The sequence below is a fragment of the Streptomyces sp. NRRL F-6676 genome (assembly GCF_000725625.1).
GTDB lineage: Bacteria > Actinomycetota > Actinomycetes > Streptomycetales > Streptomycetaceae > Streptomyces.
In genome coordinates this window covers 300,891-358,561 of the sequence record NZ_KL647083.1, presented here as the reverse complement: position 1 = coordinate 358,561, position 57,671 = coordinate 300,891, and the positions used below count along the sequence as shown (strand labels likewise).

Annotated in this window: 46 protein-coding genes and 2 pseudogenes (1 of these 48 only partly in view); 29 read left to right on the top strand and 19 right to left on the bottom strand. The window is 74.2% G+C overall.

The features are described from left to right. From IO29_RS32990 to IO29_RS32975, 4 genes are all read right to left on the bottom strand, one after another. Window positions 1-542, bottom strand: the 5' portion of a protein-coding gene (locus IO29_RS32990; protein ID WP_030381243.1) for an alpha-N-acetylglucosaminidase. It extends 1,726 nt beyond the left edge of the window; 542 of the gene's 2,268 nt are visible here — the first part of the coding sequence; it begins with the start codon at window positions 540-542; its stop codon lies off the left edge, out of view. Window positions 543-865: 323 nt separating this feature from the next. Next, window positions 866-1,576: a hypothetical protein gene (locus IO29_RS32985; protein WP_030381244.1), complete on the bottom strand. Its 711-nt coding sequence runs from the start codon at window positions 1,574-1,576 to the stop codon at window positions 866-868. A gap of 73 nt (window positions 1,577-1,649) precedes the next feature. Next, a complete protein-coding gene (locus IO29_RS32980) occupies window positions 1,650-2,249 on the bottom strand; it encodes a histidine phosphatase family protein (RefSeq protein WP_030381245.1) in 600 nt (199 codons plus the stop codon). Between the two features lie 105 nt (window positions 2,250-2,354). After that, window positions 2,355-3,563, bottom strand: coding sequence for a pyridoxal phosphate-dependent aminotransferase (locus tag IO29_RS32975; RefSeq protein ID WP_030381246.1), 1,209 nt, complete (start codon window positions 3,561-3,563; stop codon window positions 2,355-2,357). Window positions 3,564-3,650: 87 nt separating this feature from the next. On the opposite strand from IO29_RS32975, the gene IO29_RS32970 reads away from it, so the two are divergent. Next, window positions 3,651-4,295 carry a winged helix-turn-helix transcriptional regulator gene (locus tag IO29_RS32970; RefSeq protein ID WP_030381247.1) on the top strand — a complete coding sequence of 215 codons (645 nt, stop codon included), beginning with the start codon at window positions 3,651-3,653 and terminating at the stop codon, window positions 4,293-4,295. A 57-nt stretch (window positions 4,296-4,352) separates the two neighbouring features. Here IO29_RS32970 and IO29_RS32965 read toward each other — a convergent pair whose 3' ends face one another. The 3 genes from IO29_RS32965 to IO29_RS32955 are packed head-to-tail and all read right to left on the bottom strand — an operon-like array spanning window position 4,353 to window position 8,078. Then, window positions 4,353-5,225 carry a hypothetical protein gene (locus tag IO29_RS32965; protein WP_030381248.1) on the bottom strand — a complete coding sequence of 291 codons (873 nt, stop codon included), beginning with the start codon at window positions 5,223-5,225 and terminating at the stop codon, window positions 4,353-4,355. After that, a complete protein-coding gene (locus tag IO29_RS32960; RefSeq protein WP_030381249.1) occupies window positions 5,225-6,502 on the bottom strand; it encodes a VWA domain-containing protein in 1,278 nt (425 codons plus the stop codon). Before IO29_RS32960 ends, IO29_RS32965 begins: the two co-directional genes overlap by 1 nt. 46 nt (window positions 6,503-6,548) lie before the next feature. Beyond that, window positions 6,549-8,078 (bottom strand): IucA/IucC family protein, encoded by a 1,530-nt coding sequence (locus IO29_RS32955; RefSeq protein WP_030381250.1) that lies wholly within the window; start codon window positions 8,076-8,078, stop codon window positions 6,549-6,551. 283 nt (window positions 8,079-8,361) lie between these two features. On the opposite strand from IO29_RS32955, the gene IO29_RS32950 reads away from it, so the two are divergent. Continuing rightward, window positions 8,362-9,924 (top strand): IucA/IucC family protein, encoded by a 1,563-nt coding sequence (locus IO29_RS32950; protein WP_078618394.1) that lies wholly within the window; start codon window positions 8,362-8,364, stop codon window positions 9,922-9,924. A 188-nt stretch (window positions 9,925-10,112) separates the two neighbouring features. Here IO29_RS32950 and IO29_RS40140 read toward each other — a convergent pair whose 3' ends face one another. Then, window positions 10,113-17,639: a type I polyketide synthase gene (locus IO29_RS40140; protein ID WP_030381252.1), complete on the bottom strand. Its 7,527-nt coding sequence runs from the start codon at window positions 17,637-17,639 to the stop codon at window positions 10,113-10,115. Window positions 17,640-17,798: 159 nt separating this feature from the next. On the opposite strand from IO29_RS40140, the gene IO29_RS32940 reads away from it, so the two are divergent. The 6 genes from IO29_RS32940 to IO29_RS32915 all read left to right on the top strand — a co-directional run bounded on the left by IO29_RS32940 (window position 17,799) and on the right by IO29_RS32915 (window position 23,983). Continuing rightward, window positions 17,799-18,821: a 3-oxoacyl-ACP synthase III family protein gene (locus tag IO29_RS32940; RefSeq protein WP_030381253.1), complete on the top strand. Its 1,023-nt coding sequence runs from the start codon at window positions 17,799-17,801 to the stop codon at window positions 18,819-18,821. Further along, entirely contained in the window at window positions 18,818-19,744 is a 927-nt protein-coding gene (locus IO29_RS32935; RefSeq protein ID WP_030381254.1) for an alpha/beta fold hydrolase, read from the top strand. The genes IO29_RS32940 and IO29_RS32935 overlap by 4 nt, the downstream gene beginning before the upstream one ends. A gap of 84 nt (window positions 19,745-19,828) precedes the next feature. Further along, the gene (locus tag IO29_RS32930) at window positions 19,829-21,424 is read left to right on the top strand and encodes an AMP-binding protein (protein ID WP_030381255.1); all 1,596 of its coding nucleotides are present in this window, start codon (window positions 19,829-19,831) and stop codon (window positions 21,422-21,424) included. Next, the gene (locus tag IO29_RS32925; protein ID WP_033225492.1) at window positions 21,421-22,506 is read left to right on the top strand and encodes an NAD-dependent epimerase/dehydratase family protein; all 1,086 of its coding nucleotides are present in this window, start codon (window positions 21,421-21,423) and stop codon (window positions 22,504-22,506) included. The genes IO29_RS32930 and IO29_RS32925 overlap by 4 nt, the downstream gene beginning before the upstream one ends. Next, a complete protein-coding gene (locus IO29_RS32920; RefSeq protein WP_030381257.1) occupies window positions 22,470-22,739 on the top strand; it encodes an acyl carrier protein in 270 nt (89 codons plus the stop codon). Before IO29_RS32925 ends, IO29_RS32920 begins: the two co-directional genes overlap by 37 nt. Further along, on the top strand, window positions 22,736-23,983 hold the full coding sequence (locus IO29_RS32915; RefSeq protein WP_234307590.1) for a beta-ketoacyl-[acyl-carrier-protein] synthase family protein: 1,248 nt from the start codon (window positions 22,736-22,738) through the stop codon (window positions 23,981-23,983). Before IO29_RS32920 ends, IO29_RS32915 begins: the two co-directional genes overlap by 4 nt. Before the next feature lie 36 nt (window positions 23,984-24,019). Here the strand turns inward: IO29_RS32915 and IO29_RS32910 are convergent, their stop codons facing one another. Next, on the bottom strand, window positions 24,020-25,147 hold the full coding sequence (locus IO29_RS32910) for a phosphatidylserine decarboxylase (RefSeq protein ID WP_051707598.1): 1,128 nt from the start codon (window positions 25,145-25,147) through the stop codon (window positions 24,020-24,022). Between the two features lie 118 nt (window positions 25,148-25,265). Between IO29_RS32910 and IO29_RS32905 the strand changes: the two genes are divergently transcribed. Continuing rightward, a complete protein-coding gene (locus tag IO29_RS32905; RefSeq protein ID WP_234316405.1) occupies window positions 25,266-26,186 on the top strand; it encodes a HipA family kinase in 921 nt (306 codons plus the stop codon). Between the two features lie 45 nt (window positions 26,187-26,231). Here IO29_RS32905 and aceB read toward each other — a convergent pair whose 3' ends face one another. Next, window positions 26,232-27,875: a malate synthase A gene (gene aceB, locus IO29_RS32900; RefSeq protein ID WP_030381261.1), complete on the bottom strand. Its 1,644-nt coding sequence runs from the start codon at window positions 27,873-27,875 to the stop codon at window positions 26,232-26,234. A 68-nt stretch (window positions 27,876-27,943) separates the two neighbouring features. After that, window positions 27,944-28,666, bottom strand: a complete 723-nt coding sequence (locus IO29_RS32895; RefSeq protein WP_051707600.1) for a nucleotidyltransferase family protein — start codon at window positions 28,664-28,666, stop codon at window positions 27,944-27,946. A 175-nt stretch (window positions 28,667-28,841) separates the two neighbouring features. On the opposite strand from IO29_RS32895, the gene IO29_RS32890 reads away from it, so the two are divergent. After that, window positions 28,842-29,153 (top strand): DUF5955 family protein, encoded by a 312-nt coding sequence (locus tag IO29_RS32890; RefSeq protein WP_033225498.1) that lies wholly within the window; start codon window positions 28,842-28,844, stop codon window positions 29,151-29,153. 141 nt (window positions 29,154-29,294) lie between these two features. Here IO29_RS32890 and IO29_RS32885 read toward each other — a convergent pair. Next, window positions 29,295-30,089 (bottom strand): annotated as a pseudogene (locus IO29_RS32885) (IclR family transcriptional regulator); the annotation flags it as partial. A gap of 144 nt (window positions 30,090-30,233) precedes the next feature. Here IO29_RS32885 and IO29_RS32880 point away from each other — a divergent pair. Beyond that, window positions 30,234-31,058: an AIM24 family protein gene (locus IO29_RS32880; protein ID WP_030381265.1), complete on the top strand. Its 825-nt coding sequence runs from the start codon at window positions 30,234-30,236 to the stop codon at window positions 31,056-31,058. Window positions 31,059-31,172: 114 nt separating this feature from the next. Next, the gene (locus IO29_RS32875) at window positions 31,173-31,781 is read left to right on the top strand and encodes a dihydrofolate reductase family protein (protein WP_030381266.1); all 609 of its coding nucleotides are present in this window, start codon (window positions 31,173-31,175) and stop codon (window positions 31,779-31,781) included. Here IO29_RS32875 and IO29_RS32870 read toward each other — a convergent pair. From IO29_RS32870 to IO29_RS32860, 3 genes are all read right to left on the bottom strand, one after another. Further along, entirely contained in the window at window positions 31,775-32,791 is a 1,017-nt protein-coding gene (locus tag IO29_RS32870) for an NADPH:quinone reductase (RefSeq protein ID WP_051707601.1), read from the bottom strand. The genes IO29_RS32875 and IO29_RS32870 overlap by 7 nt on opposite strands. A gap of 137 nt (window positions 32,792-32,928) precedes the next feature. Continuing rightward, entirely contained in the window at window positions 32,929-33,828 is a 900-nt protein-coding gene (folD, locus tag IO29_RS32865) for a bifunctional methylenetetrahydrofolate dehydrogenase/methenyltetrahydrofolate cyclohydrolase FolD (protein WP_030381268.1), read from the bottom strand. A 1-nt stretch (window position 33,829) separates the two neighbouring features. Next, window positions 33,830-35,254 (bottom strand): aminomethyltransferase family protein, encoded by a 1,425-nt coding sequence (locus IO29_RS32860; protein ID WP_051707602.1) that lies wholly within the window; start codon window positions 35,252-35,254, stop codon window positions 33,830-33,832. 460 nt (window positions 35,255-35,714) lie between these two features. Between IO29_RS32860 and IO29_RS32855 the strand changes: the two genes are divergently transcribed. Continuing rightward, window positions 35,715-36,680, top strand: coding sequence for an amidohydrolase family protein (locus IO29_RS32855; protein WP_030381270.1), 966 nt, complete (start codon window positions 35,715-35,717; stop codon window positions 36,678-36,680). 99 nt (window positions 36,681-36,779) lie between these two features. Here the strand turns inward: IO29_RS32855 and folP are convergent, their stop codons facing one another. The 3 genes from folP to IO29_RS32840 are packed head-to-tail and all read right to left on the bottom strand — an operon-like array spanning window position 36,780 to window position 39,384. Further along, complete coding sequence (folP, locus tag IO29_RS32850; RefSeq protein WP_199806819.1) at window positions 36,780-37,634, bottom strand: dihydropteroate synthase; 855 nt, start codon at window positions 37,632-37,634, stop codon at window positions 36,780-36,782. Continuing rightward, window positions 37,631-38,485 carry a formyltetrahydrofolate deformylase gene (gene purU, locus IO29_RS32845; RefSeq protein WP_030381272.1) on the bottom strand — a complete coding sequence of 285 codons (855 nt, stop codon included), beginning with the start codon at window positions 38,483-38,485 and terminating at the stop codon, window positions 37,631-37,633. The genes folP and purU overlap by 4 nt, the downstream gene beginning before the upstream one ends. Then, window positions 38,482-39,384 (bottom strand): methylenetetrahydrofolate reductase, encoded by a 903-nt coding sequence (locus tag IO29_RS32840; protein ID WP_051707603.1) that lies wholly within the window; start codon window positions 39,382-39,384, stop codon window positions 38,482-38,484. Before IO29_RS32840 ends, purU begins: the two co-directional genes overlap by 4 nt. A gap of 331 nt (window positions 39,385-39,715) precedes the next feature. Here IO29_RS32840 and IO29_RS32835 point away from each other — a divergent pair, with 331 nt between their 5' ends. From IO29_RS32835 to IO29_RS32800, 8 genes are all read left to right on the top strand, one after another. Continuing rightward, the gene (locus tag IO29_RS32835) at window positions 39,716-41,077 is read left to right on the top strand and encodes an aminomethyltransferase family protein (protein WP_033225503.1); all 1,362 of its coding nucleotides are present in this window, start codon (window positions 39,716-39,718) and stop codon (window positions 41,075-41,077) included. A 127-nt stretch (window positions 41,078-41,204) separates the two neighbouring features. Next, entirely contained in the window at window positions 41,205-42,059 is an 855-nt protein-coding gene (locus tag IO29_RS32830; RefSeq protein ID WP_030381275.1) for a fumarylacetoacetate hydrolase family protein, read from the top strand. Between the two features lie 7 nt (window positions 42,060-42,066). Continuing rightward, complete coding sequence (locus tag IO29_RS32825; protein ID WP_030381276.1) at window positions 42,067-42,987, top strand: VOC family protein; 921 nt, start codon at window positions 42,067-42,069, stop codon at window positions 42,985-42,987. A 29-nt stretch (window positions 42,988-43,016) separates the two neighbouring features. Further along, entirely contained in the window at window positions 43,017-44,123 is a 1,107-nt protein-coding gene (locus IO29_RS32820; RefSeq protein ID WP_051707604.1) for an alpha/beta fold hydrolase, read from the top strand. A 33-nt stretch (window positions 44,124-44,156) separates the two neighbouring features. After that, the gene (locus IO29_RS32815) at window positions 44,157-44,567 is read left to right on the top strand and encodes a YciI family protein (protein WP_030381278.1); all 411 of its coding nucleotides are present in this window, start codon (window positions 44,157-44,159) and stop codon (window positions 44,565-44,567) included. Between the two features lie 11 nt (window positions 44,568-44,578). Then, the gene (locus tag IO29_RS32810) at window positions 44,579-45,007 is read left to right on the top strand and encodes a hypothetical protein (protein ID WP_158709328.1); all 429 of its coding nucleotides are present in this window, start codon (window positions 44,579-44,581) and stop codon (window positions 45,005-45,007) included. After that, window positions 45,004-46,056, top strand: coding sequence for an AraC family transcriptional regulator (locus IO29_RS32805; RefSeq protein ID WP_030381280.1), 1,053 nt, complete (start codon window positions 45,004-45,006; stop codon window positions 46,054-46,056). The genes IO29_RS32810 and IO29_RS32805 overlap by 4 nt, the downstream gene beginning before the upstream one ends. Window positions 46,057-46,191: 135 nt before the next feature. Next, complete coding sequence (locus IO29_RS32800; RefSeq protein WP_030381281.1) at window positions 46,192-47,376, top strand: cytochrome P450 family protein; 1,185 nt, start codon at window positions 46,192-46,194, stop codon at window positions 47,374-47,376. Window positions 47,377-47,436: 60 nt separating this feature from the next. On the opposite strand, the gene IO29_RS32795 is transcribed toward IO29_RS32800, so the two are convergent. After that, window positions 47,437-48,441 carry a Gfo/Idh/MocA family protein gene (locus tag IO29_RS32795; RefSeq protein ID WP_030378246.1) on the bottom strand — a complete coding sequence of 335 codons (1,005 nt, stop codon included), beginning with the start codon at window positions 48,439-48,441 and terminating at the stop codon, window positions 47,437-47,439. Between the two features lie 128 nt (window positions 48,442-48,569). Here IO29_RS32795 and IO29_RS32790 point away from each other — a divergent pair, with 128 nt between their 5' ends. The 8 genes and pseudogenes from IO29_RS32790 to IO29_RS39885 all read left to right on the top strand — a co-directional run. Beyond that, window positions 48,570-49,307 (top strand): GntR family transcriptional regulator, encoded by a 738-nt coding sequence (locus IO29_RS32790; protein ID WP_106969802.1) that lies wholly within the window; start codon window positions 48,570-48,572, stop codon window positions 49,305-49,307. Between the two features lie 184 nt (window positions 49,308-49,491). Further along, window positions 49,492-50,496, top strand: coding sequence for a sugar ABC transporter substrate-binding protein (locus IO29_RS32785; protein ID WP_030378248.1), 1,005 nt, complete (start codon window positions 49,492-49,494; stop codon window positions 50,494-50,496). Beyond that, the gene (locus IO29_RS32780) at window positions 50,493-51,524 is read left to right on the top strand and encodes an ABC transporter permease (protein WP_030378249.1); all 1,032 of its coding nucleotides are present in this window, start codon (window positions 50,493-50,495) and stop codon (window positions 51,522-51,524) included. The genes IO29_RS32785 and IO29_RS32780 overlap by 4 nt, the downstream gene beginning before the upstream one ends. Then, a complete protein-coding gene (locus IO29_RS32775; RefSeq protein WP_030378250.1) occupies window positions 51,521-52,312 on the top strand; it encodes an ATP-binding cassette domain-containing protein in 792 nt (263 codons plus the stop codon). The genes IO29_RS32780 and IO29_RS32775 overlap by 4 nt, the downstream gene beginning before the upstream one ends. 209 nt (window positions 52,313-52,521) lie before the next feature. After that, window positions 52,522-53,712: an ROK family glucokinase gene (locus IO29_RS32770; RefSeq protein WP_030378251.1), complete on the top strand. Its 1,191-nt coding sequence runs from the start codon at window positions 52,522-52,524 to the stop codon at window positions 53,710-53,712. After that, window positions 53,709-54,293, top strand: a complete 585-nt coding sequence (locus IO29_RS32765) for a hypothetical protein (protein ID WP_030378252.1) — start codon at window positions 53,709-53,711, stop codon at window positions 54,291-54,293. The genes IO29_RS32770 and IO29_RS32765 overlap by 4 nt, the downstream gene beginning before the upstream one ends. A 186-nt stretch (window positions 54,294-54,479) precedes the next feature. After that, window positions 54,480-57,302, top strand: coding sequence for a DEAD/DEAH box helicase (locus IO29_RS32760; RefSeq protein WP_030378253.1), 2,823 nt, complete (start codon window positions 54,480-54,482; stop codon window positions 57,300-57,302). Then, a pseudogene (locus tag IO29_RS39885) lies at window positions 57,299-57,671 on the top strand (hypothetical protein); the annotation flags it as partial. The gene IO29_RS32760 and the pseudogene IO29_RS39885, both read left to right, overlap by 4 nt.

The window sequence follows — 57,671 nt, the reverse complement described above, 5'->3', positions numbered from 1 at the left end:
CCCACGGTGACCAGGACCTCGTTGTAGCCGTGCAGCGCGAGGACGTCGAGCTCGCGCTCCCAGTACGACCAGTCGTGGTACGGGCCGGTGTAGCCGTCGTTGGTGTCGTTGAGCGCGAAGCGGTGGGGGACGTCGGCGCGGCGGGTGACGGTGCCGTCGCCGGGTACCCCGGGCAGGGTGCGGGGCAGGCCGAGCTGCTGCCCGGCCCAGTTGACGTCGGCGTCGGCGACATGGCGCAGATACCAGTTGAGGCCGGTGAGCTGGGTGCCGGGCGTGCCGCCGGTGACGCGGAGCCGGCCGGCGGCGCCGGAGACGGTGAACGTGTCGCGGTCGCCCTCGGTACGGAAGGACAGCTGCCGCCAGTGCCGGGGCAGCAGTCGGCGGGCGGCGGCGGCCGCGGCCCGGGCGCCGACGTCGCCGCCGCCGGACGCGCCCGGCCTGGCGGCCGAGGGGCCGTCCGCGGTGGCGGGTACGCAGGCGACGGCGGCGCCCGCGGAGCCGGCGGCCAGAACGGTCAGCAGGGAACGGCGCGCCAGCGGCATGGTGTCTCCGTCGTTCGCGGGGCGGGGTCGGGTTCGGCGCCGGCGAGGGGCGGCCCCCACTCGGCACGTCGCGCCAGACATACCCGCCCGGATGCGCGCCGGACGGCACGCCGCCCACTTGGGGGAGAACCCGCGGTGAACTCCTCGTCCCGGTCGGCCCGGCTCTTGCGGGACGCCCACGTCACGGACCGGGGCGGTGGGCGGGAGCGAGGAAGGCCGCGTGGGAGCCCTGGGCGGCTCGGAAAACGGCGCCGCCCGCTGCCCGGCCCGCTCCCGGGCCACGCACTTCGCGCGCCCGCGTTCCTCCGCGTACGCCGACGGCGCTACTTCCGGCGCGGTGACGCCAGTACGTACCGCCGGCCGGTGCGCGCCTCCGTGTGCTCGCTCACCTGCCACCCCGCCCGCTCCAGCGTGGCCGCGCAGGCGCGCAGCGCCCCGGGGCCGCCCTCGTGCACGGCGACCGCCTCCGGCTGGGGCGTGGCACGTACCCGGTAGCCGGGCCCCGCCGGGTCCGGTCCGGCGGGGGTGTGACCGTCCGCCTCCAGGGCGAGCGCGGCCGCCCGCACCAGATGCGTCCGCTCCCAGCCGCAGGGCCGGCCGGTGTCCCCGTCCGGGTTCGTCATCCGGCGCAGCTCCAGCAGCCCCTGCCAGGCGCTGTGCACCTCGCGTGTCCGGTGTGCCGTCGCCTCCGGGGCGTCCTCGCCGCCGACCCGGGCGGCGAACACGTCGGACCCGGTCGCGGCGTGAGGGCTGCCGGGTCCGGTCGCGGCGGGCGCGCCGTCGGCTCCGGTCGTGGAAGATCCGCTCCCGGGGCCGACCGTGTCCCCGGCCCCGGTGGCACCCCCGGCGCCCTCCTCGCGTATGCGGTGGCCCGCCGGGGTCAGGAAGTGGTCGTGCGGCGGGCGCGGATGCCGGAAGGCCAGGCCCCGTTTGACCAGGGCCTCGTACTGGGCCCGTGTGCCCCGCAGCCGCCCCGTCACCGGGTCGGCCGCCTCGATCACCCGCCACTGCGCGGCGGTCGGCGGACGCGTCACACCACGCTCCTTCCCCCGTGAGGTCCCCTGTCCGTACGGCCCGCCCGTACCCGGGAAGGCCGACACGGAAAGACTACGAGGAGGGTCTGACATTCCAGCCGGCCACCACGTGCCGGCGGTGTTCCGTGCTCAGCCTGCTGATCGTCCCCGTGCCGAGCTGGAAGAGGGCGCCGTCCCGCGCGGGCAGGCCGAGGCGCCGGGCGGTCAGGACGCGCAGGAAGTGGCCGTGGGAGAAGACGACGACGCTGCCCTCGCAGTCGGCGAGCGCCGCGTCGATCTTGGCGAGCATCCGCTCCGCCCGCGCCCCGACCTCCTCCGGGCTCTCCCCGGGGTGCTCGGGCGGGCCCTCGGCGACGCCGTCGGTGAACAGGAACCAGTCCGGGCGGGTGCGGTGGATCTCGTGGGTGGTGACGCCCTCGTAGCCGCCGTAGTCCCACTCCCGCAGGTCCTCGTCGACCTGCGCGTCCGGCACTCCGGCCAGCAGCGCGGTCTCCCGCGCCCGCTGCAACGGGCTGACGAACGCCGTCGCGATCCGGTGCGAGGCGACCAGCGGGGCCAGCCGCCGTGCCTGCTCACGGCCGGTGTCGGTCAGCGGGATGTCGCTGGACCCGGTGTGTTTGCCCGAGCGCGACCACTCCGTCTCGCCGTGCCGTACCAGCAGCAGGTCACCCATGTGCGATCCCTCCACCGTGCCTCTTGATCGACTCCGACTCCAGGCTACGCCCGGCCGAAGCGGAACCGCCGGTCAGGCCGTCGCCGCCGGTACCCGGTCAGGCCGTCACTGCCGGTACCCGCTCAGGAAGCGGCCGATCCTGCTGATCGCCGCGTCCAGGTCGTCGGCGTACGGCAGGGTGAGGATGCGGAAGTGGTCCGGGCGGGGCCAGTTGAAGCCCGTGCCCTGGACGACCTGGATCTTCTCGCGCAGCAGCAGGTCCAGGACGAACTTCTCGTCGTCCTGGATCTTGTGCACGGCCGGGTCGAGGCGCGGGAACGCATACAGCGCCCCCTTCGGCTTGACGCAGGAGACGCCCGGGATCTCGTTCAGCTTCTCCCAGGCCCGGTCGCGCTGCTCGCGCAGCCTGCCGCCGGGCGCGGTCAGTTCGTGGATGGACTGCCGGCCGCCGAGCGCGGCCTGGATGGCGAACTGCGCGGGCGCGTTGGCGCACAGCCGCATGGAGGCCAGCATCGTCAGGCCCTCCAGATAGTCGCGCGCGTGCTGGCGGGGGCCCGTCACCACCATCCAGCCGGAGCGGAAGCCCGCCACGCGGTACGTCTTCGACAGGCCGCAGAAGGTGAGGACCACGAGGTCGGGGGCGAGGGCGGCGGCCGAGTGGTGGACGGCGTCGTCGTACAGGATCTGGTCGTAGATCTCGTCCGCGAGCACCATCAGCCCGTGCCGGCGGGCGAGGTCGAGGACGCCCTCGACGATCTCCTTCGGGTAGACCGCGCCGGTGGGGTTGTTGGGGTTGATGAGCACGACCGCCTTCGTGCGGTCCGTGATCTTCGACGCCATGTCGGCGAGGTCCGGGTTCCAGTCGGACTGCTCGTCGCACAGGTAGTGCACCGCCGTGCCGCCCGCGAGCGTGGTGACGGCGGTCCACAGCGGGAAGTCCGGGGCGGGGATGAGGATCTCGTCGCCGTCCTCGATCAGCGCCTGCACGGCCATGGAGATCAGCTCGGAGACGCCGTTGCCCAGGAAGACGTCGTCGACGCCGACCTCCAGGCCCAGGCCCTGGTAGCGCTGGGCCACCGCGCGGCGGGCGGAGAGGATGCCGCGCGAGTCGGTGTAGCCGTGCGCCTGCGGCAGCATGCGGATCATGTCCTGGAGGATCTCCTCCGGCGCCTCGAAGCCGAACGCGGCGGGATTGCCGGTGTTCAGGCGCAGCACGCTGTGGCCGGCCGCCTCCAGTGCGTCCGCGTGCTCGATCACCGGGCCGCGGATCTCGTAACAGACGTCGCTCAGCTTGCTCGACTGCCGGAACTCCATGCGTGTGCCGCCCCTCCGGAATTGGTGTTGCTTGGTTTTACCAAGTTGCCGCTTGGAAAGTCCAACGTCTTGTCTAGACTGCGTCGCATGTCACCTCGCCGAAGCTACGACCAGTACTGTTCCGCCGCCCGCGCGCTGGACGCCGTGGGGGACCGCTGGACCCTGCTGATCGTCCGTGAACTGCTGGCCGGACCGCGCCGGTACACCGACCTGCACGCGGATCTGCCGGGCGTCAGCACGGACGTACTCGCCTCCCGGCTGAAGGACATGGAACGCGACGGCCTGACGACGCGCCGCCGGCTGCCGCCGCCGGGAGTGGCGTACGTGTACGAACTGACCGACCGGGGGCGCGAGTTGCTGCCGGTGCTCCAGGCGTTGGGGGAGTGGGGCGGGGCGCTGCTGGGGGAGCGGCGGCCGACGGACGCGGTGCGGGCGCACTGGTTCGCGTTGCCGTTGGTGCGGGTGCTGGAGGGGGCCGGGGCGGGGGACGGGGTGGTGGAGGTGCGGCTGGAGGAAGGGCGGTTCCATCTGCGGCTGGGGGCCGCGGCGGAGGAGGGACCGGTGTACGGGGAGGGGCCCGGGCCCGGAGACCCGGACGCGGTGCTCAGGTCGGACGTGTCCACGGTGACGGCGCTGGCCGGCGGTGACATGGCACTGCGTGCGGCGGTGGAGGAGGGGGCCGTGGGCGTGGAGGGGGACTCCGCGGTGGCCAAGGTGCTGCGGGGGGAGTAGCGACAGGGGTGAGGCCCGCCGGGGGGCGCCGCGGCGGGCCTCACTGGGGCCGGTCGGTCAGGCCTGCGGCGGTACGCCGCGGGGTCTGCCGTTGCCCCTGGTCAGGGTGTAGCCGCCGATACCCGCCAGGGCGGCCAGGACGGCGCCGACGGCCGTCCAGATCCAGCGGTCGGTCCACCACCCGGAGGACCAGCCGTCGTCGGGGTCCAGGGAGGACAGCACGGCGGAGTCCGAGGAGTCCTCCGACTCCTTCTCCGATTTCATGGCTGTGCCGGGGATCAGCGGCTTGCTCAGCGAGCCGTCCACCGCCGCCGAACCGCCGATGTCCTTGGAGTCCACCTCCACCTCCGCGCTCGCCGGCAGCCCCAGGTCGGCCGAGCCGACCGAGACCGCGGTGAGCCGGAGGTAGTACGTGCCCGGCAGCGGGTCGTTGGCCCACGGCTCCGCCCAGCCCCGCACCGTCCGCAGCGTGCAGGCCAGTTCGAGGGAGGACGCCTCCGGCGCGGCCGTCCGCGTCTGGGCGCCGTACTGGCAGGCCTGGCGGCGCCGCAGCCCGTCGTACACGTCGATCTGCCACGTCTGCCCGGCGCTGCGCTTCGCGGACTCCGGCAGCTTCACGGTCGCCTTCACCGTGGGCCGCTGCCCGAGGTCGGCGGGGAACGACCAGTACAGATAGTCACCGGTGGAGCCGCTCGCCGTGGCCTTCTCGCCCTGCTCGATCTCCGTCGCCGTACGGAAGGACGTGCCCGCCGTGGTCGGCGCCGCGTCGTCGTCCTTGGAGGACGAGGAGGACGAGGAGGAACCGGACGTCGGGGACGCGGAGTCGGCGACCGCCGGGGTCACCGCCGCGCCCAGCATCAGCCCTGCCGCCGCCAGTACGCGTACGGCTCCGGCGACTCCCGCCGTTCTCACGATTCTTACCGCTCGCATCAGTTCGTCCTCCAGACGGCGACCCGCCAGCGCGACACCCAGCCCCACACCAGACCCGCCAGGAAGCCGACGAGCACCAGCGCGCCCAGCAGCCACCAGCCGCGCCCGAGACCGAAGGCGGCGACGTCGCCCGCCCGGTCCGGTCCGTCGACCACGTCGACCGTCAGTTCCAGCGGCAGACCGGGGGTGGTCTTCACGCCGGACGCCGGGGAGAAGGAGTGGGCCACCTCCAGGCACACCGTCTCGGGGGTGTCGTCGGCCCCGTCGTCGGAGGAGTCGGACTCCGCCTTCGGGTAGCGCAGGCCCGTCGACAGCACGTCCGTACGGCCGCTGCCGGTGGCCTCGCCGCGGACGATCTCGCGCCCGTGCACGGTGAGCGCGCGCAGGGTCACGCCGTAGTCGGGGCCGACGGCGCGGTCGGCGGACACGCTCACCGAGGCGCGCAGCTCCTGACCGGGCTCCACGTCGACCTTGTAGTAACGGTGCTTCGCGAACTCCTCGCGGTCGGTGTACAGCCCCGACTTGAGCGCCGGCGCGCCGGCGCACGCCGAGGCGCCCTCCACCGCCACCGGGTTGACGACCGGATCGGCGGCACGGTCCACCAGCTGGTTGACCTTGTCGGTGAGCTGGTCCCGGTGCTCCACCGAGGTGTACGTGCCGCCGGTCGCCTCGGCGATGCAGCTGAGCTGCCGGCTCAGCTTGGCACTGGGCACCAGGCCGAGGGTGTCGATGGTCAGGCCGATGCCCTTGGCCGCGATCTCGCGGGCCACCTCGCAGGGGTCGAGCGGGGCACAGGTGTCCTCGCCGTCGCTGATGAGGACGATCCGCTTGGAGCCGTTGCCGCCGTCCAGGTCGTCGGCGGACTTGAGCAGCGCGGGGCCGATCGGCGTCCAGCCGGTCGGGGTGAGCGTGGCGACCGCCGTCTTCGCCTCGGTGCGGTCCAGCGGGCCGACCGGGTAGAGCTGCGCGGTGTCCTTGCAGCCCGTCTTGCGGTCGTCGCCCGGATAGTCGGCGCCCAGGGTACGGATGCCGAGCCGGACCTCCTCCGGGGTCGCGTCCAGGACCTCGTTGAAGGCCTGCTTGGCCGCGGCCATCCGGGAGCCGCCGTCGATGTCCTTCGCGCGCATGGAGCCGCTGACGTCGAGGACGAGGTCCACCTTGGGTGCGTCCTGGTCCGCCGTCTCGTCGGCCGCGGCGCCGGACGGGACGGCGAGCCCCGTCGCCAGGGCGGCGAGCAGGGCACAGACGCCCGCCGCCAGCCGTTGTCTTGTGATCATCGGCGGATCCTATTGACCGTAAGGGTCCACCATCAAAACGGCCGCCTCAGCGCGCCCCTTCGCGCAACGGGTTGGGCAGGGCCGCCCAGAGGTCGCCGGTGCGGTCGGGGGTGAGCCGCATGAGCGTCAAAGCCTTGGCGGGCAGGGGCGCTTGGCGCAGTACCTCCAGATCGGGGGTGTGGGCGAGGTGCGGTACGGCGGAGGCCAGCGCCTCGCCCAGCGCCGGGTGCGAACCGGCGGTCGCCGCGAGCGTCCCGGCGACCAGCGAGCCGAACAGCTTGCGGCGCAGGGTCGTTGGGTCGTCGTCGATCAGACGACCGGTCAACTCCGGTACCGGCAGGCCGTGCCGGGCCAGCCGCTCGGGACTGACACGGATGTCGGCGAGGTCGCGGTAGACCAGCCGCAGCGGGGTGCCGGTGGCCGAGTCCAGGACCACCAGCAGGTTCTGGCCGTGCGCCTCCAGCGCCACACCCAGGTCGAGGAGGCGCAGCCCCACGGTGAGCGCGAGCCGGGCGAAGCCGGCCAGCCAGGAGGCGGAGCGGGGCAGCCCGGTCGCGGGCAGCGCGGCCACCGGTACGACCCGCTCGCCCGGCCCCGCGTACCGCTCCGGCGGCTCGCGCAGCACCGCCGCCAGGTCGGGCGAGCCGGTGGTGACCGCGCCGAGGGTGCGGGTGACGTGCAGCAGCCCGTCCGTACGGGCGGCGACCGACGCGACGAACGCCGAGACCGTCGCCGCGGTCCGGACCGAGTACGGCGAGATGTCGCGCACGGAGGAGGTCAGCCGGGCGCTGAGGGTCGTCTTCACATGCGGGCCGCCGTCGGGGAGGGCGAGCGTGCGCAACGACATCAGCGGATGCGCCGCCGGTCCGGCGGCGACCGCCGGCCGCCGGCCCAGCACGTGCGCCGACTGCCACGGGTGGACGGGGATCAGCACCCGCCCGCCGTCCCGCAGCCACGCGGGCCACTGACCGGTGACCAGGCAGTCGTCCACCGGCGCCAGGCCCAGCCGCACCACCGGCCGGTGCTCCGGCCCGTACGCCAGCTGCTCGGCGACCGAGAAACCGGGACGGGAACGGCAGCCCGGGTGGTAGGGGTGGCCGTCGACCACGCTCTGTTCCCACGTCCAGACGGGGGCGGGGGGCTCGCCGGCCGTGGCGGGAGCGGCGCCGCGGTCGGCCCGGGACAGGGCCAACGAGGCGGTCCCGGCGTCGAGTTCGGCCGCGAGGGCGGCGCCGTGCGGGATGCCGAGCGCGGTGAGGAGGGCGGCCGGGCGGTCGTACGGGGTGTCGTCGAGCCGTACCTCCGTGACGTGGTCGGTGGTCGCGTACGGGTCGGAGGGCGGGCCGCTGAGCCGGCGCCCGTCGGCCAGCCGCAGCACCAGGGCGCCGTCCGCGGGCTCGCGTGCGGTGATCCACGGCAGCGGCTCGTGCGCCAGCGCCCGCCACAGCCGGGTCAGCACGGCGGCCCGGGCGCCGGGCAGCGCCTGCGTGTACGGGACGGACAGCGCGGGCCGCACGGCGTCGAGCGCGGCGACCGGCTCGGCTTCGGCATCGCTCACGGGACGGTGACGGGACACGGCGGGGCTCCTCGGGGGCGGGAAGGGGCTGGACGGACCCGGGCGCGGCGAGCGGCGCGGCGCGGCGCGTCGCGATGCGGGCCGGCGCGTCGCGATGCGGGCCGGTCGGGGCGAGCGGGTGGCCGGGCGAGCGGGTGGGCGGTCGGTGGCGGGCGCCGGGCGGCGCGAGCCCGTGCGTCGTGATGCGGCCCGATCGCGGCTTCGCCGGGCGGGCCGGTGCCAGACATACTGATCACCAGTGCACCGTACGGAACGAATGGATCCCGTGGACCCGCAGCTCCCGATGCCGCAAGAGCCGGCCGTGCCGGCCGAGCCGGCCGTCCCGTCGGAACGGCCGGCGTGTGAACAGTCCGTGTCTTCCGCGCCGCCCGGGGCCCCGGAGGGCGACCTCGGTGCGGTTGCCGATGCGTACGCGGCCGCACCCTTGCTCAACTGTCTGCTGCGGGAGGTCGGCGAGCCCACGGACGTCCCCGGTGTGCACCGGCTGCTCGCCAGTGGGCGGTTGCTGCGGGTGCGGGGCGGCCGCCGGCCCCGGGACCCCGAGCTGCGCGCCGCCGGCGGCTGGCAGCGGCTCACGCACGCCGAGCTCGTCAAGCTCGTCGCGGAGGAATTGCGCCGGTACACGGGGGTGGGCAACGCCGAACTCCCCGGCGAGATGCTCGACAGCCGGGCCGCCGTCGCCGCGCTGCTCACCGCGCGGGCCGGCGCCACCCCGCCCGACGGCCTCTATCTGCGCTCCGAGCAGTCCCTGCTCACCGGCCACCCCCACCACCCCGCCCCCAAGGCGCGCGGCGGCGGCCCCGCCGCCGGGTGGCTGCCGTACGCGCCGGAGGCGCACGCCCGCTTTCCGCTCGTGCTGCTCGGTGTGCGCGAGGACGTCGTGGTGGAGGAGGGGGACACGCGCGCCCTCGACGCGCTGGGCGAGGCCCCGCCCGGCTACCGGCTGCTGCCGGCCCACCCCTGGCAACTCGACCTCGTCGGCGCGGAGGTGCGGGACGCCTTCGCCGACGGCCGGCTGGTCCGGCTCGGCCCCACGGACGGTGTCGTGTGGCCGACGGCCGCGATCCGTACGGTCTACGCGCCCGGGGCCGATCTCTTCCTCAAGTTCAGCCTGGACGTGCGGATCACGAACGACATCCGGCGGTTGTGGCGGCACGATCTGCGTCGGCTGTGCCGTACGGACGCGGCCGTGACCGCCGCCTTCGCGGCGCTGCCGGGGCCGGCGGCGTGGCTCGGCGACCGCGGGTACCGGACCGCCGGGTTCGCGTTCGAGGAGCTGGCGGTGCTCGTGCGGGACGGGCTGGGCGGGCGTGTGGTGCCGGGGGCGACGCCGGTGCTGGCCGCGGGGCTGGTCGAGGGGTTCGACGGCAGCCCGCTCGACCGGGTCGTCGAGCCGGCGGGGTGGTGGGAGGCGTATCTCCGGCAGGTCGTGCCGCCGGTGCTGGGGGTGTTCGACCGGCATGGGGTGGTGCTTGAGGCGCACTTGCAGAATGTGCTGGTCGCGGTGGACGGGGCGGGGACGCCGGTGCAGGCGTTGTTCCGGGATGCGGAGGGGGTGAAATCGGTGGCTGAGGTGGGGCGGGGGGCCGGGTGGGAGCGGTTGGTGTACTGCCTGGTCGTCAACCACCTGTGGGAGGTCGCCGAGTTGCTGGCGGAGCGGTTCGGGGGGTTCGATCCGTGGGCGGCGGTTCGGGGGGTGTTGGGGTCTTCCGGGGTGGAGGAGGCGGTGGGGCTGGTCGATGCGGTGGCCTTGCCGGGGAAGACGAACCTGTTGTTGCGGTGGACGGGGGCGGATGGGGCGGCGGCGAGTTACACCGGCGTTCGGAATCCGTTGCGGGGGCGGTGACTTGGGGGGGCGCCAGGGGATTTCGCCCCCGCCGCCCCTACCCTTCCCGTCCTCCAGGGGCTGTGCCCCTTCGACCCCCTTGGGCGCCTGGGAGCTCGGGTGGTGGGGTGCGTGGGCGGGTGCGGGTGTGATGTGGCTGGTCGCGCCGTTCCCCGCGCCCCTGGTGGGGGCGCCCCCAGGGGCGCTTCCTAACGTTGCTCCAGGCGTTGGTGGATCACCTGGGCGAAGTGCGTGAGGGTGCGGCCCGTGGCCAGGTCCGTGGGGGAGAGGCGGATGGTGAAGAGGTCCCTGGTGGCCACCAGGAACTGCATGCCGAGGAGCGAGTCCAGGCCGTAGTCCGTGACGTTGCGGGTGGGGTCCAGGTCGGTGGGGTCGGTCTGGAGGACGTTCGCGAGGATGCTGGTCAGGGTGTCGGTGATGGTGCGTACCGCCTCGTCCGGTGGGAGGTCCCGCAGGGTGCGGAGCAGTTCGTCGCGGGCGTCGGGGGAGGTCATCGAGGACGACGGGGCCAGGTGGGCGAAGCGCGGCGTGGCCAGGGCCGGCAGCAGGTGGCGGGCGGCGCCCCAGCGGTAGCGGCCCGCGCCGGCGACATCGGCGCCGGCGGCCAGCAGACGGTCGGCGGTGGCCAACACCTCGTCCGGGGTGAGGAGTTCGAGGCCGCGTTCGGCCATGGCGGCGCCCAGGCCGCTGCGGGCGACGTACCCCGTCCCGCCGACCGGCCCCCAGGCCAGCGCCGTACCCGCGCGCCCCGCCGCACGCCGGGCCCGGGCCAGCGCCTCCAGGTAGGCGTTGGCCGCCGCGTACGCCGACTGACCGGGGTTGCCGATCGCGGCCGAGACGGAGGAGTGGCCGAGGAACAGGTGCAGATCCGGGGCGCGTTCGGCGGTGAGCCGGTCCAGCAGGGCCGCGCCCCCCGCCTTGGGCGCCAGTACCGCCGCGAACCGCTCGTCGTCGAGATCGGCCAGTACCGCGTCGTCCAAGTGCATCGCCGCGTGCACGAGGCCGCGCAGCCGGTGCCCGGTGGCGTCGACGGAGTCGAGGACCCGGCGCAGCGCGGCCTCGTCGGTGACGTCGGCGGCGTACGCGGTGGCCCGTACCCCGCGCTCGGCGAGTTCGCGGAGCAGGGCGGGCGCCTCGGGGGCGTCGGGGCCGCGCCGGGAGAGCAGCGCCAGGTGCCGGGCGCCGCCGTCGGCCAGCCGGCGGGCGGTGGCGGCGCCGAGCCCGCTCAGCCCGCCGGTGATCAGGTAGGTGCCCTCGCCGTCGAGCCGTGGGGTGCCGGGCGCGGGCTCCACGGGGACCGGTTCGTCCAGGGGGTCGAAGGAGACGACGACCTTCCCGGTGTGCCGGGAGTGCTGGAGCAGGTGGAAGGCCTCGTCGACCCGGGCGGCCGGGTGGACCGTGTGGGGCAGCGGCCGGTAGACGCGGGAGCGGACCTCCCTCCCGAAGTCCGCGAGGAGCCGGGTGCGCAGGGCGGGGGAGTCCATGACGGCGTCGAGGTTGAAGCCGATGAAGCTGAGACTGCGGTCGAACGGGCGCAGGGTGATCGGGTTGTTGAGGAAGATGTCCCGCTTGCCGAGCTCGATGAACCGGCCGGTGGGGCGCAGCAGGTCCAGTCCCTGCGCGATGGCCTCGCCGCTGAGGGAGTTGACGACGACGTCCACGCCCCGGCCGTCGGTGAGTTCCCGTACCCGGGGCACGAAGTCCAGGCTGCGGGAGTCGAGCACGTGCGCGACGCCGAGCGTGCGCAGCAGGTCCCGCTTGGTCTCGGTGCCGGCGGTGGCGAGGACGCGGGCGCCCTGCCGGCGGGCGCACTGGAGGACGGCGAGGCCCACCGCACCGGCCCCGCCGTGCACCAGTACGGTCTCCCCGGGGGCGAGCCTGGCCTGGTTGACCAGGGTCTCGTGGACGGTCAGGAAGGCGACGGGGAAGGTCGCCGCCTCGGTGAAGCCCATGCCGTCGGGGATGCGGACGAGGGCGACGGCCGGGGTCGTCGCATGGGAGGCGAGGGCGGCGGGCACGATCCCGCACACCCGGTCGCCGACCCGCAGCCCGGTCACCCCGTCCCCGACGGCGGACACGATCCCGGCACCGTCGGTGCCCAGCCCGCGGCCGAGCGGGCTGTTCTCCACCGCCTCGGGCGGCAGCAGACCGTTGGCCCGCATGGGGTCGCGGTAGTTCAGGGCCACCGCCCGCATCTCCAGGGCGACTTCGCCCGGTCCGGGCGCGGGCCGCTCCATCTCCCGCCAGACCAGCCGCCGGTGCAGTCCGGGGTCGCGGGCCTCCAGAAGGAACGGCGTGCCGGGCGCGGGGACGGCGGGGGGCTCGTCCGCCGGGTGCTGGACCTGCCGGGGCACGAACCGGCCCCGCGCGGTCAGCACCACCTCGTCCTCCCGCACGCTCCCGTCGTCGCCGGGAGCGAGGAGTTCCCCGGCCAGCCGGCCGGCGTCCGTGCCGGGGTCGCCGGTGCGGTGACACGACAGGCGCCGCAACGTCAGATCGGGGCGCTCGTTGGCGAGGACGCGACAGGCCGCCCACACCGCCGCGTCGACCGGATGCGACGGCTCCTCCGGCGCCGGGAACAGCCCGGTCGGACGAGTGACGAGCCAGACCTGCGGGCCGCCGTCGCCGAGCCCGTCACAGGCGCCGGCCAGCGTGCGCAACAGGGCCGCGCGCCGGGCGGTCCGCACGACGACGGCCTCGCCCGGACCCTCCTCCGCGGTCTCGTCCGGGCCGGACTCGGCGAGCAGCAGGACGACACCGGGAGCGGAGCCGGCGGGCGGGGCCTCGGAGGTGTGCGTACCGGCATCTCCCCCGTCCCGCACCCGTGCTCCCGACGCCTCCGTCAGGACATCCCTCCACCCGGCCGCCGACTCCGGAGCCGGGACCACGGTGGCGTGGCCCAGGCGGGCCGCCAGTGCGCGGGCCGTCGTCGATTCCGTGGCGTTCTCCACGGCGATCACCCATGAGGTGCCGGGGGCCGGGAGCGGTGCCTCCGGTGTCGCCGGATCGTCGTGGTGCGCCGCGGCCAGGAGGACGGAGCGGTCCCGCGGGCCGGTCTGGGCCACGGCGGGGAAGCCGCAGTCGCGGAGCAGGGGCGCCCAGCGGTCGCGGGGGAGGACGCGGCAGACCGGGCGCAGCGCGTGGTCGGCGCGTTCCCAGAAGTCGTTGAGCGCGCCGGACAGCAGCGCCTGGAGCCGGACGTCGTGCGGTTCGACGGCCAGCAGGTGGCCGCCGGGGGCCAGCACGCCGCGCAGCCGGCGCAGGGTGGCGGACAGATCGGCCGTGGCGTGCAGCGCGTCGCCCGCGAGGACGAGGTCGAAGCCGGCCCGGGGCAGGCCCTGGTCCACCGGGTCGGTGTTCGGGTCCAGGGCGCGGTACTCGACGAAGTCGTATGCGGTGAACCGGTGTTCGGCGCGGGGGAGTGCGCTCCGGTCCGGTGCGGCGCATGTGTAGCGGGTGCGGTCGGCCGGCAGCAGGGGCAGGACCGCCGCCGTCAGCGCGGTCGTGCTGGCGCCGATCTCCAGGATCCGCAGCGGACGGTCGGCGGGCCACCGGGCGACGAGTTCGCCGAGCAGCGCCTGCACGGCACGGTGGGCGAACCGGTGGGCCGGCCCGGTCTCGTGGAGCTGCTCGTAGGCGCTGTCCCCGGGCGGCAGCAGCTCGCCCGCGTCCACGCGCCCGCGCAGCACGTCCGGCAGCCGGCACAACTGCTGGTTGAGGAGGAGCGTCTCGGCGCCGTACGCGGGATGGTCCTCCACCAGCGCGCGCAGCAGCGCCTGGGGCCGGAGCTCGGCGCCGGTCAGCCTCCACCCGTGCCCCGCCGACTGGACGAGGCCCTGCTCGGCCAGCAGGGGCAGCAGCAGCCGGGCCGCCCGCCGGTGCCTCGGCTGCATGCCCCCGGCGACCAGGTCGGCCGTCGAGAACGGGGCCGTCGGGTCGGCGAGGAGACCGCGCAGGGTCTCGGCCCAGCAGTGGGCGCCGGCCCGTGCGACGGCGGCGAGGAACCGGTCGTGTCCGGTGTCGTCCAGCGCGGCCCGGGCGGCGGCCAGGCGCGGTGCCACGGCGCGCAGCACCTCGTCGGGCGCGGGCAGCGGCGAGGGCGCGGCGGGGGTCCCCCGGTGCGGGGCGGCGCGCAGCACCGTGCGCTGCACGGTCAGCGGGGTGTGCTCGGCCAGATGCCCGCGCCGGGTGCGGCAGCCGTCGATCTCGGCGGTGACCGTGCCGTCCGCGTCGGCGTAGGTGATGTCCCAGCAGATCTCGTTGACGCTGCGACTGCGCCGGCGCAGGTGCACGACCCCGGTGGGCGAGGGCGTGCGCCACACCCGTACGGAACCGAACACGGTCGGCAGGAACGCGGCGGACTCCGCCTCGGGACCGGCGAGCGCCACGGTGGCCTGAAGCGGCGCGTCGAGCAGGACGGGGTGGGCGGTGTAGGCGTCGGCGGTGTGCGGCAGCCGGTAGGAGACCAGCGCCTCGCCGTCACCGGCGTCCACGCGGTCGATGAGCTGGAAGGCGGGTCCGCAGTTCAGCCCGATGGCGTGACATCTCGCATAGAACTCCGGTCCGTCCAGCGGCCGTGGGCAGCGGGCCAGGACTGCGCCGACGTCCAGCGGCGCCGGTGCCGTGCCCAGCAGCGTGCGGACCTGCGCGCGGACGACCGGCCGGCACTCCCCGCCGTGCTCCTCGCGGACGCTGACGGTCAGGGCCCCGTCGTCCGGGGTGACCGCCGTCTGCACGGCGAGGGGCGTCGGGTCCGGCCACGGCACGGACAGCGGGCGGCCGATCTCCAGGTGCCGCACCTCGACCGGGCGGTCCAGGGCCCGCCGGCCCGCGCTCAGCGCCATCTCCACGTAGGCGGCCGCCGGCATGAGGACGTCGTCGCCGATCCGGTGGTCGCCCAGCCACGGCACGAGCTGCGGCTCGACGGTGCCGTGCCAGACGGGGTGCGGGGCGGGCATCCGCTCGCCCACCAGGGGGTGGTCCAGGGCGCCGCTGCCGGTGGCCCGGACGACCAGATCGTGCGCGGAGCCGTGCCAGTACCGCTCGTGCTGCCACGCGTAGGCGGGCAGGTCGACGACCCGGCCGGGGCGAGGGAAGTGGTGGCGCCAGTCGGTGCCGGGGTCGGCGGCGAGCACGGCGGCGACGGCCGCCGCGCCCTCGCGCACACCGTCCCCGTCCCGGTGCAGGGTGGCCACGCAGGCGGCACCGGTGCGGCGCAGATACGGGCGCAGCACCGGGTGCGGACCGACCTCGACCAGGACACCGGCGTGCTCGGCGGCGAGCACCCCGGCGGCCTCGGCGAACCGCACCGGCTCGCGCACGTTGCGCCACCAGTACCCGGCGTCCAGCTCCGGCCCGTCCAGCGGCGTGCCGGTGACGGTGGAGACGAACGGGACGCGGGCGCGGCCGGGGGCGAGCCCGTCGAGGGCGGTGAGCAGCGGCTCCCGGATGGGGTCCATGGCCCGGCTGTGGAAGGCGTAGTCCAGGGCCAGTTCGCGGAAGAAGACGCCCCGCGCGGTCAGTTCGGCACCCCAGGCCGCCAGCGTGTCGGCGTCCCCGGCGACGGTCACGTCCCGCTCACTGTTGACGCCCGCGATCTCCAACGCGCCCGAAGTCTCCGACGCGCCCGCGATCTCCGACGCGCCCGCGTGGCGCCGGAGTTCCTCGCGGGCCTGGTCCTCGGACAGACCGACGGCGGCCATCCGACCCCGCCCCGCCGTGGCGCCCTGGGTGCGGCTGCGTGCGGCGATCACCAGGGCCGCCTGGTCCAGCGTCAGGATGCCGGCGGCATGGGCGGCGGCGACCTCGCCGACGCTGTGCCCGGCCACCGCGCGCGGGCACACGCCGTGCGAGGCGAGCAGCGCGGTCAGGCCCACCTGGACGGCGAACAGGGCGGGTTGTGCGATCTCCGTGCGCTGCCAGGTCGGCGGGCGGGGATGCGCCAGCTCCTTCGCCACCGACCAGCCCAGGTGCGGCGCGAGGGCCGCGTCGGCCTCCTCGACGGCCGCGCGGAACGCCGGCGCGTGCTTCAGCAGATCGGCGCCCATGCCCGGCCACTGGGAGGCGTTGCCGGCGTACACGAACGCGGTACCGCCCCGCTCGGCCGTGCGGACGACGGCTCCCCGGGCGGGCTCGCCCGCCGTCAGCAGCTCCAACTGCCGTGCGGCGTCCGCCGGATCGGCGGCCAGGACGGCAGCGCGGTGCGGATGCGCGGTGCGCCGTACGGTGCCGGTGTGGGCGACGTCGTAGAACTCCCCGGGCGCGGTGGTCCGCAACCGCTCGGCCATGCGGGCGCTCAACTGCTCGAGCGCCTTGGGGGAGCGCGCGGAGACGACCACCGGCAGCGGCCCGGACGCCGGCTCCGGCCCCTCTTCACCCCGTGCCCGGCGAGCGCCGCCAGCGTGTCCGCCGGGGGCCGCGGCAGCGGGCGGCAGGGTGACCACGGCGTGCGCGTTGGCCCCGCCGAAGCCGAACGAGGACACCCCCACGGCGGCCCGCCTGCCCGGCGTCAGCGGGACGGGCTCGACGGCGGGGGCCAGCCCCAGGCCGTCGAAGTCGATCGCGGGGTTGAGGGGGAGCGCGTGCAGGGACGCCGGGACCAGCCCGTGGCGCAGCACCAGGATCGCCTTGAGCAGCGCCGGCATCCCGGACGCGGGCTCCAGATGACCGAGGTTCGACTTCACCGAGCCGATCGGCAGCGGCCCCCCGCGCCGCCGCCGGCCCAGCGCCCGCCCGATGGCCTCGGCCTCCGCCGGGTCCCCGACCTGGGTGCCGGTGCCGTGCGCCTCGACGTACACCAGGTCGTCCGGGTCGATCCCGGCCTCCGCGTAGACCGCGTGCAGCAGCGCCTCCTGCGTCTCGGCGCTGGGCACGATCAGGCCCGTGCTGCGGCCGTCGGTGTTGTTGCCGGTGGCGGCCAGCACGGCGTGCACCCGGTCGCCGTCGGCCACCGCGTCCGCGAGGCGCTTGAGGACGAGCACCGCCCCGCCCTCCGCCCGCACGAACCCGTCGGCCTCGGCGGAGAACGCCGCGCACCGGCCGCGCCGCGACAGCATGCCCGCGTACGAGAACCCGGCGAACGGATAGGGCGTCGACAGCACGTTGACGCCGCCCGCCAGGGCGACGCGGCTCGTGCCCTCGCGCAGGGTGCGGCAGGCCCGGTCCAGCGCGACCAGCGCGGAGGAGCAGGCCGTGTCCACCGCCATGCTCGGCCCGCGCAGATCGAAGGCGTACGACAGCCGGTTCGCGGTGAGGGAGAGGGTGGCGCCGGGCATGGTGTGCGGGCTGGTGTGGTCCTGCATCATCGAGAGCGTCACCCCGTAGCCGGGGTCGGAGACACCCACGTACACGCAGGTGTCCGACCCGGCCAGCGCACCGGCGGGCACGGCGGCGTCGTCCAGCGCCTCGGCGGCCATCTCCAGGAGCAGCCGCTGCTGCGGGTCGATGTGCCGGGCCTCGGCCGGTGACATGCCGAAGTAGGCCGCGTCGAACGAGGCCACGTCGTCGAGGAAGCCGCCGGCGGCGGTGTAACTGCGCCCGGGCCGCACGGTCTCCGGGTCCACCATGCGCTCCCTGGGCAGCCGGTCGGCGGGCATCTCGCCCACCACGTCCCGCCCCTCGCGGAGCACGGACCACAGCCCGTCCAGATCCGTGATGCCCCCGGGGAGCCGGCAGCCGACCCCCACCACCGCCACGGCCCGTTCGCCCTGCTGCATGCCAAGTCCCCGCCTTCTCACGCCGTTTGCGCACTGTGGTAGCGGAGTGAAGGGGACCGCCGGGCGGAAAAGCCAGTGCCAACCACTCGTTGTGGTGAAGACCGCCGCAGAAAGGGATTTTCGGTGCGAGGGCGGCGAAGGCGCCGCTACGGTGACGCGGTGCCCGAAGCCCTCCGTGCCCGTATCGCCGCCGTCTCCTCCCATCTGCCGTCCCGTTACCGGACCATGGACGAGATCCGCGCCCGGATCGCCGGGACCGGCGGCTACGCGCCCCCGCCCGGCCTCCTCGAAGACCTCACCGGGGTCCGCGGCGTCCATGTGCACGAGGACGGCGAGAACGCCTCCGACCTCGCCGTCGCCGCCGCCCGCACGGCGCTCGCCGAGTCGGGCCTCGCGATCGGCGACATCGACCTGCTGCTGTTCGCCTCCACCGCGCTGGACCTGATCGAACCCGCCACCTCCCATCTCGTCGCCGCCAAACTGGGCGCCTCCTGCCCGGTGTTCGACGTCAAGAACGCCTGCAACAGCGTCCTGAACGCGATGGAGGTGGCCGCCTCCTTCATCGAGACCGGCCGCTACCGCACGGTCCTCATCGCCTGCGGCGAACCCGCCACCCTGGCCACCCGCTGGCACGCCCCCGACCGCCAGGCCCTGCTGCGCGCCCTGCCCGGCTACACCGCCTCCGACGCGGGCGCCGCCCTGGTGCTCACCGCCGGACCCGCGGGCGCGGACGACCCCGGCATCCTCGCGCTGCGGTTCGTCAGCAACTCCGACGCGTGGGAGGCCTGCACGGTCTCCGGCGGCGGCAGCATGCACCACCTCTCCACCCACGACGACCACACCACGCTGCGCCTCAACGGCGACCTGCGCCAGGGCGCGCTCGACGCCCTCCCGCGCATCCTGGACGCCGCCGGGAAGGAACTCGAAGCGGTCCGCACCAGCGCCTTCGTCGCCTTCCACCAGATCGCCATGCCGCAGTACCGCGAGATGATCGAGCTGCTCTCGCTGCCCGAGGACCGCTGCATGCCCGCGGTGGCCGAGCACGGCAACTGCGCGGCGGCCTCCCTCCCGCTGCAACTCGTCAAGGCGCGCGAGGCCGACCGCATCGAGAGCGGTGACCTGGTGACGATGATCGGCCTCGCCAGCGGGTTCAGCTTCGGCCTGGCACTCGTCCGGTGGTGAGCGCGCACGCGGGGGGCGCCCTCGCGCGGGAACGGCTGCTCCCGGGCTACCCCGCGCCCCGGCACTGGCGGCGGGTGCCGGTCACGGGGCAGCACTACCTCGACCTCGGCTCCGGCCGGCCGGTGCTGTTCCTGCACGGCAACCCGTCCTGGAGCTACGTCTGGCGCACGCTGCTGCACCGGCTCGCCCCGCACGCCCGCTGCCTCGCCCCCGACCTGCCCGGCTTCGGCCTCTCCCGGCACCTGCGCCCCGCCGACGGGGTCCCCGACCCCTACGAGGCCCAACTGGAGGGCCTGGACAGCCTGTTCCGGCATCTCGTCCGGGACGAGGGGCTGCCCGAGCGGGGCTGGACGTTCGTCCTGCACGACTGGGGCGGCCCGCTCGGCACCGCCTGGGCGCTGCGCAACCCGGGCGTGGTGGCCCGGCTCGTCGTCTGCAACACCGTGGCCTTCCCCTTCCCGGACGGCTTCCGGCTGCCGTACTACCTGCGCTGGATCCGCGACCACCGGCCCGTCGCCGAACTCGTCCACCGCACCAACGCGTTCGCCCGCGTGGCCGTCCGGGCCGGCGTCCACCATCCGCTCACCCCGGCCGAACGCCGGGCCCTGCTGCGGCCGTACGCCCGCCGCACGGAACGCCGGGCGCTCACCGACGCCGTCCGGGCGATCCCGCGCGACCTCACGGACCCGGTGTGGCGGCTCCTCGAACCGGGCGCCGACGGCGCCGACCCGACGTCGCTGCCGCTGCTCATCGGCTGGGGCATGCGTGACCCCGTCTTCACCCCGGCGCTGCTGGAGGAGTGGATCCGCCGCGCCCCGCACGCCGACGTCCACCGCTTCCCCGACGCCGGGCACTTCGTGATGGAGGACGCGGGGGTCCAACTGGCCCACCGCATCCGGGACTTCCTGGAGGAGACCGCATGACCCGCTCCGTCCGCCTCCGGGAGTACCTGGAGGCCACCGCATGACCCGCTCCGTCCGCGTCCGGGAGTTCCCGGAGGCCACCGCATGACCCTCTCCGTCCCCGGCTTCGCCGCCCACCTGGCCGAACGGCCCGACGACACCGCCCTCATCCGCTGCCGCAAGGGGATCTCCCGCACGACCACCCGGGGCGAGCTGGTACGGGACTGCCACCGCCTCGCGGGGCGGCTGCACGAGGCCGGGGTGCGGCCCGGCCACAAGGCGGTCGTCATGACGCGCGACGCCTACGACCTGACCACCCTCGCCTACGCCCTCGGCGTCCTCGGCGCCGTCCCGGTGCTCATCGAACCGCGCGCCGAGGTGGGCCGGTGCCTGGAGGACGTCGCTCCGGACGTCTTCATCGGCGAACCGCTGGCCCACCTGGGGCGCCGGGTCCTGGGGTGGGGGCGGGGGCAGGTGCGGGTTCCGCTGGTCACGGGGGCCGGGCCGCGGGTGCTGGGGGAGCGGTTGGAGAGGCGGGCGGCGGGTGGCAGCGGCCCGTCGATCGGGTCGCCCCCCTCGCTCCGGCCGGAGGAACGTGACGGCGACGCGCTCGCCCTGATCGCCTTCACCTCCGGCTCCACCGGACGCCCCAAGGGCGCGGAGTACCGCCACGCCACTCTCGCCGGGCAGATCGACGCGCTGAAGACCCTGCTGGACCCGCGCCCCGACGACGTGCTCCTCGCCGGGTTCCTGCCCGTCGCGCTGCTCGGCCCGCTCCTGGGGCCGGCCACCGTCGCCCCGGCCGTCAACCACCTCGCCCCCGCCCGCACCCCGCCGGGGGAGCTGGTCGGGCCGATCCTCCGGCACCGGGTCACCACGATCCTGGCGTCCCCCGCCGTCCTCGCGCTCCTCGCCGGCCACTGTGCCCGGCACCGGCTCACCCTGCCCTCGGTCCGGCGGGTCCTCTCCTTCGGCGCCCCGCTGCGTACCCGGCTCGCCGACGCGCTGCGTGCCGCCGTCCCCGGTGACGCGGAGATCCTCAGCGTCTACGGCGCCACCGAGTGCCTGCCCGTCTCCGTGCTCGGCGACCACGAGCTGCGGGCCGCCCGCGCCGACCCGCCCACCGGGCACGCCGGTACCTGCCTCGGCCGGCCGCTGCCCGGCGTCCACGCGCGCATCCTGGACGCCGACGCCACCGGGCTCGGCGAGATCGCCGTCGCGGGCGCCACCGTCAGCCCCGCCTACCACGCGCGCCCCGACGCCGACGTCGCCACCAAGAGCCTCACCGACCACGGCGTACTGCACCGCACCGGCGACCTGGGCCGGCTCGACGACGAGGGCCGGCTGTGGTTCCTCGGGCGCAAGGCGCACCTGGTCACCAGTGCCGGCTTCACCCTGCCCACCGAGGACATCGAGGCAGCGGCGGACACGGCCCCCGGCGTCCGGCGCACCGCGCTCGTCGGGGCGGGACCGGCGGTGTGCCAACTGCCCGTGCTGTGCGTCGAGGTGCGGCGCGGCGCCGTCCGTGCCGATGCCCTGGCGGCCGTCCGCGCGGTGCTGAAGGACCATCCCGACGGGCACCGCATCGGTGCCCTGCTGCCGCACTCCGGGTTCCCCATGGACCCCCGGCACAACTCGAAGATCGACCGCATGCGACTGGCCGGCTGGGCGACACGGCGGCTGCGCGGGAGGTTCCGATGAAGGTACTGGTCACCGGCGGGAGCGGCTTCCTTGGGCGGGAACTGTGCCGCCAACTGGGCGCGCGCGGCGCGGCCGTCTCCTCCCTCGCCCGCCGCCCCAGCGCCGCGCTGGAACGGATGGGCGTGGAGCAGCACCTGGGCGAGCTCACCGACGCGGACGCGGTCTCCCGCGCGGTGGCCGGGTGCGACGCCGTCGTCCACAACGCCGCCCTCGCCGGGGTCAGCGGTCCGGCGCGGCCGTACTGGTCCACCAACGTCGTCGGCACCCGGCAGGTGATCGCGCAGTGCCGCGCCCACGGCGTCCGCACGCTCCTGTACACCTCGACGGCCAGCGTCGCCTTCCGGCCGGGCGGTCTCGAGTACGCCACCGAGCAACTGCACGCCGTACCCTCCCAGTTGGCCGCCTATCCGGCCACCAAGGCCCGGGCCGAGGCGCTGGTGCTGGCCGCGCACGGCCCAAAGCTGGCCACCGTCTCGCTGCGTCCGCACATCATCTGGGGGCCGGGCGACCCCCACTTCGCCCCCGCCCTCGCCCGCGCCGTACGGGCCGGCCGGCTGCTGATGCCGGGCGACGGCAACAACCTCGTCGACACCACCCACGTCCGCACCGCCGCCCACGCCCATCTGCTCGCCCTGGACCGTCTGCGGGCGGAGGGCACGGCGGCGGCGATCGGCGGCCGGGCCTACTTCGTCAGCCAGGGCGAACCGCGCCCCCTGCGGGAGATCGCCGCGCACTTCCTGCGGGCCGCCGGTGTCGACGCCCGCTGGTGCGCCGTACCGCCCCGGCTCGCCACGGCGGCGGCGGCCGTCAGCGAGGCGCTCCTGCGCACGGCCGGTGCGAGCGACACGTTCCCGCGTGCGACCGGTGTCTCCCGCACCCACGCACTGAGCCGCTTCCTGGTCGCGGAACTGCTGACCCCGCACCACTTCGATCTCACCGCGGCCCGCCGCGACCTCGGCTTCGCGCCACCGCTCGGCTTCGACGAGGGCATCGCGGAGCTGACCGGGTCCGTCCCGCAAGACAGTCACGACAGCGAGGAGACGCCGTGCCGGACACCTACGACACCGTCCGTTCCGTCCTGACCAGCGCGTTCCGCATCCCGGCGGACGAGATCGAGCCCGGGCTGACCCTGGGACAGCTGGACCTGGACTCCCTGGCCCTGGCGGAGCTGACGCTCGTCCTGCACGAACGCTTCGGGGTGAGGATCGACGGCGAGCACGCCTCCCGGGACACGACCGTCGCCCAGGTCGTCGCCCACCTCGACGCGCTGTGCGCGGGCGGCGCCGGGGGTGCGGGGACGGTCGCCTCCTCGTGACCGCGCCCGCCTCCGTGGCCGCCGCCGCCCCCGTCGCCGTCACCGGCCTCGGTCTGCTGACGCCCGCGGGAGACGGCGCCGACGCCACCTGGGACGGGGTCCGCCGCGGCACGGGCACCGCCTCCCACGACCCGGCGCTGACCGGCCTCCCCGTGGACTTCTCCTGCCGCGTCCCGCTGTCGCCCGAGGAGCTGGCCCGACGGATCGGACGCACCGCCTGGCGCATGTCGCGCAACGCGCAGCTGGCCGTCCTCGCCGCCCGCGAGGCGGTCCATGACGCCGGCCTCGACCCCGCGACCTGGGCCGGTGACCGGGTCGCCGTCGTCGTCGGCTGCGGCATGGGCGCCGACGCGACCCGCGAGGAACAGGCCGCGCGGCTGCGGGAATCCGGCCCCGACGCGGTCTCCGCGCTCACGATCCCCCTGATCCTGCCGAACATGGCGAGCGGTGAGGTCTCCATCGACCTCGGCGCCTGCGGCCCCGCCCTCGCCCCGGCCACCGCCTGCGCCTCCGGTGCCACCGCCCTCGCCGTGGCCCGGGACCTCCTGGCCGCCGGGCGGTGCGACATCGCCGTGGCCGGGGCCACCGAGTCCGCCCTCACCCCGCTCGCGTCGGCCGGCTTCTGGCGGGCCGGCGCCCTGTCCGGGCGCACCGACGCGCCCGCGGAGGCGTCCCGGCCCTTCGCCGCCGACCGCGACGGCTTCGTCCTGGCGGAGGGCGCCGGCATCCTCGTACTGGAGCGCACCGAGGACGCGGCCGCCCGCGGCGCCCGTACCCGCGCCCTGCTGGTGGGCTGCGGCAGCACCTCGGACGCCCACCACCCCACCGCGCCCGCCCCGGGCGCCCGGGGCGCGGAGGCCGCCCTGCGCACCGCCCTGGCGGACGCGGGGCTCGCCCCGCACGACGTCGACCACGTCAACGCCCACGGCACCTCCACGCCGGTGGGCGACGCCGGGGAGGCCGCCCTCATCGCGCGGGTCCTGCCGCACCGCCCCGGCGTCACCGCGCCCAAGGGCGTCCTCGGCCACAGCCTGGGCGCGGCGGGCGCGATCGAGGCGGCGCTGACCGTCCTCACCCTCCAGCACCGCACGGTGCCCCCGATCGCCAACCTGCACGCCCCGGCCCCCGGGTTCGGCCTCGACTGCGTCACCGGGGAACCCCGCCGCCAGGACGTCCGTATCGCGGTCACCCACTCCTTCGGCTTCGGCGGCCACAACGTCGTCCTGGTCCTGGCCAGGGCGTGAGGGGTCCGGCGGGTGCGGCGTCCGGAACCCCTGCGGTCAGGTCGCCAGGAGCCGGGGGCAGCGGGCGGCGGGTGAGCCGACCAGCCGGAAGTAACCGAACTCCTCGCCCTTCGCGCACCGCGTTCCCCGCGTCGCGGTCAGTACCACCGACGCCACGTGCGACATGCCCACCGAGACGACACCGACGACGCCGATGTCCCCGGCGTCGGACTCCGAGGTGTCGATCGTGACGACTCCCCGGGTCTGGGAGAACTCGTAACCGGTCTTCGCGCTGTCCTTGGACCGCAACTGGTGGTCCTGGAGATCCACCTGCATGAAGACCTTGCCCTGGACGACGAACGATTCCTCCACCCGGCCCGCGACCGGCAGATGGAAGCGGTGGTAGGCGGACGGCGGCAGCATGTAGTGGGCGAAACGCCCGCCGGCGAAGGCCTCGGCGTACCGGCTGCCTTCGATGAGCTGCCTGATGTTGCCGTACTTGTGGGTGGCCTTGAGAGTCGTGGCCGGAATGTTCGACTCCGCGTCGATGTCGTACGCCCGCTGAAAGCCGCAGTCGGCCGGGGACGTGACCACCAGATTGTTCAAGGGCTCGGAGACCGGACGCAGCCCGGAATTGAGCCGCCGGGCGAAGAACTGGTTGAAGGTGAGCCGGCCGCTCGGCTCGTTGGGCACACCGTCGACCAGGGACGCCTCGACGTCGTACTCGGGGGCGTCGTCGAGGAAGGAATCCAGGATCTCCTGGCTGAAGGACTCCGGGGTGTCCAGGAAACTTCCCCATTGCCGGGCGAACTCGGTGAGCCAGTCGCGGAAGGCGTCGGAATTCTCGGCGATCGCGGTTCTGCCGTCGTCCACTTTCTGGTCGACGAGCCAGAAGAAATGCGCGAGCCGGTCGCTTACCTCTTTCGCGTACCGTTCTCCCGGGGCGCTCTTCCGCCAGGCCTTCGCGGCACTCTGCCGGGGAATCCACCGGACGAAGCGCCGGAGATATTCCTCGTACTCGGCGAGGGTCTCCGGCCATTCGAGCGCGGCGTGGACATCCTGGTCCAGTTCGCCGCGCGCCCGTTCGCCAGCCTGCACCAGGGACCGTTCCAGCAGGCCCGCGAGCCCTTCGTCCCGGGCGAGGAGGTCACGGAGACGCTCGACGACGGCATCGGGTGTGGTCATGCGGATACTCCTCGGTCGGGAAAACAGCGGAGAAAACGAGGAGTACCCGCAGACGAGGCCGCCTATCGTGGTGCCGGTTACCATGTGGGGGCATCCGAGGGAAAGAGACGCGGGGACGTTGACGAAGCTGAGAGAGGTCACAGCGACCCGTTACCTGGCTCCCCTCCACTCCGGCGGCTCCGTTCCCGGCCTCGTCGAGGCGGACGACCTCGGAACGTACGTCGTGAAGTTCACCGCGTCCGCGCAAGGGCTCAAGGCGCTCGTCGCCGAGGTGATCGTCGGTGAACTGGCCCGTGCGCTCGGGCTGCGCGTGCCCGAACTCGTGCGTGCCCGTTTCGACCCCGCCGTCGGCGCGCACGAGCCGCACCAGGAGGTGCGCGACCTGCTCGACGCGAGCGCCGGCCTCAACCTCGGCATGGACTACCTGCCGGGCGCCGCCGACTACACCCCGGAGCTCGCCGAGACCTTCCCCGCGGACCCGCTGGAGGCCGGCCGTATCGTCTGGCTGGACGCCCTCACGGTCAACGTCGACCGCACCGTCCACAGCTCCAACCTCATGGTCTGGCCCACCCTCGGGGTCGCGCCCCCGCGGCTGTGGCTCATCGACCACGGCGCGGCCCTCGTCTTCCACCACCGCTGGGACACCTCCGCGCCCGAGAAGGCGTACGACTTCCGGCACCACGCGCTCGGCCACGCCGCCCCGGACGTACGGGCCGCCGACGCGGAACTGGCGCCGCGCGTCACCGAGGAACTGCTGCGCGAGGTCACCGCCGCCGTCCCCGACGCCTGGCTGACCGTCGAGGCGGGCTTCGCCACGCCCGACGAGGTCCGTGCGGCGTACGCCGGCTATCTGGCCGCCCGCGCCCGGGCGTCCGCGGCCTGGCTGCCGACCGACTTCCCCACCCGCGAGGAGCGCGCCGCCGAGGAGGCCCGGCGTGCGGCCCGCACCCGGCGCGGCCGGCCGGCCTGGCTCCAGCACGTCCCCGACCTGCACGGCAGACCGGCGGCGGAGCAGGACTGGTCGCGGCACCTGGGCTGACCCGGGGGCGTGCTCTCGGGCGCGCCCGCTCCGGCGCCCGTTCCCTCAGCCCGCCAGCCGCTCGTACGCCGGCAGGGTCAGGAACTCCGCGTAGTCCTCGTCGAGCGCCACCCGCAGCAACAGGTCGTGCGCCTCCTGCCAGGCTCCGGCGGCGAAGACGTCCGGTCCCGACGCGGCTCGTACGGCGGACAGTTCGTCGGCGGCCACCCGGCGCACCAGCTCCGCGGTGACCTTCTCGCCGTCGTCGAGGACGACCCCGGCGTGCACCCACTGCCAGAGCTGGGAGCGGGAGATCTCCGCCGTGGCGGCGTCCTCCATGAGGTGGAAGATGGCCACCGCGCCCTGGCCGCGCAGCCACGCCTCGATGTAACGGATGCCGACCTGAACGGCGTTGACCAGACCCGCGTGCGTGGGGCGCGCGTCGAGGGAGCCGACCGCGAGCAGGTCGGCGGCCGTCACCGCCACGTCCTCGCGCAGCCGGTCCTTCTGGTGCGGGCGGTCGCCGAGCACGGCGTCGAAGGACTCCCGGGCGATCGGCACCAGGTCCGGGTGGGCGACCCAGGAGCCGTCGAAGCCGTCGTGCGCCTCGCGGTCCTTGTCGGCGCGCACCTTCTCGAACGCGACCCGGTTGACCTCCGCGTCCCGCCGGGACGGGATGAACGCCGCCATGCCGCCGATCGCGTGCGCGCCCCGCCGGTGGCAGGTGCGGACCAGGAGTTCGGTGTACGCGCGCATGAACGGAGCGGTCATCGTCACCGCGTTGCGGTCCGGGAGCACGAACTCGGGCCCGGCGGCACGGAAGTTCTTGATCAGGGAGAACAGATAGTCCCAGCGGCCCGCGTTCAACCCCGAGGCGTGCTCGCGGAGTTCGTAGAGGATCTCGTCCATCTCGAACGCCGCCGTGATCGTCTCGATCAGGACGGTGGCCCGGACCGTGCCGCGCGCGATGCCGAGGTGGTCCTGCGCGAAGACGAACACGTCGTTCCAGAGACGCGCCTCCAGATGCGACTCCGTCTTCGGGAGGTAGAAGTACGGGCCCTTGCCGAGGTCGAGCAGCCGGCGCGCGTTGTGGAAGAAGTACAGCCCGAAGTCGACGAGCGCCCCCGGGATCCGGGACCCGTCCTCCCCGTCGGCCAGATGGCGTTCGTCCAGGTGCCAGCCGCGCGGGCGCACGACCGCCGTGGCCAGCTCGGCGTCGGGGCGCAGGACGTACGACTTGCCGCTGCGGTCGTCGGTGAAGTCGATGGCGCGACGGTGGGCGTCGATCAGATTGAGCTGGCCCAGGACCACGTTCTCCCAGGTGGGCGAGGAGGCGTCCTCGAAGTCGGCGAGCCAGACGCGGGCACCGGAGTTGAGCGCGTTGACGGTCATCTTCCGGTCGGTGGGGCCGGTGATCTCGACCCGGCGGTCCTCCAGGGCGGGCGGCGCGGGGGCCACCCGCCAGGAGTCGTCCGCGCGGATCGCGGCCGTCTCGGGGAGGAAGTCCAGCCGCGCGGTACGGGCGATCTCGGCGCGGCGCTCCGCGCGGCGGGCGAGGAGTTCGTCACGGCGGGGTGTGAACCGGCGGTGCAGCTCGCCCAGGAAGGCGAGCGCCCCCTCCGTCAGCACCTCCTCCTGCCGGGGCAGGGGCGCGGCGGTGCGGTCGTCGAGGACGACGACGGCCGGCGGGGACGGCACGGGTGCGGACATGCGGGGGTCACATCCTTGGTCGCTGTCTTCTGTGGTCGCTGTCTTCTGTTTCGTGGAGCTTAGTTTTCTCATTGTGGAAGATCAATGCCCGGGGAGGCCGGGGTGGCCGGGGCGGCCGGGGAGGTGGGAGAGGCCGGGGGAGTCGTCGGCCGCCCGGTGCGCAGCCGGACGAGGTCCGCCTCGGTGTCGATGTCGTACGGCTCGGCCACGTCCCCGCACTCCACGAGCCGGAGCGCGCCCGCGTGCGCCCTGAGATACGCGCGCGCCCCCTGGTCACCGGTCGCGGTCGCGGCCACGCCGGCCCAGTGGTCGGCGCCCAGCAGCACCGGATGGCCCCGTACGCCGTCGTAGGCCGCCGAGGCGAGCGTCGCGGGGGAGGCGTAGGCGGCACGTACGCGCCCCATCGCGCGCGGGCCGATCCCCGGCTGGTCCACCAGCGCGACCAGCGCCGCGCCCGCCCCCGTCCCAGTGAGCGAGGCGAGCCCGGCGCGCAGGGAGGTGCCCATGCCCCGCTCCCACTCCGGGTTGTCCACCAGGGCGCAGTCCGGCAGCTCCGCGCGGGCGCGCACCTCGTCGGCGGCCGCCCCCAGCACGACGTGCACGCGGGCGCAGCCGGCCGCGCGCAGCACCTCGGCCGCGTGTTCCACCAGGGGGCGGCTGTTGTGTTCGAGCAGCGCCTTGGGGCGCCCGCCGAGCCGCCGCCCGCCCCCGGCCGCGAGCAGCAGACCGACGACGGGGGCGGAGGAGGGGGTGGGGCCGACGGCCCCGGTTCGCTCTTCGTTCGTTCGCATGCACTCCTGCATACCCGTTGGCGCCCGAATTCGGTCCGTACGGTGGCGCACGCGGCGTCGGGTGGCGTTTACTGACCCGCACCCCCCGTGCGCCCGATCCGTGCGCCGGGGCGCACGCGGTGGTGAAACCGCGTCATGGGGGCGTGCGCACGAAGAGGTGCGAAGGGGGAGAGCTGTGTTGCGGAGCTTGGGGCAGAGACGAGTGACCGGCAGTGACGAGGACCCGAGAGTGGCCGGACTGCGGACCGCCGTCGCCCGCTTACGGCGTGAACTCGCTCTGCATCCGGCGCAGTTCCCCGACCGGTCCATCGCCGAGGACGAGCTCGCCGCGATGACCGCGATGGCCGCGGGCGGCGCGCCGGAGACGCGGCGGCTGCGGCGCTCGCTGCTGCTGATCGCCGGGTCGATCGGCTCCGTGAGCGCGCTGTCCCGGGGGCTGGAGGAGGTACGGGACGCGGTGGACCTGTTCGGGACGCCGCGTGCGTAGGGTCTGAGGGGAGACGTGAGGGAGGAGGAGCGCGGGCGGTCAGTGCCCCGCCTCCCTGACGGACCCCTGGTCCTGCCCCGTCTCCCTGACGGACCCCTGGTCCTGCCCCGTCTCCCTGACGGGCCCCTGGTCCCGGTCCGCCAGTACCCGCGACAGGTCCGCCGCGACCTGTCGCAGCACCGGCACGATCGTGGCCGTCGCCGCCTCGGTGACCCGGCCTGCCGGGCCCGAGATGGACAGGGCCGCGGCGGTCGGCGAGCCCGGCACCGGGACCGCGAGGCACCGTACGCCGATCTCCTGCTCGCTGTCGTCGACCGCGTACCCCTGGCGCCGCACCTCCTCCAGGGCGGCGAGGAACGCGTCCGGTGACGTGATCGTCTTCTCCGTCGCGGCCGGCATGCCCGTACGCCGCAGCAGCGCCCGCACCTCCGCCGGCTCCAGACCGGCCAGCAGCGCCTTGCCGACGCCCGTGGTGTGCGGCAGCACCCGGCGGCCCACCTCGGTGAACATCCGCATCGAGTGCTTGGACGGCACCTGGGCCACGTACACGATCTCGTCGCCGTCGAGCAGCGCCATGTTGGCCGTCTCACCGGTCTCCGCCACGAGGCGGGCGAGCTGCGGCCGGGCCCAGGTGCCCAGCAGCCGGGAGGCGGACTCGCCGAGGCGGATCAGCCGGGGGCCGAGCGCGTACCGCCGGTTCGGCTGCTGTCGCACGTACCCGGAGCCGACCAGCGTCCGCATGAGGCGGTGGATGGTGGGCAGCGGCAGCCCGCTGCTCGCCGCCAGCTCGCTCAGGCCGACCTCGCCGCCCGCGTCCGCCATCCGCTCCAGCAGGTCGAAGGCGCGCTCCAGGGACTGGACACCGCCACCGGAGCCGCCACCGGAGCCGGGGGTCTTGGCGGCGTCACGGTCGCCGGCGCTGGACGAGGACGGCACGGCACGTTCCTTTCAGGGGTTCAAAAAGAAGGGGGGCCGGAAGGCCACGGGATCCAGGGGGACGGGGACCAGCAGCCTACCCGGCGGTCGGGTGACGTCCGCCGGGTGCGGGAACCCGTGACCGGACCCACTCGTTCCGCTCGTGTGACTCTTCGGCAAGACATCGTCGGCAACGCCATGCAGATGGCGATCGTCAACCTGCGTCCCGGCCAGACCGTGTACTGCGAGGCCGGCAAGTTCCTCTTCAAGACCACGAACGTCAGCATGGAGACACGCCTGTCCGCCCCGGGCAGCGGCGGCGGCCGCTCCGGCGGGGGAGCGGGCACCGGTTCCGGCGGCATGGGCGGCATGCTCCGCCAGGCGATGGGCACCGCCATGCAGGCCGGGCAGCGCGTGCTCGCCGGTGAGTCCCTGGCGTTCCAGTACTTCACGGCGTCCGGCGCCGAGGGCACCGTCGGCTTCGCCGGTGTGCTCCCCGGCGAGATGCGCGCCCTGGAGCTCGACGGCACGCGCGCGTGGTTCGCGGAGAAGGACGCCTTCGTGGCCGCCGAGTCGAGCGTGGAGTTCGGCATCGCCTTCCAGGGCGGCCGCACGGGCATGAGCGGCGGCGAGGGCTTCGTCCTGGAGAAGTTCACCGGGCAGGGCACGGTGATCATCGCCGGGGCCGGCAACTTCATCGACCTGAACCCGGCGGACTTCGGCGGCCGGATCGAGGTCGACACCGGCTGTGTCGTCGCCTTCGAGGAGGGCATCCAGTACGGCGTCCAGCGGATCGGCGGCCTCAACCGCCAGGGGCTCATGAACGCGGTCCTGGGCGGCGAGGGCCTGTCCCTGGCCACCCTGGAGGGCAGCGGCCGGGTGATCCTTCAGTCGCTCACCATCGAGAGCCTCGCCAACGCGCTGAAGAAGGCCCAGGGCGGCGACAAACAGGGCCCCACGGGTGGCCTGTTCTCGACGCACGCGGGGTGAGACCGGAAATCCACGGCCCACCACCGATGAGTCGGGCCCCCCTCACCGGTCTGCACCCATGACAACGGAACCGACCCGGCTCCGCACGCCTGTTGCGAAAGAAGGCACCCCCTCATGGGAAAGCTCACCCTCACCGCTTTCGTCACCCTCGACGGCGTCCACCAGGCGCCCGGCGGCCCCCAGGAGGACCCGAGCGACGGGTTCGAACAGGGCGGCTGGAGCGTGCCGTTCGGCGACGACGATTTCGGCGCCTTCGTCGTGGAGAACTTCGGGCGCGTCGGCGCCTTCCTGCTCGGCCGCCGCACGTACGACATCTTCGCCTCGTACTGGCCGAAGATGACCGACCCCGCCGACCCGGTCGCGACGAAGCTGAACGCCCTGCCGAAGTACGTCGTCTCGCACACGCTCACCGACGCCGCCTGGCAGCACACCACGGTCCTCGGCGGCGACCTCGTCAAGGAGGTCGAGCAGCTCAAGGAGCGCACGGACGGCGAGATCCAGGTCCACGGCAGCGCGGCTCTCGCGCAGTCGCTGCTGGCCCACGACCTGATCGACACCGTGCACCTGTGCGTCTTCCCGGTGGTGCTCGGCGCCGGTCGCCGTCTGTTCGCCGAGGGCGCCGTACCGACCGCGTTCCGGCACGTGGACGCACGTATGACGGGCGCGGGCGTCGCGATCCACACCTACGACCTCGCCGGCCGCCCGACGTACGGCAGCTACTGACCCTCGGCCCGCGGCGCGTCCCGCCACCGGCCCTCGGCCTCCGCCGCGTCCCGCACCCGCAGCACCACCCGGCGGCCGTGCAGCTCGCCGGCCTCCAGCCGCCGGTGGGCCTCGGCCGCCGCGTCGAGCGGCAGCACCTCCAGCGCCCGGGGCCGCAGCAGCCCCCGGGCGAGCGCGTCGTTCAGGGCGGCCGCGGCCTCCGCCAGCTCGGCGACGGTGGCCCGGGAGATCGCGAAGCCGCGCACGGAGGCGTCCTTCATGTACAGCGGCCCCACCGGCAGCACGGGCCGCGCCCCGGGCCCGGCCAGCAGCACGATGCGGCCCCGGTGGGCGAGCAGTGCGACGGCCGCGTCCAGGTCGTGCCGGCCGGAGGTGTCGATGTGCAGGTCGACACCGTCCGGGGCCAGCTCGGCCAGCCGTCCGGCCGGCTCCCGGTAGTCGACGACCTCGTCCGCGCCCAGCGCCCGTACATGGTCGTGGTCGCGCGGCGAGGCGGTGGCGACCACCCGCGCCCCGGCCCGCGCGGCCAGCGCCACCAGCGCTGAGCCCACGTTGCCCGCGGCCCCCGCGACCAGTACGGTCTCGCCGGGCAGCAGCTCCCCGTGGTTGAAGAGGGCGAGGTACGCGGTGGCGGCCGGATGCAGCACTGCCACCGCCTCCAGCGGCGGCACTCCCGGCGGCAGCCGGTACAGCCGGTTCGTGGCGACGACGACCCGCTCGGCGGCGGCTCCCTGCCGCCCGCCGTGCCCCAGGCTGTTGCACCACACGCGCTCGCCCACCGCGAAGCCGCCGGCCGCCTCCACGACCGTCCCCACCAGATCCCGCCCGACGACGAAGGGAAACGTGAGCGGCGTCCGGAACACCCCCGACCGCACGAGCGTGTCCACCGGATCGACGGCGCAGGCCACCACGTCCACCAGCACCTCGTCCGCCCCCGGCACGGGCGCGGGCAGTTCCCCGGTCCGGATCACCTCGGGCGACCCGAGCTGTTCGATGTAAGCGGCGCGCATGAGCGGTGATTCTTCCACCGGGGCGGGCGGAGAGCGGGTGGACACACGGGCACACCCGGGGCCGGAGCGCGCACGCGGGCGGGCACGGGCAGGCGCGCGGGCACGGGCATGCGGGCGGGCACGGGCATGCGCGCGGGTCAGACCGGCGCGCTCTGCCCGGCCCCGGACGGCGGTGCTGCCGGAAGGCGGCTCCGCTCCGCGGAGGTGACGGTGTTCTTCAGCAGCATGCTGACCGTCATGGGGCCGACGCCGCCCGGAACCGGCGTGAGGTACGACGCCTTCTGCCGGACTCCGGCGAAATCGACGTCGCCGACGATCCGGCTGCCGCCGGGCACCCGGTTGATGCCGACGTCGATGACGACCGCGCCGCTTCGCACCATGTCCGCCGTGATGAGGCCGGGCACACCCGCGGCGACGACGAGGATGTCCGCGAGGCGGGTGTACTGCGCGAGGTCGCGGGTCCGGGCGTGGCAGAGCGAGACGGTGGCGCCGCCGTCCGTCAGCATCAGGCCGAGCGGCTTGCCCACGATGTTGCTGGCGCCGACGACGACCGCGTTCCGGCCCGCGATCTCGATGCCCTCCTCGGCCAGCAGTTCGAGCACACCGTACGGCGTGCACGGGGGGAAGACGGGGTGCCCCACGGCGAGAGCGCCGACGTTGTACAGATGGAAGCCGTCGACGTCCTTGGTCACCTCGATGCTCTCCAGCACCTGCCGCAGCTCCACCCGCGGGGGCAGCGGGAGCTGTACGAGGATGCCGTCGACGTCGGCGCGGTCGTTGAGCGTGTGGATGACCTCCACCAGTTCCGCCGTGGGGACGGTGTCCGGGAGGTCCTGCCGGAACGAGGAGATCCCCACCTGGGCGCAGGCCCGCTGCTTGTTGCGGACGTAGACGTGCGACGCGGGATCGTCGCCCACCAGCAGGACCGCGAGCCCGGGCACCACGCCGGAACGCTCCTTCAGGCGCCGTACCCGCTCGGCCAGTTCCTCCCGGATCCGACGCGCCACGGCGTTGCCGTCGATCACGTGGGCGACCATGTCATCGCCTCGACGCGGCGGCGCCGGCACCGGCGGTGGACGCCGGGGAGCCGGCGAACGGAGCCGGGGCGACGGTGGCCCGCACCTCCATCTGCCGGTGCCGCTCCACCCGGGGTTTGCGCGAACCGCCGTCCGGCTCGCCCCACACCACGACGACCTCCGTGCCCGGTTCGGCCCGCGCGGCGTCGAGCATCGCGAGGGACAGGAACCGCCGCTCGTTCGCCGAGTACCCGCAGAAGGTCGACAGGCCCGCGGACCGGCCGTCCACGAGGACGCGGTCGCGCTGCACCAGCAGGCCGTAGTCCGCGAGCGGGAAGTCGAGGAACTTGCCCGGCGTCCCCTCGCCGAAGAGCGAGCCGATCACCGCCAGGACGTCCTCCGTGTGCCACATCAGCGTGACGCGGCGACGCGGCGGGTCCTGCGCCACCCGGGTCAGCGCCTCCCGGCCGATGAAGTCGTGGTCGAACTTCACGATCTTGCCGTAGCCCAGGTCGTAGGGGGTGGTGTAGTAGTCCTCGATGCGGTCCGGGCGGAAGCTGCCGGCGAGCTGCCAGGTCCCCTCCCAGCCGTCGGCCGGCAGCCACCGCCGGTAGTCCAGCAGTTCCTCGGCGGTGTAGACGGCGGGCAGGGGAGCGGCGATCCAGCCGGACTCGTAGTTCGTGCTGAAGTACGCCTTCAGCCCGCCGCGGCGCAGGCCGAACTCCTCGCCGGCGCGCAGCAGGGCGTCGCGCACGGCGGCCTCGTCGTCGTACTCGCCGCTGATCTCGTAGGCCTTGTGCCGCCCGGCCATGCCGTGCCGCAGGACGAGGACGTCGACGCCGGCGACGCGTGTGGCGAAGGTGCGGAACGGGCCGGCGTCCGGCAGCGCGCCACCGACGGCCTTCTCGAGGATCGACGTGGCGGACGGGCCGTCGAGCTGGTAGCGGAAGCGGGCGCGCCGGCCGCTGCGGTTCTCGGCCGAGTTGTCGTCCCGCACCAGGTTGACGTTCCAGTCGCCCGTGGCGGCCTGGTACTCCACCCAGTTCAGCAGCGGCGCCCCGCTGACCAGCTCATAGCTGTCCGGGCCGTGGGCGTACAGGATGCAGTCGCCGATCATGTGCCCCTGCGGGGTGCAGCCGATGAACTGCTTCGCCACGCCGGGAGCGAGGTTGGCGAAGCTGTTGACGCCGATCCGGTTGAGCATGGCCCGGGCGTCGCGGCCGGTCACGAACAGCTCGGGCATGTGGTGGGTCTGGTCGAACAGGACGGCCGACTCACGCCAGGCGCGCTGCTCGTCACGCCAGTTGGAGAACTCCGGCGGGATCGGGAAGCGGTCGGTACGGGTGCGGATGTGCAGTCCCGGACTGTCGTTGTAGAAGTAGTCGACGAGGTCGGGGTGAGCGTCCACGAGGTCTTGCAGGGACCGTACCGGGGTGTGTGCGGACATGCCTTCGGAGCCTTCCTGGTGGAGGAGTCGGCCGCGGCCGGCGGATCGGCGAGTGCTCGCGGCCGGGGCGGTGGCACTCGCCCCTCTCATGCTGGCACCCTCTGCGCGGCGTTCAACGGCGGTGCGGGTTTCGGCCGTCGGCCCTTCGCCCCTCGCCCCTCGGGACGTCCCGGGACCGGCCCCGGACCGGCCGGGAGCGGGCGCGGGCCGACCGGGAGCGGCCGCGGCCCGGGCGCGGACGGCGGACCGGTCCCGGGCGCGGACGGCGGGCCGGCGGCCAGGTTGCGAAGCGGCCGCAGCCGAAAGACGCTTTCGGAACCGTGGTGTTCCCGTGCTGCGCGAGCATGGCGGTGCGGCGGGCGCCCCCGCCGCACCCTCTCGACAACCGGTGCTCCCGTCCGGCGGCGGTGAACCCGCGTCCGGAGGGCACCAGGACCTCATTTCCCGGAGGAGAACGAAAATGGAGCAAGGCGCGGAACCCCTCGTCGACGTGCACGCGCACTTCCTGACCCCGTGGTACGTGGAGGCGGCCGTGGCCGGGGGACGGCACCGTCCCGACGGGATGCCCTCCTGGCCGTCGTGGAGTCCGGAGGAGCACCTCCGGCTGATGGACGCGCACGGCATCGAGCAGTCGATCCTCTCGGTCTCCTCGCCGGGGGTCTGGTTCGGCGACCGGGCGGCGTCGGTCGCGCTGTGCCGCCGTCTGAACGACTACGCGGCCGAGCTGGTCGCCACGCGCCCCGACCGCTTCCGGTTCTTCGCCTCGGTCCCGCTGCCGGCCGTCGACGAGGCCGTCGCGGAGGCCGCCCGCGCACTCGACGAACTCGGCGCCGCCGGCACCGTGGCGATGACCAACGCCGGCGGGACCTACCTCAGCGACCCCCTCGTCGCGCCGTACCTCGACGAGCTGGACCGGCGGGGCGCCGTCCTGTTCGTGCACCCGACCTCGCCGCCCGGCTGGGAGTCGACCGCGCTGGGCTTCCCCCGCCCGATGGTGGAGTTCTTCGCCGACACCACCCGGGTGCTGTCCGCGCTGCTCGTCAGCGGTGAGGCGGCCCGCCGTACCGGGCTGCGGATCATCGTGCCGCACTGCGGCGCGTCCCTGCCGCTGCTCGCGGACCGGCTGCGGCTGTTCGCCTCCCTGGCGTCCTCGGCGCGGGAGAGTGAGGCCATCGACGAGGGGCTCGGACGGCTCTGGTTCGACCTGGCCGGAACCCCGCTGCCGGTGCACGCCGAGGCCCTCATCGCCCAGGTCGGCACCGAGCGGCTGCTCTACGGCAGCGACTACTGCTGGACGCCCCCGCGCCTGGTCGCCGCCCAGGTCGCCGCCCTGGACACCGGATGGCGGGCGGGGGTCCACGGTCCCTGGCGGGACCTGACCAGCACGAACGCGGCGGCCCTGCTGGCCGCCCCGGTGACCCGCTGACGCGCCGGCCGGTCTCCCGAGGACAGCGGGGGGTGGGCGAGTGACCACGCTCGCCCACCCCCATCCCCCCGCTGCCGGCGCGCCGGCCGCGGCACGGTCTCACCCGCCACGCAGCCGCTGCTCGACCCGCAGCGCCACCACCGTCCCGGCCACGTCGTGCACCCGCAGCAGGTCGGCGCCGCGCGCCGCGAGCAGCGCGCCGACCACGGCGGTGGCCAGATCGCGGTCCGCCGGGCCAGCCTCCCGGCCGCAGACGTCGGTGAGCAGCCGCTTCCGGCTGACGCCCACCAGCACCGGGCGCCCCAGAGCGCGGACCGCCTCGATACCGCGCAGCAGGCTCCACGACTGGGCCGTGCCCTTGGAGAAGCCGATGCCGGGATCGACGACGAGGCGGTGCTCGTCGATCCCGGCGTCGAGCGCGCCGCGCACCCGGTCCCGCAGCTCGGCCGTGACCTCCCGGACCACGTCGGCGTACGTCTCCCGCCGGTGCTCCTGGACCGCGCCGGACCGCCAGTGGGTCAGGACGTACGGAACGCCGAGCCCGGCCACCACGGAGAACATCGCGGGATCGGCGAGCCCGCCGCTGACGTCGTTGACCATGCCGGCCCCGGCGTCGACGGCCCGGCGCGCCACCTCGGCCCGCATCGTGTCGACGGAGACGGCGACGCCCAGCCGCGACAGCTCCCGGACGACGGGCAGGACGCGTGCGAGCTCGGTGGCGGGGGAGGGGCGCCGGGCGCCGGGGCGGGTCGACTCGCCGCCGACGTCGACCCAGTCCGCCCCGGCCGCGGCCAGCGCCCGGCCGTGCCGCACCGCGTCCGCGGCGGTGCGGTGGGCCCCGCCGTCGGAGAAGGAGTCCGGGGTCACGTTGAGGACACCCATGACCAGGGGCCGCGCGGGTCCCCCGGCGGTGACGGTCCCCGCGGGGGCGGGCGTCCGGACAGGGCCGGTCATGCCAGGACGACCGTTCTGCGCCCGTCGACCACGACCCGGTTCTCCAGGTGGTGGCGCACGGCGCGGGCCAGTGCGAGGCACTCGGTGTCGCGGCCGAGTGCGGCGATCGCCGCCGCGTCCATCGTGTGGTCGACCCGCTGCACGGTCTGCTCGATGATCGGGCCCTCGTCGAGGTCCGAAGTGGCGTAGTGGGCGGTGGCTCCCACCAGTTTCACGCCCCGGTCGTGCGCCTGGTGATAGGGCCGTGCGCCCTTGAAACTGGGAAGCAGCGAGTGGTGGATGTTGATCACCCGCCCCTGGAGCCGGTCGCACAGCGCGGGGGAGAGGATCTGCATGTAGCGGGCGAGCACCACCAGCTCGACCCGCTCCTGCTCGACGAGCCGCAGCAGTTTCTCCTCGGCGCCGGCCTTGGAACCGGCGTCGACCGGCAGATGCACGAAGGGGATGCCCGTCGGCTCGACGAGCCCCGCGCAGTCGGTGTGGTTGGAGACGACCGCGACCACGTCCGCGCGCAGTTGCCCCGTGCGCACCCGGTGGAGGAGGTCGTTGAGGCAGTGCCCCGCCCTGCTCACCATGATCAGCACTCGGGGCCGGTGCCGGGCGTCGACCAGGCGCCAGTCCATCCCGAGTGCGCGCGCGACAGGCGTGAAGCCGTCCCGCAGGGCCTCGACGTCCGGCGCGCCGCCGGCCGGGCGACGGGCGGCGACCCGCAGGTAGAAGCGGCCGGTCTCCCGGTCGCCGAACTGGTGGCTCTCGGCGATGTCGAGGCCGTGACCGGTCAGGAAGGCCGAGACGTCCCGGACGATCCCGGGACGGTCCGGGCAGGAGCACGTGAGGACGACCTCGCTCATGCCGTCGCCCCGCTCTGCGCCCGGAGCCAGGACTGGAAGCCGGGCATCTGGTTGAACGTGAACACATGCAGTCCCTCGATGCCGGCCTCCGGCGTCGCCGGTTCGGCGGCGAGCACCGCCCGTACGAGGGGGGCCGGGTCGTAGGTGCGTCCCATGAGGACGTTGCCGATCAGCCCGCGCTGCTTGGTCAGGAAGCGCAGCGACTGGCCGACCCCGATGCGCAGCGACAGCTCGGTCAGCCGGGCGAGCTTCAGCGGCCCGGCGATGCCGACCCGAAGCGGCAGCGCGACACCCCGCGCGCGGGCCCGGGCGAGCCACGACGTGAGTGTCACGGCGTCGAAGCACAGCTGGCTGACCATGTACGTGGCCGTGTCCTGCTTGCGCAGCAGGGCCTCCCACAGGCGGTCGTCGTCGATGTGCGGGTGGCCCTCGGGATAGCAGCCGACGCCGATCCGGGTGAACGGGTGCTCCATGGACGACAGATCGTCGAGCAGCTCGGCGGAGTCGCGGTAGCGGCCGAGGGGGGTCGCCGCGTCGCCGCCGATCACGTAGAGGTCGGTGACGCCCAGGTCCGCGACGCGCCGCACGAAGTCGCGCAGCGCCGGGCGGTCGGCCACCATGCGGGCGGCGAGGTGGGGGACGACCCGCCGTCCCGCGCCGGCCGCCACCGCGCAGTGTTCCAGCGTGCGTTCCAGCCCGAACCTGGGGGAGCAGGTGACGGCGACGGTGGCGTCCTGGTCCGTCGCCAGGATCTGCTCCCGCGCGCCCTTCAGCGGAACGATCTCCACCGTGGCGTCGTGGAGCAGTCGGAGGAACCGCGCCCCGGCGTCCGGCGCGGCGGCGGGTGAGGCGGCACGCTGCTCGGCACCGGGTGAGTCGGCACGTTGTTCGGTGGTCATCGGGCGGTCCTCTCAGTCCGGAAGTGGCCCCCGGCGCCGCGTGCGCGGGGGCCGTGGACGTGACATGACTGGGAACGCTAGGCAGGCCGGAAGGCGCCCGCGAGCCACCAGGCGAAGCAGTCGGCGCCGGCCCGCGAAACCGCCGTCGGACGGGCCGGGACGGGGTTTCCGCGGGGCGCGGCGGCTTCGTCTTCCGCATGCCGTCGCTTCGCTTCGTGGCTGTCCCGCCCGCCGGAGCGCTCGTAGATTCGACCGTCAGGTGAGCGACCGCCCGACGAGTGTTGCCGGCCCCGCCGGTCCCACGGCCGTGCCGGAGAAAGGGACCACGTCCATGAGCACCCTCAGCCTCCAGCAGGCCATCGACCGCAGCGGTGGCAACCCGGCCAGGATGTTGCGTTCCGACCCCCGCGGCCCCTACCCGTTCCCGATCCCGCGCTCGGAGTACGCGAACTGGCGTGACGAGCAGCGCGTGTGGCGGCAGTCCGCGATCCTGTTCGACCAGTCCTTCCACATGAGCGACGTCTACTTCCGGGGCCCCGACACCAAGCGGCTGTTCTCCGAGGTCGGCGTGAACTCCTTCGCCGGCTTCGGCAGGAACAGGGCCAAGCAGTTCGTCGCGGCGAGCCCGAGCGGCCGGTTCATCGGCGACGCCATCCTCTTCGGCCTCGACGAGGACGAGTACGCGCTGGTCGGGGCACCGGTGGCGGCGAACTGGGTCCAGTTCCACGCCGAGACCGGTGACTACGACGTCGAGGTGACCCGGGACGACGCCGCCCCGGTCAACCCGGGCGAGCGCCTGCTGTTCCGCTACCAGGTCCAGGGGCCGGCCGCCCTGGAGATCGTCGAGGCCGCGTCGGGCGGGACGCTCGGCCGGATCAGGTTCTTCCACATCGGCGGGTTCGAGATCGCCGGAGTGCCGGTCCGCGCGCTCAACCACACCATGGTCGGCACGCCCGGCCAGGAGCACACGGGCCTGGAAATCTTCGGACCGCGGCAGCACTCCGCACGCGTCAAGGACGCCCTGCTGGAGGCCGGAGCGCCGTTCGGGATGGTCCAGGGCGGCGCGCTGTCCTACCCCACCACGTCCAACGAGTCCGGATGGATCGCCCGGCCCCTGCCCGCGATCTACACGGGCGACGATCTGAAGCCCTATCGGGAGTACCTGCCGGAGCACGGCTTCGAGGCGCACGCCTCACTCGCCGGCAGCTTCGTGTCGGACTCGGTCGAGGACTACTACCTCACCCCCTACGACCTCGGTTACGGGCGTGTGGTCCGCTTCGACCACGACTTCGTCGGCCGTGACGCGCTGAAGGAGATCGCCGCCCGGCCGAGCCGCCGGAAGGTGTGGCTCGACTGGGACGAGGCCGACACCGGCCGCGTGCTCACCAGCAGCCTGTTCGGCGGTGGCCGGGGGGCCAAGTACCTCGCCCTGCCGACCGGCGGCTACTCGATCCTCCACTACGACCGGGTGCTGCACGACGGCGCCGACGTCGGGGTCGCGATGGACCCGATGTTCACCGTCAACCACGGCCGCGTGGTCTCCCTGGCCACCGTCGACGCCGAAGTCGCCGTGGACGGCGAGCGGCTGACGCTGGTGTGGGGCGACGAGGCGTCCGTCGGCGTCAAGCCGCGGGTCGAGCCGCACCGCGAGACGGAGGTAGGAGTCACGGTCCGGACGGGCGCGGCCGGCTGACGCGGCGGCCGTCGGAGGTGCCCCGCCTCGGGAGGAACCCGTCGGCCGGCCGCCTTCACAAGCGGGGGTCGTCCAGCGGCGCCGGCCGCGCGCCGGCCCCGCGTACGTCATGGGAGAGGAGTTCGGGATGCGTCTCGCGTCATTGCGCGGCCGGGCGGTCGTCGTCACCGACGACGGCGGGCACGCCGTCGACATCGCCAGGGCGGCTGACGGCCGGTTCGGTCCGGGCGTCCAGCAGGTCTACGAGGACTGGGCGGCGTTCGTCGAGTGGGCCGCCGCCGGCGGCCTCGGCCCGGAAGACACCGGCGATCCGTTCCGGCCGGCCGATCTGGGGGCGCCGTCCCCGACGCCGCGCCAGGTGTTCGCCGTCGGCCTGAACTACCGCGACCACGCCGAGGAGTCCGGGCTGGCCCACCCCGACCTCCCGCCGGTCTTCACGAAGTTCGTGTCCAGCTTCGCGGGCCCGGAGGGCACCCTCGTCCTGCCCACGGACCGGGTGGACTGGGAGGCGGAACTCGTCGTGGTGATCGGCCGGACCGCACGGCACGTCCGGGCGGCCGACGCGTGGAGCCACGTCGCCGGCCTGACCGTGGGCCAGGACTACTCCGAGCGCGCCCTGCAACTCGCCGGACCCGCGCCCCAGTTCTCGCTCGGCAAGTCGTATCCCGGCTTCGCCCCGCAGGGACCCTGGCTGGTGACGACGGACGCGCTCCCCGACCCCGACGACCTCGAAGTGCGGTGCACCGTCAACGGCGAGACCGTGCAGAGCGGCCGCACCAAGGACATGATCTTCGGCGTCCCGGAGCTGGTCGCCTTCCTGTCCTCGGTCACCACCCTGATGCCCGGCGACGTCGTCTTCACCGGCACGCCCGCCGGTGTGGGCGCGGCGCGGAGTCCGCAGCGCTTCCTGCGCCCGGGCGACGTCGTGGAAACCACCATCGCGGGCCTCGGCGGCCTGCGCCAGACCTGCGTCGCGAAATGAGCCTGCCATGCCCCTGCACCGGCTGACGGACGTCACCATCGGCGTGCCCCACGTCGAGGAGACCCGCGCCTACTACACGGAGTTCGGGCTCACCCCCACCGCGGGGGCCGGACTCGCGACGACCGACGGCGGGGAGCAGCTGCGGATCGAGTACGCGCCGCGACGACGGCTGCTCGCCCTCGGCATCGGCGCCGACGACCGCGACGACCTCGACCGGATCACCGGCCGGCTCCGCCGGCTCGGCCTGCCCGTGCGGGACGGCGGCGACCGCGTCACGGCCGTCGAGCCGGCCACCGGGGTCCGCGCCACCGTCGCCCTCGCCGGGCGGATCGTCCAGACGCCCACCTCGACGCCGTACAACTTCCCCGGGAACGCGCAGCGGCCCGACGGCCGCGCCCCGGGCGTCCTGCGGGAACAAGCGGTCCGTCCGCGCAAGCTCGGCCACGTCGTCCTCGGGTCGACCGACGCCGAGGCGACCCGGCGCTTCTTCACCGAGGGCATCGGCTTCAAGGTCTCCGACGTGGTCCCGGGCATGGCGACCTTCCTGCGCTGTTCGACCGATCACCACAACCTGCTGGTGCAGCAGGCGCCGGTCGACTTCCTGCACCACACCTCCTGGCAGGTCGACGACGTCGACGAGGTCGGCCGGGGCGCCACCGCGATGCTCGCCGCCGATCCCGCCCGGCACGTGTGGGGCCTGGGCCGGCACCACATCGGCTCCAACTTCTTCTGGTACCTGAAGGACCCCGCCGGCAACTTCTCCGAGTACTACTCCGACCTCGACTGCGTCGTCGACGACGCGCTCTGGAAACCCGGCACCTTCGACGACGCACGCGCGCTCTTCTCCTGGGGCCCGCCCCCGCCGCCCTCGTTCCTCGCCCCCGAGGACCTCGCCGCCCTGATGACCGGGGCCCACGCACCGCGCTGACCCACCCACCTCTCGTCAAGGAGCGGACCATGACGTCCACACCCACCAGTGGCCGCCTCGAAGGCGGCTGGACCGAGCCGCCCGCGCGGGTGGCGCACCACCTGGCCGCCATGGCGGAGATGTGGCGGGAACTGCCGCACCTGCTGCCGAAGATGCTCGCGGCCCCGGAGGACTTCTTCGACGCCGGCGCCCCGATGGGCGACATCGCCCGGCGGCTCGCCGCCGTCCCGGCGGTCGCCGCGCCCCCGCCCACCGCGGACGGCGAGGTCGAGGTGCTCGCCGGAACCGAGTTCACGCACCGCTTCGCCGAGGCCCCCGGCGACGGGGAGACCGTGCGCTGGCACTACGTCGAGAGCGGGCCGGCCGATGGCGAGCCGGTGATCTTCCTGCACGGCGTGCCGGACTCCTGGTTCCAGTGGCACCTGGCGATGGCGGCCGTCTCCGACCGTCACCGCTGCATCGCCGTCGACCTCAAGGGATACGGCCAGTCCGACAAACGCACCGGCGACTACCGGCAGGAGGGCGTGGCCGAGCAGCTGAGCGCGCTGCTGGACACCCTCGGCGTCGACCGCTTCAGCATCGTCACCCACGATCGCGGGACACCGCCCGCCGACCACCTGGTCGCGAAGGCGGGGGACCGGGTGATCCGGTACGGGCGCGGCCAGCAGCACCTGTGGCACCTGCACCCCAGCCTCCACCCGCAGGAGCCGATGTTCACCGCGCCCACCGCGCCGTTCGTGCTGCGGGACGCCCGCACCACCACGATCGTCGCCTACACGGCCCTCGGGGCGAAGCCGGTCGACGACGCGCTGCTCGTCCGCACGATCGCGGAGTTCTCCTACCCCGGCATCGACACGGCGGTCCCCCGCTACTTCACCTCCTCGTCCTTCCGCCAGGAATGGGTGGAGCGCCGTACGCGGCTGATCGGGGCCTGGCGCTGCCCGGTGCTGCTCCTCCAGGGCCGGGACGACCCCGGCCAGCCGCACGAGTTCTACAGCGACCCCGACGTGCTGGCCATGCTGCCGCCGGGCAGCGGCCTGCATCTGCTCGACGCCGGTCACTTCTGGCCGTTCGAGGCGCCGGAGGAGGCGGCCGTGACCCTGCGCGGCTTCCTGGACGGCGACCCCCACGCCTGAGCCCCGAAACCACCTCGCGAAAGAAGGCGACCGATGAGCGACGAATCCGCCGACGGCGGCCACCGCATCGACGGCATGACCTGGGAGGGCCTGCTCGGCCGCTCCCGTGAGCTCGGCCTGCACGCCGAGCGGCTCTTCCTGATCCGGTCCAGGCCGGTCGACGGCTTCGGGCCGGTCGAGGCGGCGCTCGACGAACATCTGCCGTACCAGAAGAGCCTGGAGGACAGCGGCGTGATGTTCGCGGCGGGTCCGCTGGCCTCGCCGGACGGAGCCGAGTGGAACGGCGAGGGCGTCTTCGTCTACCGCGCCGCGAGCCTCGACGAGGCCGTCCGGCTGGCGGCGGCCGACCCGATGCACGCCCGCGGGGCGCGACGGTTCGAGGTCAGGGAGTGGTGCCTCAACGAGGGCGTCGCCACCCGGCCCCCGGCCGGCCGGGCGGACTGACCGTGATCCCGGTGACCGGTGCCACGGGCACCATCGGCCGGTCCGTCGTGTGCGGGCCGAGCGACGCGGCCGTCCAGGCCGGCGTGCGCCACCTCGTGAAGGTCTCGGCCGGGAGCGCGGCCACCGGACCGGACGAGCCGAGCGTCACTCACGTCCCGCCGACCCCCGCGCGGCTGCGCGAGCGCGCGGCGCGGGCGGGGGTACCCGAGTGGATCCGGCGGCGTCTGGCGGAACTCATGGACCTGTACGCCCGTGAGGACTCCGCCGGACTCATGGATCTGTACGCCCGTGAGGACTCCGCCGGACTCATGGATCTGTACGCCCGTGAGAACTCCGCCGGTATCGTGGCGCACGATGTGGAGTGCGTGACCGGGCACCCGCCCGGCACGCTCGCGCGGTTCGTGGCGGACCACGCGTCGACATTCGGGAGTGTCACATGACCGATGTGCTCGACCACGCCCCCCGTGCGCACGCCGACGACCCCCTCGTGCGCGCGCTCGCCGCCTACAAGCGGTACGAGACCCATGATCTCCAGGTGGCGGAAGGGGAGATCAGACGGTTCATGGCACCGGGCCGGCTGCACGCGCACGCCGGGGAGCGCGACCACGTCGACGCGCGTGCCTTCTACGCCGACACCGGCTCCGTCGGGGTGGGGCGGATGAGCTACGGCGCGGAGGTGGCCGTCGACAGGCAGGCCGACTCCCGCTACCTCGGGATCGCGATCCCGCTGTCGGGACGTATCCGCGTCCGGCGCGGTTACGAGACAGTCGACGCCCGGGCCGGGGAATCGCTCGTGGTGATCGCGGCGAACGGGCGCTTCCTGGCCGAGTGGAGCGCCGACTGCGACGCCCTCATGCTGCGCGCGACGACCACCTCACTGGCCCGTGCGGCGCGCGCGCTGACCGGCGAACCGCACACCGGGCGGGCGCCGCGCTTCGCCCACCAGGTGCTCTCCCTGGACCAGGCCCACGCCGTGTACAGCGCCGCCAGACTGCTCGCCGAGACCTTCGGACGCTACGACGACATCGCCGCCGTTCCCGGCGGGCTGCTGCACCGGCTCTCCGAGCACGCCCTGAGCGCCGTACTGCTCGGCCTCGAGCACGACCTCGGCGTCCCCGCCAGGCCGGCCTACCGGGCGGCTCCCAGCAAGGCGGTGCGCTCGGCGATGGGCCTGATCGAGGACGAGGCCACCGCGGTGTACAACGTCAGCGAGCTGGCACGGCACCTCGGTCTCACGGTGCGCGCGCTCGAACTGGGGTTCCGTCGCGCGCTCGACGAGACCCCGCACCAGTACATGCGGCGGGTCAGGCTCGACCGGGCCCATCGTGAGCTGCTGGCCGCCGAGGCCACCGACGGAACGACCGTCACCGAGATCGCGACCAGGTGGGGCTTCTACCACACCGGCCGATTCGCCGCCTCCTACAAGGCCGCTTACGGCGTCATGCCCTCCGTGAGCCTGAGAACGCCACCGACGAAGACCCTTCCCTGACGCTCGGGGCGTCGTTGTCCGGGGGGCATGACGCCTCCGGCGTGCGGTGGGCGGGCGTCCCCGCGCGGGCACCAAGCGCGGTCCCCGCGCGTTGTTCCCTGCGGGAAGGCCCGGTGCGCAGGCGGAAGGGGAACCGTGACCGACAAGGTGATCGACCTCGGGGAGTACGGCCCGGCGTTCGCCGAGGACCCGTTTCCGGTCTACGCGGAGCTGCGGGAGCGGGGGCCGGTGCACCGGGTGCGGTTGCCGTCGCCCGATCCGTGGGAGTGCTGGCTGGTCGTGGGGTACGACGAGGCGCGGGCGGCGCTCGCGGACCCGAGGTTCGCCAAGGACCTCCGCAAGCTCGGCGGACAGGGCATCGACGAGCAGATGATGGGGCGGCACGTGCTCGTCTCCGACCCGCCCGAGCACACCCGGCTGCGCTCGCTGGTCACCCGGGCGTTCACCGCGCGCCGCATCCAGACGCTGGCCCCGCGCGTGCAGCGGATCACCGACGACCTGCTGGACGCGATGCTGCCCCGCGGCCGGGCCGATCTGGTGGAGTCGTTCGCCTACCCGCTGCCCATGACCGTCATCTGCGAGCTGCTCGGCGTGCCCGACCTGGACCGCGACGCCTTCCGCGCGATGTCGACGGAGATCATGACGCCGACCGCCGAGGGCGGCCACGTCACCGCGATGCGGCAGATGGCGGAGTACCTGGACGAACTGATCGAGGACAAACGCTCCTCCGCACCGGGCGACGACCTGCTCAGCGATCTCATCCGCACCCGCGCGGAGGACGGCGACCGGCTCTCCCGCACGGAACTGCGCGGCATGGCCTTCATCCTCCTCGTCGCCGGCCACGAGACGACGGTCAACCTCCTCACCAACGGGGTGTACGGGCTGCTCACCCACCCCGAGCAACTGGCGGCGCTGCGCGCCGACATGTCGCTGATGGACGGCGCGGTCGAGGAGATGCTCCGCTACGAGGGCCCGGTGGAGACGGCGACGTTCCGCTTCGCGGCGGAACCGGTGGAGCTGGGCGGGCAGCTGATCGGCAAGGGAGAGGGGCTGCTGGTCGGCCTGGACTCGGCCAACCGGGACGGGGTGCGCTACCCCGAGCCCGACCGCTTCGACATCCGACGCGCCCCCCAGGGCCACCTGGCGTTCGGCCACGGCCTCCACTTCTGCCTGGGCGCCCCCCTGGCACGCCTGGAGGCCCGCACGGCACTCCGGTCCCTGCTGGACCGCTGCCCCGACCTGACCCTCGACGGCCCCCCGGGCCCGCGAGTGCCGGGGATGCTGATGCGGGGGTTCCGCGCGCTGCCCATTCGCTGGTAACCGGCGGGGACAAAGGGGGCGCGGGGCCGTGTCGATGTGCGGCTCCGCCACCCACGCCCCCTAACCCCCCGCCACCTCCGACACCCGCACCACACGCCGCTCGCGGCGGGAGATCTCGCACGCCTCCGCGATCCGAAGCGCCCCCAACGCCTCCCACCCGTCGCACGGATTCTCCCCCTCCCCCCGCACCACCCGCACGAACGCCCCCAGCTCCCCCTCGTACGCCGCCGCGAACCGCTCCAGGAACCCCGGCCACGGCTTGTCCGCCGCCGGCGGCCCGGCCAGCTCCGTGGACGCGATCGGCGTACGGTCGTCCAGCCCCACCACCACCGTGTCCCGCTCGCCCGCCAGCTCCATCCGCACGTCGTACCCCGCCCCGTTCACCCGCGCCCCCGTCACCGTCGCCAGCACCCCGTCGTCCAGCGTGAGCACGGCCGCCGCCGTGTCCACGTCGCCCGCCTCCCGGAACAGCTCCGGCCCGGCGTCCGCCCCGGCCGCGTACACCTCGACAACCTCGCGCCCGGTCACCCACCGCACCATGTCGAAGTCGTGCACCAGGGTGTCCCGGAAGAACCCGCCCGAGACCCGCAGATGCGCGGCCGACGGCGGCGTGCGGTCCGCCGTCAGCGCCCGTACGGTGTGCAGCCGGCCGAGCCGCCCGGCGCGCACGGCCTCCCGCGCGCCGGCGTACCCCGCGTCGAACCGGCGCTGGAACCCCATCTGGAGCACGGTCCCCGCCGCCTTCACCTCCGCGAGCGCGGCCAGCGTGCCCGGCAGGTCCACCGCGACCGGCTTCTCGCAGAACACCGGCAGTCCCGACCGCGCCGCCCGGCCGATCAGCTCGCCGTGCGCCGTGGTGGCCGCCGTGATGACCACCGCGTCCACGCCCCAGGTGAAGATCTCGTCCACCCCGGGCGCCGCCGTCGCGCCCAGCCGGTCGGCGAGCGCCTGGGCCCGCGCCGGATCGACGTCCGTGATGATCAGCGACCCCACGTCGCGATGGCGGCTGAGCGTGGCCGCGTGGAGCGTGCCGATCCGGCCCGCCCCGATGAGTCCGATGCGCATGTGAACAAAGTGTGGTGACAGCCGTCACGGTGTCAATGGTTTGTCCGGACAATCGGACTGCGCAACTTCCCGTCACCAGGCGCCACGACTACGCTCGGGCCGTGCCCAAACCAGAGGTGGACCCCGTCGTGTCGCTCGAACTCAGCGTCGACCGCAGCAGTCCGGTGCCGCTCTACTTCCAGCTCTCCCAGCAACTCGAGGCCGCGATCGAGCACGGGACCCTGACGCCGGGCAGCCTGCTGGGCAACGAGATCGAGCTCGCCGCGCGCCTCGGGCTCTCCCGGCCCACGGTGCGCCAGGCCATCCAGTCCCTGGTCGACAAGGGGCTGCTGGTGCGCCGGCGCGGCGTCGGCACCCAGGTCGTGCACAGCCAGGTCAAGCGCCCGCTGGAGCTCAGCAGCCTCTACGACGATCTGGAGGCGGCCGGGCAGCGCCCCGCCACCGAGGTCCTCGCCAACACCCTGGAGCCCGCCCCCGCCGAGGTCGCCGCCACCCTCGGCATCGCCGAGGGCACCCAGGTGCACCGCATCGAGCGGCTGCGGCTGACCCACGGCGAGCCGATGGCACACCTGTGCAACTACCTGCCGACCGGACTGTTCGACCTGGACAGCGGACAGCTGGAGGCGACCGGCCTGTACCGGATGATGCGCGCGGCCGGCATCACCCTGCACAGCGCCCGGCAGTCCATCGGCGCCCGCGCGGCCACCGCGGCGGAGGGGGAGCGGCTGGACGAGCCCGCCGGCGCCCCCCTGCTGACCATGCAGCGCACCACGTTCGACGACACCGGCCGCGCCGTCGAGTACGGCACCCACACCTACCGCCCCAGCCGCTACTCGTTCGAATTTCAGCTCCTCGTCCGCGGCTGAGCGACGGCCCCCGCGTGCCCCAACAGCCGCCCGCCGTACGCCGATCGACCCTCTGACCTCGGCCTTCACCCCGCGCGCCGGTACCGGTGCGCGGCGCCCTCGTGTCCGTACACACGCACGGCATCACCGATAATCGGACGGAATGTCTGTTCGATCGAGTGGTGACAAGAAGGGCGACGGTCTCGTGGTACGGAGACGGAGCTGGGCAATCATCGCGCTGGCGGCGGTGCTGGGGACCTCCCTGGCCGGCTGTAGCGCGACCGGCGGCAAGCGCGCCGAGGACGCCCGCAGGGCCGCGTCGGCGCAGGGCCGGGCGGCGGTGTCGACACCCCGCTGGACCTTCGCGATGATCACGCACTCCGGCGACGGCGACACGTTCTGGGACATCGTGCAGAGCGGCGCCAAGCAGGCCGCCGACAAGGACAACATCGACTTCCTCTACTCGCACGATGACGAGGCCAAGGAGCAGGCACAGCTCGTCCAGACCGCGATCGACAAGAAGGTCGACGGCATCATCGTCTCCCTCGCCAAGCCCGACGCGCTCAAGGCGTCCCTCGCCCGCGCGAAGAAGGCCGGCATCCCCGTGATCACGGTCAACTCGGGCTCCGCGGAGTCCAAGGAGTACGGCGCGCTCACCCACGTCGGCCAGGACGAGACCACCGCCGGCGAGGCCGTCGGCGAGGAACTGAACCGGCGCGGCCGAAGGAAGGCCCTGTGCGTCCTGCACGAACAGGGCAACGTCGGCCACGAGCAGCGCTGCGACGGCATCAGGAAGACCTTCGACGGCACCGTGCGCGACCTGTACGTCAACGGCACCAGCATGCCCGACGTGCAGTCCGCGCTGGAGGCCCAGCTCCAGTCCGACGCCTCCCTCGACGCCGTCGTCACCCTCGGCGCCCCCTACGCCGACACCGCCGTCAAGGCCAAGGAGAACGCCGGCAGCAAGGCCGAGATCGACACCTTCGACCTCAACGCCAAGGTCGCCGCCGGACTCCAGCAGGGCAGCCTCGGCTTCGCCGTCGACCAGCAGCCCTACCTCCAGGGCTACGAGGCCGTCGACCTGCTCTGGCTGTACAAGTACAACGCCGACGCCCTCGGCGGCGGCAAGCCCGTCCTCACCGGCCCCCAGATCGTCACCAAGGACCAGGCCGCCGAACTGCGCCGCTACACCGAGCGGGGCACCCGATGAGCGCCGCCACCTCCGACGAGCGGCTGCTCGCCACCTCGCCCCTCGACCGCCTCCTCACCCGCCCCGAGCTCGGCTCACTGGTCGGCGCGCTCGCCGTCTTCGCCTTCTTCGCGATCGCCGCCGACGGCTTCCTGCGCGCCTCCAGCCTCAGCACCGTCCTCTACGCCGCCTCGACCATCGGCATCATGGCGGTGCCCGTCGCCCTGCTCATGATCGGTGGCGAGTTCGACCTGTCCGCCGGCGTCATGGTGACGTCCTCCGCGCTGATCTCCTCGATGTTCAGTTATCAGATGACCGCGAACGTCTGGGTCGGCGCGGGCGTCTCCCTGCCGGCCACCCTGGGGCTCGGCGCGTTCAACGGCTACGTCCTCACCCGTACGAAACTGCCCAGCTTCATCGTCACCCTCGGCACCTTCCTGATGCTGACCGGCGCCAACCTGGGCCTCACCAAGCTCATCGACGGCACCGTCTCCACCAAGACGATCGCCGACATGGAGGGCTTCCCCGCCGCGCACGCCGTCTTTGCCTCCGCCCCCTCGATCGGCGGGGTCCAGATCCGGATCACCGTGCTGTGGTGGCTCGCCCTCGTCGCCGTCGCCTCCTGGATCCTGCTGCGCACCCGCGCCGGCAACTGGATCTACGCGGTCGGCGGCAACGCGGAGGCCGCCCGCGCGGTCGGCGTCCCCGTGACCAAGGTCAGGATCGGTCTCTACATGGGCGTCGCGTTCGGCGCCTGGATCAGCGGACAGCACCTCCTCTTCGCGTACGACGCCGTGCAGTCAGGCGAGGGCGTCGGCAACGAGCTGATCTACATCATCGCCGCCGTGATCGGCGGCTGTCTGATCACCGGGGGCCACGGCTCCGCCGCCGGCTCGGCCCTCGGCGCGCTGCTGTTCGGCATGGTCAGCAAGGGCATCGTCTTCGCGGAGTGGAACCCCGACTGGTTCAAGTTCTTCCTCGGAGCCATGCTGCTCCTCGCGACCCTGCTCAACACCTGGGTCCGCAGGCGCGCGGAGGCGAACAAGTGACCGCCCCCGCGCCCCGCGCGCCCCTCGTGGAGCTGACCGGCGTCAGCAAGCGCTACGGCAACGTCCGCGCCCTCGAGGACGTCTCCCTGCGCGTCCACGCGGGCGAGATCACCTGCGTCCTGGGCGACAACGGCGCCGGCAAGTCCACCCTCATCAAGATCATCGCCGGACTGCACCCGCACGACGGCGGCACCCTCGCCCTGGACGGCGAACCCACCCGCCTCGCCTCCCCGCGCGAGGCCCTGGACCGCGGCATCGCCACCGTCTACCAGGACCTCGCGGTCGTCCCCCTGATGCCGGTGTGGCGCAACTTCTTCCTCGGCTCCGAACCCCGCAAGGGCCTCGGCCCCTTCAAACGCCTGGACACCGGCCTCATGCGCCGCACCACGCGCGAGGCACTGCTGCGGATGGGCATCGACCTGCGCGACGTCGACCAGCCCATCGGCACGCTCTCCGGCGGCGAACGCCAGTGCGTCGCGATCGCCCGCGCCGTCCACTTCGGCGCGAAGGTACTCGTCCTCGACGAACCGACGGCGGCCCTGGGCGTCAAGCAGTCCGGCGTCGTCCTCAAGTACGTCACCGCCGCCCGCGACGCCGGCCTCGGCGTGGTCCTCATCACCCACAACCCCCACCACGCCCACCTGGTGGGCGACCACTACACCCTCCTCAACAGAGGCACGACAACGGCGACGTACACGAGGGAAACGGTCACCCTGGAAGAGCTGACGGCCCAGATGGCGGGGGGCTCGGAACTGGAAGCCCTGAGGCATGAGCTGCAACAAGGGTGACTCATGATCCTCGTGAGGTGCACCGCCCTGCCTTTCAGGGGCGCGGGGCTGTGACATTCCGCGGCTCCGCCGCGTGGGCGCGACCAGCCCCAACGCACCCGCGCCCGAAGAACAAGCACTCACCACTCCCGGACCCGGCGTCCGGAACGCGCCCCCGGGCAGGGAGCCCACCCCCCGACCGACGGAGTCATACGGCACAATCGGCGACGATGAGCACCTACCGCGACCTCTCCCTGCCCCGCGCACTGGGCGCCGCCAGAGTTACCGGCGGCGCCCCCATCGGCTCCCGCCGCGCCACCGCCCTGCGCACCGTCGGCACCCGTGAGCGCCGCTCGCACCTGACGGCACCCCGCGTGCCGACCGTCGGCATCGACATCGGCGGCACCAAGGTGATGGCGGGCGTCGTGGACGCCGACGGCAACATCCTGGAGCGGCTGCGCACGGAGACCCCGGACAAGTCCAAGAGCCCCAAGGTCGTCGAGGACACGATCGCCGAGCTGGTGCTCGACCTCTCCGACCGGCACGACGTGCACGCGGTCGGCATCGGCGCGGCCGGCTGGGTCGACGCCGACCGCAACCGCGTGCTGTTCGCCCCCCACCTGTCCTGGCGCAACGAGCCGCTGCGGGACCGCCTGGCCGAGCGCCTGGCCGTACCCGTCCTGGTCGACAACGACGCCAACTCCGCCGCCTGGGCCGAGTGGCGCTTCGGCGCCGGCCGCGGCGAGGACCACCTCGTCATGATCACCCTCGGCACCGGCATCGGCGGCGCCATCCTGGAGGACGGCCAGGTCAAGCGGGGCAAGTACGGGGTCGCGGGGGAGTTCGGGCACATGCAGGTCGTGCCCGGCGGCCACCGCTGCCCGTGCGGCAACCGGGGCTGCTGGGAGCAGTACAGCTCCGGCAACGCACTGGTCCGCGAGGCCCGGGAGCTGGCCGCCGCCGACTCCCCGGTGGCCTACGGGATCATCGAGCACGTCAAGGGGCAGGTCGGCGACATCACCGGCCCGATGATCACCGAGCTGGCCCGCGAGGGCGACGCCATGTGCGTCGAGCTGCTCCAGGACATCGGTCAGTGGCTCGGCGTCGGCATCGCCAATCTGGCCGCCGCCCTCGACCCGTCCTGCTTCGTGATCGGCGGCGGCGTCAGCGCCGCCGACGACCTGCTCATCGGCCCCGCCCGGGACGCCTTCAAGCGGCACCTCACCGGCCGCGGCTACCGCCCCGAGGCCCGTATCGTGCGCGCCCAGCTCGGCCCCGAGGCCGGCATGGTCGGCGCCGCCGACCTGGCCCGGCTGGTCGCCCGCCGCTTCCGCCGCGCCAAGCGCCGCCGGGTGGAGCGCTACGAGCGCTACGAGCGGTACGCCGAGTCCCGCCGCACCGAGCGGGAGGGCGCCTCGTGACGTCCGCCGCGGTACCCCACCAGCCCGTCGCGTCGGAGGAGCCCGCGCGTCCGCCCGAGGACCGCCGGCACATGATCCGCCGGCGCGCGCTCACCCTCCTGACGATCGTGCTGCTCATCGGTGTCCCGGCCGGCTATCTGGTGATCTCCGCCAACCAGAGCCGGGACAGCGGCAAGGACAAGGAGGAGAAGTGGTCGGCGACCGGCCTCACCGCCGGCTGGCCCTCGCGCGTGCAGCGCCGCCTCTATCAGGTGCCCATCCCGCCGTACTCGCGCGACGTCGCCTACTACGAGACCAACAACTGGAAGACCAGCCGGCTCTACACCCAGTTCCTGACCAGCAACGAGGGGCTGGAGCGCTTTCTGCGCGAGACCGGCACCAATGCGGCCGCGCTGAAGCAGGACGACATCGCCATCGGCACCCGTGACCAGCGGGTCATCGGTTGGGACTTCAGCGGGCCCGGCCCCTGGTACGGGCTGGTCCACAAGCAGAAGGCCCCGGCCCCCACGCACGACATCGTGGTCAACCGCTCCAATCCGAAGCACCCGATGGTGTACGTCGTCTCGCGCACGGTGCCGTAGGCCGGACCGGCGTGCCGTAGACCGGACCGCCCCGGTTCCCGCCGGCCGAGGGCCGCAGGGCCGCCACCGGGCCGCCGCGAGGCCGTCCGAGCCGCCCCGGCACCGGCTCCGGGGCCGATTGTCAGACCCCGCCCGTACAGTCGTAGACACCTGACACGACCAGAGGGGCGGGAGGTGACCGTACGTATGGAGAACGCGCTCGCGCAGGTGCCCGCGCGGCTCGCCGCCGTCTTCCTGCCCGCCCCCGTACCCCGGCAGGGCCGCGTCGCCTTCTGGGACCCCGAGGACTCCGCGCCGCCCTCCGCCGCCGGCCTCGCCTCCGCCTCCGCCTCCGAGGACCTGGTGGTCGTCCGGCCCCACGGCACCACCGTCCGCCGCACCACCGTGCCCGCGCGCACCCTCACCGTCGCGGCCGCCCTCCCCGTCCTCACCGCCGCCCGGCACGCCCCGGGCGCCCATCCCGCCACCGCCTGCTGGGGCGCCGCCGCGCTGCACGCCCTGCGGCTCGTCGCCCGCGGCCGGCTGCTGCCCGGGCTCACCGCCGAGGGGTACGACGCCTGGCGCGCGGGCCCCCTGGAACGGGACGACATCGCCCACCTGAGGGCCGTCGCCGCCGCCCTCCCGTACGAGGGGCACGCCGTGCCGCTCCCCGGGCGCGGCCCGCTCCGGCTGCCCGAGCCGGAGGCCCTGGTGCGCGCCTTCCTGGACGCGGTCGCCGATACCCTGCCCCGCACCCCCGCCGCGGCACACGTCTCCGGCCGGCCCTTCGCCGCCCGCGCCACCACCCGGCTTCCCGGCGCCCGGGACTGGGCCGCCGAGGTCGCCGCCGGCATGGACACCGGCGTACGGATCTCGCTGCGCCTGGACCTGTCGGCGTACCAGCTGTTCGACGACAGCGAGGGCGCCCCGCGCGCCGGGGCGGCCGTCGTCCAGGTGCACAGCCTCGCCGACCCCACGCTCGTCACCGACGCCGCCGCGCTGTGGGCGGGGGAGTCCGACGCCGCGTTCGGGCCCCGCGCGCGCGTGGACGCCGCGCTCGCGGTGCGCCGCGCGGCGCGCGTCTGGCCGCCCCTGGACCGGCTCGCGGAACAGGACGTGCCCGACGTACTGGCCCTGTCCGAGGAGGAGCTGACCGACCTCCTCGGCGTCGCCGCCACCCGGCTCGGCGCCGCCGGTGTCGCCGTGCACTGGCCGCGCGATCTCGCCCAGGACCTCACCGCGACCGCCGTACTCCACCCGGCCCCCGGCTCCGCCACCGACGGCACGGGCTTCTTCGAGAGCGAGGACCTGCTCCGCTTCGGCTGGCAGCTCGCCCTGCGCGGCGACCCGCTCACCGAGGCCGAGATGGACGCCCTCGCGGAGGCGCACCGGCCGGTGGTCCGGCTGCGCGACCAGTGGGTGCTCGTCGACCCCGCCCTCGTCCGCAAGGCCCGCAAACGGGAGCTGGGTCTGCTCGACCCGGTCGACGCGCTGTCCGTCGCCCTCACGGGCACGGCGGAGGTCGACGGCGAGACCGTCGAGGCGGTCCCCGTCGGCGCACTGGCCGCCCTGCGCGACCGGCTCACCGCCGGCCTCACCGCCGTCGAGCCACCGCCCGGGCTCGACGCCCGGCTGCGCGACTACCAGCTGCGCGGGCTGGCCTGGCTGGACCTCATGACCTCCCTCGGCCTCGGCGGCTGCCTCGCCGACGACATGGGCCTCGGCAAGACGGTCACCCTGATCGCGCTCCATCTGCGCCGTGCCCGCCCCGAGCCCACGCTCGTCGTCTGCCCCGCCTCCCTGCTCGGCAACTGGCAGCGGGAGATCACCCGCTTCGCGCCCGGCGTCCCCGTGCGCCGCTTCCACGGCCCCGACCGCACGCTGGACGGGCTCGACGGCGGCTTCGTCCTCACCACCTACGGCACCATGCGCTCGGCCGCGCCCCGGCTGGCCGAACAGCCCTGGGGGCTCGTCGTCGCCGACGAGGCGCAGCACGTGAAGAACCCCTACTCGGCCACGGCCAAGGCGCTGCGCACGCTCCCGGCGCCCGCCCGGGTCGCGCTGACCGGCACGCCGGTGGAGAACAACCTCTCCGAGCTGTGGGCGCTGCTGGACTGGACGACGCCGGGGCTGCTCGGCCCGCTGAAATCCTTCCGCGCCCGGCACGCGCGCGCGGTCGAGGGCGGCGAGGACCCCGACGCCGCCGAGCGCCTCGCCCGTCTGGTCCGGCCCTTCCTGCTGCGCCGCAAGAAGTCCGACCCGGGCATCGTCCCCGAACTCCCGCCCAAGACGGAGACCGACCACCCGGTGCCGCTCACCCGCGAACAGGCCGCGCTGTACGAGGCGGTGGTGCGCGAGTCGATGCTCGCGATCGAGACGGCCGAGGGCATCGCCCGGCGCGGCATGGTGCTCAAGCTCCTCACGTCTCTCAAACAGATCTGCGACCACCCCGCGCTGTACCTCAAGGAGGACCCGGCCACGGCCCGGTCCCTCGGAGAACGCTCCGGGAAGCTGGCCCTCCTCGACGAACTCCTGGACACGCTCCTCTCGGAGGACGGCTCGGCCCTGGTCTTCACCCAGTACGTGGGCATGGCCCGGCTGATCACCGCGCACCTGGCTGCCCGCGCCGTCCCCGTCGACCTGCTGCACGGCGGCACCCCGGTGCCGGAACGCGAGCGCATGGTGGACCGCTTCCAGGCCGGTACGACGCCGGTGCTCGTCCTCTCCCTCAAGGCCGCCGGCACGGGCCTGAACCTCACGCGGGCGGGGCACGTCGTCCATGTCGACCGCTGGTGGAACCCGGCGGTCGAGGAACAGGCCACCGACCGCGCCTACCGCATCGGGCAGACCCAGCCGGTGCAGGTGCACCGCCTGATCACCGAGGGCACGGTCGAGGACCGCATCGACGACATGCTGCGCTCCAAGCGCGCCCTGGCCGACGCGATCCTCGGCTCCGGCGAGACCTCCCTCACGGAACTGACCGACCGTGAACTGTCCGACCTCGTCTCCCTGAGGAGGACGGCGTCATGACGCCGTCCGACGACGACCGGAACGACCCCGGCCCCGACGAGGAGAGCCCGAGGCCCGGCACCGAGGGCCCAGGGCCCGGTACCGAGGGCCCCAGGCCCGGCGACGCGGCCCGCAAGGCCCTGCGCGAGGCCCGCGCCCGCGCACACCGTGCGGAGCCGGACGCGGAACGCCCCCGCCCCACCCGTCGGCCGGCGAAGCCGTCCCGGCCGGGCGACGCGGCCCGCGAAGCTCTGCGTACCGCCAGGGCCGGCCGGAAGGCCGCGGAAAGCCCCCTGGACCCCCCGCTCGACGCCGCCTCTTCACCCCCGCCCACCCCAACCCCCCTCAGGGGCGCGGGGAACGGCGCGACCAGCCCCGACGCACCCGCAC

What these genes read in the sequence shown, in the direction of transcription:
- folD (WP_030381268.1), bottom strand. Translation starts at nt 33,828, where the DNA reads ATGGTCGCCCACGTGATCGACGGCAACGCCGTGGCGCGTCGGATCCGG.
- IO29_RS32780 (WP_030378249.1), top strand. Translation starts at nt 50,493, where the DNA reads ATGAGCGCCGCCACCTCCGACGAGCGGCTGCTCGCCACCTCGCCCCTC.
- IO29_RS32835 (WP_033225503.1), top strand. Translation starts at nt 39,716, where the DNA reads ATGAGCACCCTCAGCCTCCAGCAGGCCATCGACCGCAGCGGTGGCAAC.
- purU (WP_030381272.1), bottom strand. Translation starts at nt 38,485, where the DNA reads ATGAGCGAGGTCGTCCTCACGTGCTCCTGCCCGGACCGTCCCGGGATC.
- IO29_RS32895 (WP_051707600.1), bottom strand. Translation starts at nt 28,666, where the DNA reads ATGCGAACGAACGAAGAGCGAACCGGGGCCGTCGGCCCCACCCCCTCC.
- IO29_RS32795 (WP_030378246.1), bottom strand. Translation starts at nt 48,441, where the DNA reads ATGCGCATCGGACTCATCGGGGCGGGCCGGATCGGCACGCTCCACGCG.
- folP (WP_199806819.1), bottom strand. Translation starts at nt 37,634, where the DNA reads ATGACCGGCCCTGTCCGGACGCCCGCCCCCGCGGGGACCGTCACCGCC.
- IO29_RS32770 (WP_030378251.1), top strand. Translation starts at nt 52,522, where the DNA reads ATGAGCACCTACCGCGACCTCTCCCTGCCCCGCGCACTGGGCGCCGCC.
- IO29_RS32930 (WP_030381255.1), top strand. Translation starts at nt 19,829, where the DNA reads ATGACCCTCTCCGTCCCCGGCTTCGCCGCCCACCTGGCCGAACGGCCC.
- aceB (WP_030381261.1), bottom strand. Translation starts at nt 27,875, where the DNA reads ATGTCCGCACCCGTGCCGTCCCCGCCGGCCGTCGTCGTCCTCGACGAC.
- IO29_RS32980 (WP_030381245.1), bottom strand. Translation starts at nt 2,249, where the DNA reads ATGGGTGACCTGCTGCTGGTACGGCACGGCGAGACGGAGTGGTCGCGC.
- IO29_RS40140 (WP_030381252.1), bottom strand. Translation starts at nt 17,639, where the DNA reads ATGCAGCAGGGCGAACGGGCCGTGGCGGTGGTGGGGGTCGGCTGCCGG.
- IO29_RS32860 (WP_051707602.1), bottom strand. Translation starts at nt 35,254, where the DNA reads ATGTCCGCACACACCCCGGTACGGTCCCTGCAAGACCTCGTGGACGCT.
- IO29_RS32840 (WP_051707603.1), bottom strand. Translation starts at nt 39,384, where the DNA reads ATGACCACCGAACAACGTGCCGACTCACCCGGTGCCGAGCAGCGTGCC.
- IO29_RS32925 (WP_033225492.1), top strand. Translation starts at nt 21,421, where the DNA reads ATGAAGGTACTGGTCACCGGCGGGAGCGGCTTCCTTGGGCGGGAACTG.
- IO29_RS32875 (WP_030381266.1), top strand. Translation starts at nt 31,173, where the DNA reads ATGGGAAAGCTCACCCTCACCGCTTTCGTCACCCTCGACGGCGTCCAC.
- IO29_RS32870 (WP_051707601.1), bottom strand. Translation starts at nt 32,791, where the DNA reads ATGCGCGCCGCTTACATCGAACAGCTCGGGTCGCCCGAGGTGATCCGG.
- IO29_RS32950 (WP_078618394.1), top strand. Translation starts at nt 8,362, where the DNA reads ATGCCGCAAGAGCCGGCCGTGCCGGCCGAGCCGGCCGTCCCGTCGGAA.
- IO29_RS32760 (WP_030378253.1), top strand. Translation starts at nt 54,480, where the DNA reads ATGGAGAACGCGCTCGCGCAGGTGCCCGCGCGGCTCGCCGCCGTCTTC.
- IO29_RS32910 (WP_051707598.1), bottom strand. Translation starts at nt 25,147, where the DNA reads ATGACCACACCCGATGCCGTCGTCGAGCGTCTCCGTGACCTCCTCGCC.
- IO29_RS32830 (WP_030381275.1), top strand. Translation starts at nt 41,205, where the DNA reads ATGCGTCTCGCGTCATTGCGCGGCCGGGCGGTCGTCGTCACCGACGAC.
- IO29_RS32825 (WP_030381276.1), top strand. Translation starts at nt 42,067, where the DNA reads ATGCCCCTGCACCGGCTGACGGACGTCACCATCGGCGTGCCCCACGTC.
- IO29_RS32815 (WP_030381278.1), top strand. Translation starts at nt 44,157, where the DNA reads ATGAGCGACGAATCCGCCGACGGCGGCCACCGCATCGACGGCATGACC.
- IO29_RS32975 (WP_030381246.1), bottom strand. Translation starts at nt 3,563, where the DNA reads ATGGAGTTCCGGCAGTCGAGCAAGCTGAGCGACGTCTGTTACGAGATC.
- IO29_RS32970 (WP_030381247.1), top strand. Translation starts at nt 3,651, where the DNA reads ATGTCACCTCGCCGAAGCTACGACCAGTACTGTTCCGCCGCCCGCGCG.
- IO29_RS32805 (WP_030381280.1), top strand. Translation starts at nt 45,004, where the DNA reads ATGACCGATGTGCTCGACCACGCCCCCCGTGCGCACGCCGACGACCCC.
- IO29_RS32965 (WP_030381248.1), bottom strand. Translation starts at nt 5,225, where the DNA reads ATGCGAGCGGTAAGAATCGTGAGAACGGCGGGAGTCGCCGGAGCCGTA.
- IO29_RS32820 (WP_051707604.1), top strand. Translation starts at nt 43,017, where the DNA reads ATGACGTCCACACCCACCAGTGGCCGCCTCGAAGGCGGCTGGACCGAG.
- IO29_RS32855 (WP_030381270.1), top strand. Translation starts at nt 35,715, where the DNA reads ATGGAGCAAGGCGCGGAACCCCTCGTCGACGTGCACGCGCACTTCCTG.
- IO29_RS32960 (WP_030381249.1), bottom strand. Translation starts at nt 6,502, where the DNA reads ATGATCACAAGACAACGGCTGGCGGCGGGCGTCTGTGCCCTGCTCGCC.